Genomic DNA, 41,111 nt, shown 5'->3' with positions numbered 1-41,111 from the left:
GCGCTGGCCGTGCGGGCGCGCGGCGCCGCGCAGCGCGTCGTGCACCGGCCCGGGAAGTTGTTGCGCGGCGATGCGCGCGATCTCGACGCCGTCGCGGCGCAAGCTGCACCAGCCGGTGCGCGGAATCTGGGCGCCGGCCAGCGGCGCGAGCGACACCGCCTGCACGCCGGGCAGCACGAGGCGCGACAGGCGCTCGGTGGTCTCGCCGAACAGCGCTTCGGCAGCCAGCGCACGCAGCGGGGCGCCGAGGTCCGGCGCCGCGGCCAGCGACAGCGCGGCATCGGCGCGGCAGGCGATCGCGAGGCTGAAGCGGCCGGCATCGCAATCGAGTTCGAGTGCGTAGTGCGAGAGATCGTGCGACAGACCGCGCGGCGCGTTGCCGGCATCCGGCACCGCGGCGAGCGACAGGCCACCGCGCCGCAGGTCCAGCGCCTGCCACAGCGCGCCGAGGCGGCGGTCGTGGAGCAGGCGCGAGGCGCTGGCGGCGGCGGTGCCGACGGCCCCCAGGTGGGCGGCGATCGGCGTGACGGGTTCGATGCGGGTGGCAGCGGTCATGGCGATTCAGTCAATGGAGATGGCGACGTCGCGCCGGCGGTTCAGGGACTCTTCGAGCGTCGCGGCGAGGGCGTCGCGATGGGCAAAGAGTAGGTCGCGGGCCTTCGAATCGGCGGTCTCGAAGCGAAGCTGCAACCAGCACGACGAAACGGACAGCGTGAGCGTGGTGTCGGCCAGCACGTCGGGGCGCAGCGGCATGCGCACCTGCCAGCCTTCGCTGTCGTCGACCGCGCGGTCGTTGCAGAAGCGCGAGATGGTCTGCGCGATCGCGGCGACCAGCGGGTGCGTTGGCGCGGCCACGCGGGCGACGCGGGTCGTGCCGTGCAGCAGCGGTTGCAGCAGTTCGGGGCTGGGGATCAGCTCGTCGGCCCAGTCGGGCTCGGCCTGCTGCTCGGGTTCGGGCTCGCGGGTGACTGGGGCGGCGTGCTCGGGCTCGGCCGATACCGCGAGTTCGTCCTCGGCAGGCGCATGCGACGAAGAAGGCTCGGCCTCAGGCCGCAGGCGCTCGCCGAACGGCCGCGCACCGCTGGACGGGCGACGCTGGCGCAGCAGGTCGGTGAAGCTCGGCGCGCGCAGGCTGTCGGCCGGCGCAGGCTGCTTCGGCAGCGTGCTGCGGTGCACTTCGAAAGAAACAGGGCGGGCGCGGCTCATGCCAGTTCAACCGCGGTCACAGCGCGACGCGACCGAGGGGCTCGACCCGCACCTGCGCGCCCAGCTCCTGGTACGAGTACACCGCCAGCCACTTCGATTCCGATTCGACGATGCGCCGCACATAGCGGCGGATGTCCATCGAGGTCACCACCGCGATGCCGGCGCGCGGCGTCATCCCCGCCAGCTCCTTCACGCGCCGTGCGATCGCGGCGACGGCATCCGGCGCCAGCGCCAGGTAGTTGCCGGCCGGTGTCGGCTTGATCGCGTCGCGGATCATCTTCTCGACCGCCGGCTCCAGCAGCACCGCCGACAGCGAGCCGCTGCCCTGCGTCGCGCGGTGGCTGAGCCAGCGCCCGAGGTCGCCGCGCACGTACTCGGTGAGCATCAGCGCGTCCTTCTCCTTCGGGCCCCAGTTGATCAGGCTCTCGCAGATCGCCCGCATGTTGCGGATCGGCAGCTGCTCTTCCAGCAGCCGGCGCAGCACCTCGGCGATGCGCTGCACCGTGACGACCTTCTGCATCTCGGCCACCAGCCCCGGGTACTCCGCGCCGACCCGCTCCAGCACCCACTGCACTTCCTGGATGCCGAGGAACTGGTGCGCCTGCTCGTGCAGCGACTGCACCGCGTGCTTCGCGATCAGCTCCTCGTTGGACGGCTCGCCGTCCGGCTTCGGGCCGATCACCACCTGGCCGCTGCCGTGCGGCACGTCGTGCAGCAGCAGCTCGTACTCGTTGTCGGCATGGCTCGCGCGCGTCCACAGCCGGATGCCGGGGAACGGCAGGCCGAGCTGCTCCTGCAGCCCCAGGCGCTCGCGCTCGAACGCGGCGTTCAGCAGGTCGGACCGCAGCGAGGCCGCCAGCGCCGGCGACATCGTCACCGCGAGCGGCGCGGTGAACGCGCTCGCCTTGTCCTCGATCGCCTGGATGTCGCCCTTGCGGGCCTTCGCGCCTTCGCGCTGCAGGCCCTTCAGCGCATCCGGCTCGCCGTCGTGCCCGCCCTTGGCGCCACCGGCCTGGGCTTGCAGCTTGCGCGCCAGCATCACCAGGAAGGCGGCCAGCGCCAGGAACACGTACCACGGAAAGCCCGGCACCAGCGCGAAGCCGCACAGGAAGCCGGCCGCCAGGTACAGCGCACGCGGGCTGCGCGTCAGCTGGAAGGTGATCTCCTCGCCCAGCGATTTCGGCTTGGTCGCGTGCTCGTCGGCCACGCGGGTGATCATCACGCCGGCCGCGACGCAGATCAGCAGCGACGGGATCTGCGACACCATCGCATCGCCGATCGACAGGATCGCGAAGCGGTTCGCCGCCTCGGCCGCCGGCATACCGTGGTAGGTGATGCCGATCACGATGCCGGCCAGGATGTTGATCACCGTGATGATCAGCGCGGCGATCGCGTCGCCCTTGACGAACTTCATCGCGCCGTCCATGCCACCGTGCAGCTGGCTTTCCATCGCGAGCGCGCCGCGGCGCTGGCGCGCCTCGTCAGCCGTCAGGTGACCGGCGCGCAGGTCGGCGTCGATGCTCATCTGCTTGCCCGGCATCGCGTCCAGCGTGAAGCGCGCGCCGACCTCGGCGACCCGCTCCGAGCCCTTGGCGATCACGATGAACTGCACCACCGTGATGATCAGGAACACCACGATGCCCACCACCAGGTTGCCGCCGACCACCAGGTTGCCGAACGACTCGATGATGTGGCCGGCGTCGGCGTGCAGCAGGATCAGCTTGGTCGACGAGATGTTCAGCGACAGCCGGAACAGCGTCGTGAACAGCAGCAGCGCCGGGAACGAGGTCAGCGAGACCGCGCTCGGGATGTACATCGTCACCATCAGCAGCAGCGTGCTGATGGTGAGGTTGATGGCGAGCAGGCCGTCGATCAGGAAGGTCGGCAGCGGCAGCACCATCAGCGCGAGGATGGCCACCACGGTGGCCACCATCGCGGCATCGCCGCCTATGTTGATCTTGAATTTCTTCATGGCATCCGCCTGGGTCGAGGGTCAATRAACGGGGTTGTCTTCGCCGGGGGTCTCGCTACGCCTGGCGCCGATCTCGTCGACCCAGCGCAGCACGACGGCCACCGCTTCGAACAGTTCTTCGGGCACGGCGTGGTCGACCGGCACCTTGTGCAGCGCGCGGGCGAGCGGAGGGTGCGCGAACACCGGCACGCCCATCGCCTCGGCATGGCCGCGGATGCGCAGCGCCGCGTCGTCCACGCCCTTGGCCAGCACGACCGGCACGCCGGCCTCGTCGGCGCGGTAGCGGATCGCCACCGCGTAGTGGGTCGGGTTGACGACCACCGCATCGGCGCGACCCACCGCCTGCTTCGGGTCCTCTTCGGCCAGCTCGCGCGCCAATTGCTTGCGCTGGCCCTTGATCTCGGGGTCGCCTTCCTGGCCCTTGAACTCGCGCTTGATCTCGTCCTTGGACATGCGCTGGCCCTTCATGAAGTGGTGGCGCTGCAGCGCGTAGTCGAGCGGGGCCAGCACCAGGAACAGCGCCACCGCGAACAGCAGCACCTTGCCGATCGCGCCCCAGGCGATGGCGCCGATCGCCATCGGCGTCTGGAACACCGCGCCCGAGATCAGCGGCAGCAGCTGCACGATGACCTGCCACATCACCGCGCCGATGATCACGGCCTTCAGCACCATCTGCGCGAAGCTCATCAGCGACTTCACCGAGAACACCTTCTTGATGCCCTGGGCCGGGTTCAGGCTGTCGAACTTGGGCTGCACCGCCTTGGGCGTGAGCTGGAAGCCGACGTGCGCGGCGATGCCGACGATCGCGCCGATGGCCGCGACCACCAGCAGCGGCAGGATCACGAACCCCGCCTCCATGCCCATCGCGGCGAGGCGCTTCCAGATCACGTCCATCGGGATGTCGCCGGGGCCGATGTCGAGCGCGAGCGAGATCACGGTGCGGATGCGGGCGACGCTGCTGTCGGCCATCGCCATCAGCGTGCCGACGACGGCCAGCGTCGACGCGGCGATCGCCACGTCCTGGCTCTTGGCGACCTGGCCCTCCTCGCGCGCCTTGCGGAGTTTCTGCTCTGTGGGCTCTTCGGTTTTTTCGTCGGACATGGGGTGACCGAATGCAACGGGCGTCGACGGATTGCCGACATCGACAGGCTAGGCGTGCCGCCGCGGCCAGCCACCACCGGGCGCGAAGCGGCGTGTGCAAACCCGACGTGGCGCGTTCGGCTTTGTTCCGATGAGCGCACGGCGCCCGCACAATGCGGCGCATGCTTGATCCGATCGCCCCGCCGACGGCCGAACTGCAGCGCGTGATCGAAGCGCTGCCGGCCCTCGAAGCCGCCGAAGACCCCGCCCGCCACCGCGGCCTGCTCGAACAGGCGGCGGCGCTGGCCGCCGGCGACGGCGTCGACGGCCACACGCTCGGGCGCATCCAGCTGCTGATGGCGCGGCTGCATGCGCAGCTCGGCGAGTACGAGCTGGCGTATGCGCGGGCGCTGTCGGCCAGCGAGAAGCTGGAGCGCGCCGGCGACACCGCGCGCGCCTCGAGCGCGGACAGCACCTGCATCTCGATCTGCATCGAGACCGGCGACTTCAGCCGGGCGCTCGAGCACCTGCGCCAGACGCAGGCCGGCGCGCGTGCGCGCGGCGACCTGGAGCTGCTGGTGCGGCTGCTGTTCAACCAGGCCTGCACCTTCCTGTGCGTCGACGAGTTCGACGCGGCGGCCAACTGCTGCGAGGAGGTGTTGCGCGTCGCCGCGGAGATCTCAAGCGAAAAGGCAGGCGAAAAGGTGCGCAGCCAGGTGGCGACCACCGCCGAGAGTGCGCGCGCCGCGCTCGGCTTCAGCCGCACCTACCTGGCCGATGCGCACGAGCGGCGCGGCCGGCTGGCCGAGGCCCAGGCCGAGCGGCGGCGGGCCGCCGAGGCGCTGCCGCGGACGAGCGACCGCAGCCCGCTGGCGTCGCTGCACATGGTGATCTACGCGCGCTCGCGACTCGGCGACCTGGAAGGCGCGCGGCACACCGCGTCGATCTTCCTGCGGCGCGTGCGCCAGCTGCCGCGGGCGCCGCGCTGGATGGCGCAGGTGTGGCTGACGATGGGCGTGTACTACCAGCACGCCGGGCGGCCGGGGCGGGCCGCGGCGCGTTTCGAGCGGGCGATCCGCGCGATGCGCAGCATCCGCCATGACGGCGAACTGCCGAACACGATGCAGATGCTGGCCAATGCGCATGCCGCGAACGGCCGGCATGCCGATGCGCTGCGCTGGCTGCGCCAGGCGCATGCGGCGCGGCGCTTCACGCAGCCCGAGCAGGAGCGGCTGCACTACCGCATGGCCGCGCTGGAGCGCGATGCCGAGGAGCGCCGGCTGGAGCGCGAGACCGCGATGCTGCATGCGCAGCGGCTGGCGGTGGTCGGCCGGCTGATGGCGCAGATCTACCACTCGCTGGGCGCGCCGCTGGTGGCGGCCCGGCAGGCGCTGTCGCTGTGCATCACGCAGGCCGACCATCTGAAGCCGGCCGAGATGTCGACGGCGCTGCGCGGCGTGGTCGCGCACATCGACGAGGCGACGGCGCTGACGCGGCAGCTGCGCATGTTTTCGTACCGGGCGGCACCGCAGGCGATGGTGCTCGACCTGCCGCTCGCATTGCAGGAGGCCTGGAACGGCATGGCGATCGGCCGCTCGGGGCCGCGCGAGCCGCTGGCGCTGCACGGCGTGGCGCCGCCGCAGGTGCGTGGTGACGCACAGCGGCTGGCGGTGCTGCTGCGCATCCTGCTGATCGAGATCGAGCGGCTGGGGGGCGCGCAGGCGCCTCAGGTGCTGCTGTCGATGAACGGCTCGGCGGTGCGGGTGCTGTTCGCGTCAGCGGCGCGCGAGGCGGATGCGTCGGCGGTCGGCGGGGTCGGCTTCACGCTGTGCGAGGAGATCGCGCGCGAGATGCAGGGGGGGTTGTGGCGCATGGATGCGCCGGCGGGGGAACTGCGGGTGGCGTTGGAGTTGCCGGCGGAGAGGTAGCCCCGGATGCCAATCCGGGATGGCGGCGTGATGCGCTCCCGGGTTGGCGTCCGGGCTACGACGGCACGAAATCGGCTGATCGAGGACCACGCGAGCCGCTCGCGCAGCACGGCATCGCGGCTGCACACTGTGCGAGGAGATCGCACGCGAGATAGAAAACTCCCTATGGCGCATGAATGCGCCATAGGGCTGCAGCGGGTCGCGTTGGAGCTACCTGCGCAGAGGTCGCTGGATTCGCGTCATTGATGCGTGGACGATGAGTGCTGCATATTTTTGAGCACGCTCATTGCATTTCGGTACAGGCGCACAAGTCCATCTTCGTCATCCATTCTTTTGATGGCCAAGTACAGACCCTGCAGACGATCGTGATTTTTTTCGAGTTCCGCGAGCCGAGCATTATCCTTGGCCCCCGCTGAAATACTAAGAATATCTTCAAGGCCTTTCAAACCCTCATCCTTCTTAATGTGGCTCGAACTCTGCCAATATTCAAGCACATTAATAACCGCTTCGGACGCTTTGGTCTCAATCATTTCGGCGCGCGACCGATCCGAACCGACTTCTTTACCAGTCGACCTGGAAACGACATTTTTCTCAGGCCGCTGCCGTACACGCTCCTTCTCGACCGCCTTTGCTTTCGGCGATCTTGAAATGATATCCATCACTTTCACGACTCTTTGCAGGGCTTTTTTCACCTGATTCCGTCGGTCTTCGGAAGTGGCGCTATCGAGCATCCGTTGCGTTTGTTTTAGAATTGCGCCGCATTTTTGCAACGAGTCTGCCATTGTTTCTAACTTTCCCTCATTTCCATATCCCAAGGTGGACTTGGCCTTGGAAATTTCAAATAGAATGCTCTTAATTTGGAGGTCGAGCCCGCTTATATGATCACCAAGTTGATAGGCGTGAATTACTTCCAATCCCGAATCCATCAGGTACGACTTACGCAGAGGGTCCACAGCAACCTTAAGTTGATTCCGAATTTCTTGTAATTTCAGCGGCCTGTTTCCATTTGTGGAAAATGCGTATGTATCAAACACGACCCGCGGGGCTGTACCCAACGATCTTCTGATATTTCCTTTGGCAAGCCGCACTCCCTCACTCTTCACGTCCTTAGTTCTTTTCTCTTTGAACCCATCGCCCCTCGGCCCCGCAGTGTTGGCTTCCATCGTTATACTTCCAGGCGCAGGTTCGCGCACCTCCGAATTAAATCCTTTGCTTTCCCCAATCGCCCCTTTATATTTAACAACAATGGCTTTTTCTATAGTACCCGTCGACGAGGCCACATCGTCATTTTCCGACATTGAAGAACGCCCGGGGCTGCCCGTGTTATTTTCCGAAGAATGCATCTCGCTCGATCCCTCGGGCAACGTTATTCCTTCCCACTCTTGTTTATAGTCAGGGTTGCCGAAATCGGTGCGCCAGCCTTTTTTCTCAAAATATTCCACCCTATTACCCCTGGAGCCGAAATACCCATCTTCGACACTGGAAGACGCCGCGTCCGTATCAGGCAACGCAGATTCACTTCCTGATTCTTCGGCATTACTCTCCGCCACGCTCGACGCAGCCGAGCGGTCAGATCTTTCATACGGCACCGAGGATTCACTGCGACTTGACGATACCAGTTTGGGTGAAGGGACGTGACTCCCCACATTTTCATGCCCCGACCTGCGCGCTCTATCGACATCTGCCGGCGCATCGACTTCAGAACCTGAAACATCGAGAACAATATCGTTTTCGGCTCTTTTTCTAGGTGCCTGCGGAAATATTTGTCCCAGCCGTTCCCTACAGCCATTCCGAAATGCCTTGTAATTCGAGCCGGCCTCGAAGTCAATTTTCTTTATATTTGGATTGATGGTCAAAATTCTCGCAGCCCCCCCCAAAGTAGTATCGATGGTCCGATATTTATCCTTGGTCTCCATTTCACCATTCTTATTTCTTCTTCGCACGATTTTTGATCCGTCCTTCGATGAGCCGAACAGAGGAGTCAAAATCACGGAATCTGGCATTACATCGTTGTCATCCCTTTTCTCAGTGACGGCGTGGAAAACGGACTGATAGGCCGCGCGCAGCTTGGCACGAGTGGTATTAATCCCCCGTGTCCCCTTTTTGATGATTCCGAATCTTGTTCGATTTCTGCTGATTGCCTTCGTATGGAAAGCAAAGCTATTCTTACCATTCTTCTTCACCATCACGTCACCAACTTCACGTCGGTTCACGTGGATGACGGTACCGCTTACAGAGCCATCCTCGGGCGCACGGTGGCGAGGCGAACCGATGCTGATCCGCTCTCCCGCCTTCGAAAGGCGCTCCGCAAGGTGAAACAAGCCGTCATCTAAAAATGTCTCCTTATTTTCGTTTGCTTTTCCCTCGCACGTGAGAAGCATGTTTGCCCCGGCGACCGCCAACGACAAATCAAACCCGTCTCCGCGAAGTAGGCAACGGAAATGCCTCACCGCATCTCTGCAAAATTTCTCTTGATCTTCCGTTTTCTCGAGAATACCCGCCAGACCCGGAGCACACTCACGCACGACCCTGTCGGTGATACCAGGGTCCATGTAGTAACCGTGTTGCACTTCAGGAGGCAAATCATCAAATCCACCAGGCACAAAATCCGAATAGGAAACACATTCCTTTTCCTGGCCCTCCTCATCGGGCTTATTGGCCCTGCCATAGTTTGAAATAGTGTTTGCTGCTTGTTTGATATGACGCAGACGGTCGACGCGCTCTTCCTTTGTGCGCGGAAAAACCCTGTACTCGCCATCTTTTTTTGAGTGACGGAAATTGACGTCATCCATCCAGYGACGCATTGATTTAAGTGGATTCACACCACGAAGACGAAGAAAGGTACCAGCATCAGAGTTCGGCATCTCAAGCTCCAAAAATCATCAATTCAACACATCGACCAGTTCGTCCACCGGGCGCGATGGCACCTGCGATGGATTCCGGCTTCGCCAGCAGGCATCGAACCATTCCGTCGAGCTGCGACCGATATCGAGGATCTCGGTCAGCAAATCCTGACTCGTCCAGTCCGGACCGAGGCAAGTACTTCGGTACACCGCCAGGTCCGCAGGCTCTTCCAGGCCGAAGCCATCCGCCCCGCCGGTGGCATGGGCTTCCGTCGCCTCCAGCAGCTCCAACAAGATCTCGACCGGCTGAACGATCGGCGCCGCACCGTATACGCACTCCAGGGTCAACCGGGCCGACCCCGGCTCGGCATGCACCAGGGTCACCTCGGCATCCCCCACCGCGAGGCGAAGCGCCAAGACCTGAGGCGGCGCATCGAGTTCATCGACACCGTCCACGCGCTCGTCATCGCACACCTCATGCAGCACACGCACCAACTCCGAACGCACATCGGCGTCTGGCGGCGACGACGGCTCATCAGGCGATTCCACCGCCGGGATTGCTTCTTCGTCCAAGCTCCGCCCGGCGCGCCAGTGATGGGCCTGCTGCGCGATCGCAGCCATCACGGCTTCGATCGTGTCCTTCTCGCACTGCGGCAACGGAAGCTGCATCCCGAAGGTGATCGCATCGGCTTCCCGCCGCCAACCAAAGCTGCCCCGGCCTGAGACCTGCAGCCGGCGGTTGAGGCGCAGCAGCTTCCGCAGCGCCCACTCGTCCCGAGGGGCGGCGCCGAACTCGCATTCGAGCAGCAGGTGGTCTCGGTGCAGAGGCGCGTGGAACGAGATCTCGAAATCGACCCCGTCCATCGTGAACCCCACCGCATCGGCTGCTTCGCCGTCGTGGCTGAGTTCAGGTGCGGGCTGTCCATTCGCCTCGAACAGTGCGCGCATCCGCTGCACGAACAGGCTTTGCCATCGATCAGGGTCATCCATCGGAACTGCTCCAGGCCAGGTGATACGCCAGCCCGCGGCCGCGGGCGTGTCTGCTGTGTCACCGCATCACGCGCTGCGTTCCGTCGCCGCTGCATGTCGGGCGCTCTGGTCTTGGAGATATGTCCCTGTCAGGTGCGTGTGGCCACGCACGAACTCACCGGCTCAGGCTGCGGTAGATCGCGATTCCGGTCGAGCGTTGAGGCCATGGACTGTGGCACCCATGTCCAGTGCACCTTGGGACGCGATCAGATCGACGGGTCCAGAATCTTCTGCACACTTGACAGCCCAGCCGATTGAACCTGACCCGGAACCCGCTGGAGGGCTCGACCACTCAGCAGAAGTCCGGCGAGTCATGTGCATGTTCACGACGCATGCGCAGAACTCGATCGGCACACGATGCCAGATCATCTCTGGTGCAGTTCACTAGCAGTTTGAAGGTGCAGTAATGAATACGATTGTTCGAGGAATGACCCGCGTCGCCAGCAATGCGCCGAGGGCCATTGCAAAGGCGCCCGGCAGAGCCGTTCACGCTTTGGTCCGATACGCACGAGACGGCGCCCACAGGCTAAACCGTGCCGTGACCGGCGCGCCCGCGGCTGAACTTGCGGCTATCAAGGACATCTGGGAGAACCTAGACCAGCGCTGAATACGCCTCTGCATGAGCCTGCCAGTATTCTTGCGGATAGAAGGCTGGCAGGCCTTTCGGTGTCCCACGAGCAAGCCTCACCGACTCAAGCTCCTGTAGATCGCCATCACGTTCTGCACGTAAGCCTGCGTCTCCGGGTAAGGCGGGATCTCCCGCCCGTACTTCATCACCGCGCCCTCGCCGGCGTTGTAGGCCGCCACCGCCAGCTCCGGCTGGCCTTCGAACATGTTCAGCAGCAGCCGCAGGTAGCGCGTGCCGGTGCGCAGGTTGGCCTCCGGCTCGAACAGGTTGCGCTCGGCATCGGCCAGGCCCATGCGCGAGGCCGTCGCCGGCATCACCTGCATCAGCCCGATCGCGCCCTTCGGCGACACCGCGTTCGGGTTGAAGCGCGACTCCACGTGCACGATCGCGCGCAGCAGGTTCACGTCGGTGCCGAAGGCACGCGCCACCGATTCGATGATCGGGTCGTACGCGGTGACCCGCTCGGCCGACGGCACCACCGAGATCGCGACGGCCGACGGCGGCAGCAGCATCAGGCTGCCGCCGCGGCGCTGCACCTCGGCCGCCAAGGCCGCATCGGACAGTCCCAGGATCGAGGCCACGTCCTGCGACGTCAACGGCTTCGCAGCCGGCACCGGTGGAAGCACCGGCACGCACTGCACGCCGCCCTCGATCAGCCGCGCGCTCAGGTAGCGGTTGCCGAACGCATCGGTGCAGTCGTAGGCCGCACCCGCCTGCGAGGCCATGCCCGCCATCAGCGCGCCGATCGACGCACGCAAACCATGCGAACCCATGATGGGCTCAGTACGCCGCAGCCATCTGGTCCGCACGGCCGCGGCGCGCCAGCGTCTCGGTCGGCGTCTCGCGGAAGTACTTGCGGTACGAGGTGACCAGCGTCGAGCGGTTGCGGATGCCCCAGCGCGCCGCGGTCTCGATCACGCTGTGGCCCGGTGCGTCGTCGCGCAGCAGGTCGGCGCGGATGCGCTCGACGCGGCAGCGCTGCATCACCTCGCCCGGCGTCATGCCCAGGTGGTTCTTGAAGGCCCATTGCAGCGCCCGCTCGGTCACGCCCATGTCGTCGGCGATCTCGCGCACGCTCAGCTCGGCGCAGTCGAGGTGCTCCAGCAGGTAGCGGTAGGCGCGGCGGTACTTGGCCGGCAGCCGCATCTCGATGTCGTCCTTCACCGCCACCGGCGCCGCCGTGCCCGGCCGCGCCGCGCGGTCGTCGAAGGCCGATTCGGTGCGCACGCACTGCATCGACTCGAGCGCGTAGCGCTGGTAGTGGCGCATCGATTCATCGACGCGGCCCGACAGCGCGCAAACCTTCGCGAGGCAGTAAGACAGCTCCATGCGCCAGCGCTGGCGCCCGCCCATCTCGGCCTCGCGCGATTGCAGCGGTTCGAGCGTGGCCCGCGCCAGCTCGGCCTGGCGCTGGGTGATCGCGACCAGCGCGGTGTCGAGCCGCGCCTGGCGCTCGAGCGTCGCGAGGCCCAGCGTGCGCAGCCCGGCGATGTGATCCGGCAGCGCGGCCTGCGCGCGGGCGTCGCCGCAGCCGGCCATCACCAGGTCGCGCAGCTGGCGCAGCCGGCGCGCCACCAGCGGGAAGCGGCCATGCGCGTTCATGCAGTGCTCGATCGCCGACACCGGCTGCAGCTGGGCCGAAGCCGGCATGCGGTCGACCAGCGGCGATTGCCAGAACACGTGGTCGCGCAGGTCGTCGTGCGCGCGGATCTCGCTTTGCGCCAGCAGCTCGACGCGCACCAGGCTCACCAGCATGGCCAGCTGGGCCGAATCGTCGTCGCGGGCGATCTCGCTCGCATCGTCGAGCGCCTGCATCGCGCGCTCCTTCTGGCCGAGGCCCTGGCGGGCCATCGCCATCGCGCACAGCGCTTCCACCTTCTGCGCCGGCGTCGCGGCCTCGTCGACCGCGATGCGGCCGAAGCAGGCCGCGGCCGTGCCGTAGCGGTGCTGGTACAGGCTCAGGAAGCCGGTGCCGCGGCACGACACCACGCGCACCGTGCCGCGCTGCGCGCCGCCGGCCAGCTTGACGGCCTGGCGGTAGGTCTCCTCGGCTTCTTCGGCGCGGTCCAGCGACAGCATCAGGTCGCCGCACAGCTGGGCCAGCTCGCTCAGCATGTCGTCGCCCAGGTGCGCCGGGCGGTCGCCCAGCAGCTCTTCGGCTTTCGAGACGGCTTCCTGGACGCGGCCTTCGAGCACCGGTGACATGAGGGCCTGGACGTGTTCGTGGCGGGCCAGGACGGTGAGGACTTGAATCTGCATGGCGATCTCTCCTTTGAGTGCAAGGTCCGATGCAGGACCCGATGCAGCTCAGTCTCGTGATCGCACGAAAAAACAAGCTCATGAACTCTCAGTCACGCCTGGCACCTCAGAAACGAGAAACCGAAGGCCGCCGATTCGCAAGCCTGCGAAAACGCGTCGCGGCGCGCCCGAGACTGACACCGGGCTGACACCGCGGCGCCGTCGGCGCGGCCCGGCGGATGCGTTTCTGTCGCGTGATGCGCAAGCGTGATCCGTTTCACGAAAGTACAGGTGTACCGCGCCGTGGATCGGCCGATTCTCAAAGTTGAGACCGTCTGTGTCGGCTGAGGGCTGCCAGCGAGGCGGATGTCTCACGAAGTCACTTGAATCCTCAGGAAGAACCATGAAAAAGATCTGGCGCCGTGGGATGCCTTTCTCGCCCGACGTGGCCCCGCTGGTGTCGCGCATGCCCGCGGTGGACGAATACCGCGAGTCGCTGCTGCGGCTGCAAGGGGTGTGGGACAGCCTGTCGATGCTCGGCCAGATGAGCGGCACGCTGCCCGACATCGCCGCCACGCGCGCCGCGTTCCAGTCGCTGTCGGAAGACCTGCTCGACAGCCTGGGCCGCAGCCTGCTCACGAACGTCGCGCAGCGCATGCGCAGCCAGGCGCAGGTGGCGATCGACATCCTGGTGCGCAACCTGTTCGAGCGCACCGCCGACATCGGATTCCTGAGCACCGATTCGCAGCTGCGCGAGGTCGTTCGCGCGAGCAAGGACGCGGACGGTGCGGATGCCCCGGCGCTGCGCGCGCTGCAAGCCCGCTTTGCCGAGTACGCGGCCAAGTACACCGTGTACGACGACGTGATCGCGCTGGCGCCCGACGGCCGCGTGCTGGCGCGGCTCGACGATTCGATCGATGCGCAGCCCGCTGGCCGCGAGCCCTGGCTCGCGCAGGCGCTGCAGGGCGGCCCCTACGTCGAGCACTTCGGCCCGTCACCGCTGATGGGCGGCCGGCGCGCGCTGCTGTACGCGGCGGCGATCCGCGTGGACGAGCGCATCGAGGGCGTGCTGTGCCTGTCGTTCCGCTTCGACGACGAGATGCGCGCGATCTTCTCGCAGCTGCTGGAGGCGCGCGACCGCAGCGTGATCGTGCTGACCGATGGTGCCGATGCCGTGCTGGCCTCGTCCGACCCGTGGCAGGTGCCGGTCGGCGCGCCGCTGCCGCCGGCCGCAACGGGTGCCCACCCGCTGGCCCGCTTCGCCGGCCGCGAGTACCTGATGGTGCATGCCGCCGCGACCGGCTACGAAGGCTACATGGGCCCCGGCTGGTCGGCCCGCGCGCTGGTGCCGGTCGACCAGGCCTTCGACACCTCCGAGCTGCAGGACACGCTGCAGGGCGCGGCCGATGCCGACGACCTGCTCGCGCGCCTCGACACCCGCGAGCTGTTCGGCGAGGCGCTGCGCACCATCCCGATGCAGGCGCGCCACATCCAGCGCGACCTGTCGCGCGTGCTGTGGAACGGCCGGCTGCGCCCGACCGGCGAAGGCACCTCGAACGCGTTCGCCGCGACGCTGCTGCGCGAGGTCGGCCAGACCGGCGAGCGCATCCGCCAGGTGTTCGAGCAGGCGATCGCCAACCTGCACCGCTCGACGCTGAACGCGGTGTTCGACGAGGCGCGCCACCATGCGCGGCTGGCGATCGACATCGTCGACCGCAACCTTTACGAGCGCGCCAACGACTGCCGCTGGTGGGCGCTCGACGGTGTGCTGCGCGGCGTGCTGTCGCAGCCGGCCGCGCAGCGCGATGCCGCGCGTGCCGCCGCGGTGCTGCAACGCATCAACGGGCTCTACACGGTGTATGCGCTGCTGGTGCTGTTCGACACCGACGGGCGCATCGTCGCGGTGTCGGACCCGGCCGAGCACGCCCGCTGCGGCGAGCTGCTCGACGCGCCGTGGGTGCGCGAGACGCTGGCGCTGCGCGACCCGCAGCAGCATGTCGAATCGGCGCATGCGGCGAGTGGGCTGTACGGCGGTCGGCCGACCTTCGTGCACGGGGCCGCGCTGCGAGCGAACGACGGCACGGCAACCGTGGTCGGCGGCATCGCGATCGTCTTCGATGGCGAGCCGCAGTTCGCGGCGATGCTGCGCGACGCGTTGCCGCTCGATGCGCAGGGCGAGCCGTCGCACGGCGCGGCGGCGCTGCTGGTGACGCGGGCCGGCACGGTGGTCGCGAGCAGCGACGTCGCGCGCTGGCCGGTCGGCAGCGGCTGGTCGGTGCCGGCGGACTGGCAGCCGCTCGCGCGCGGCGCGTCGGCCAGCACGGTGATCCACCTCGACGGCGTCGCGTGGAGCGCCGGCTGCAGCGTGTCGGGCGGCTACCGCGAGTACCACGCCGATGGCAGCGTCGGCCCGCACGACCTGCTGTCGGTGGCGCTGCTGAAGCTGGGCGCGGTGCACGCCCACGCGCCGGCCGCGCCGATGGTGTTCGACAACGCCGCCACGCCGCCACGCGGCATGGAACCGCTGCTGTCGATCGCGAGCTTCCTGTGCGCCGGCCAGTGGCTGGGCGTGCCGTCGACGACGGCGCTGCAGGCCTTGCAGCAGCCGCGCATCGCGGCGCTGCCGAACGCGCCGGCGCATCTGCTCGGCATGCTGGAGTTCGAAGGCCGGCTGCTGCCGGTGGTCGACCTCGGCGTGCTGCGCGGCACCGGCGCGGCGACCGATCCGCAGGCGCCGCTGGTGGTCGCGCAGGGTTCGCGCGGGCAGCGATTCGCGATGCGGGTCGACGAGCTTGGCCCGGTGTTCGAGGTCGCCAGCTCGCGCGTGCAGTCGCTCGCGCGGCCGGGGGGTGTGCAGGAGCGGCTGGTCAGCAGCCACCAGCGCATGCTGATCCTGATGGACATCGACGGGCTGGTCGCGCAGGCCGGCATCGCGGCCATGGCGCTCACCGAGGTCGGCGAGGTCAGCGAGGTCGCGCTGGTCTGAATGCCAACCCGGGGATCAACCTTCACTTGGGCCCCATGCTCTCCTTCACCAGCGCACCCAGCGCCCGCACCTGGTACTCGTTCGCCAGGCGCCGCACCCGGTCGGCGAACGGCCGGTAGCGCGCCTCGGCCTGCGCCAGGCGTTCCGCTTCGTCGCAGATCGCCGCCATGTTGCCCGCGAGCGTCAGCCGGTGCAGCTCCTGCAACTCATCGGCGCCCGGGATCGACTCCGGCGCCAGCGGCTCGCTCGCCGCCGGCGGCTGCGCGTCGCCTTCACCGTCGCGGTAGATCCAGGTCAGGTCGAGCAGCTCGCCCATCTGGCGCAGCAGGCTCTCGCGGCGCACCGGCTTGGCCTCGAAGCCGTTGCCGCCCGACGCGACCCACTTCTGCCGGTCCTCGGCCGTCACGCTGGCCGAGATCGCGATGATCGGCACCTCCTTCAAACCCTCGTCCGCGCGGATGTGCCGCGTGGCCTGCAGCCCGTCCATCACCGGCATCATCATGTCCATCAGGATCAGGTCGGGCTTCTTGGCCTGCGCCCGCGCGATCGCCGTCTGCCCGTTGTCCGCCTCGTCGATCTGGAAGCCGAGCAGGCGCAGCAGCCAGGCCAGCATCTCGCGGTTCTCGGCGATGTCGTCGACGATCAGCACGCTGCGCGGCGCGCCGGCATAGCCGATCGCGCTGCGCTCGACGCGCGCGGTGCCGGCCACCGTCTTCGGCACCTGCACCGTCAGCTCGAACCAGAAGACGCTGCCCTCCTCGGGCACGCTGCGCACCAGGATGTCGCCGCCCATCATGCGCACCAGCTGCCGGCTGATCGACAGCCCGAGGCCGCTGCCGGCCACCCGGCGCGCCGCGTCGTGCACCTGCGCGAACGGCTGGAACAGCCGCTCCATCTGCACGGCATCCATGCCGATGCCGGAATCGCAGACCTCGAAGCGCAGCTGCGCCCGGTCCTCGTCGACGCTCAGCAGGTGCACGACCAGCTGCACCTGCCCGTGGTCGCTGAACTTGACCGCGTTGCCCAGCAGGTTCAGCAGCACCTGTCGCAGCCGCCGCTCGTCGACCTCCATCGCCTCGGGCAGCTCGCCGTGGATCTCGAGCGAGAACGCCAGGTTCTTCTGCTGCGCCTTGATGCGGATCAGGTCGCCGATCATCCCGAAGAAGCTGGCCGGGTGGACCGGCGCCGGCAGCAGGTCGAGCCGGCCGGCCTCGATCTTCGCGATGTCGAGGATGTCGTTGATCAGCATCAGCAGGTGCTCGCCGCTGCTCTGGATGGTCTTCAGGCCGGCCGCCTGCGGCTCGCCGAGCGTGGGGTCCAGGCGCAGGATCTGCGTGTAGCCGAGGATGCCGTTCAGCGGCGTGCGCAGCTCGTGGCTCATGTTGGCGAGGAAGGTGGTCTGCGCGCGCTGCGCCGCGATGGCCGCGTCGCGCGCCGCGGTGAGCTGCTGCTCGGCGGCACGCCGCAGCGTCGCGTCGCGCACCACCAGCACGCGCAGCGCGCCGCCGCCGTGTTCATCGTGCTCGCCGCCCGCCGCGTCCTGCACCGACATCCGGCTCACCGACACCTCGACCGGAAAACGCCGCGCGTCGTGGTGCAGCCCGATCGCACTGCGCGGCGTGGCCTGCTCGACCTCGAGCGGCGGATCCAGCTCGGCCAGCAGCTCGCCGAGGGCCATGGCCAGCCCGTCGCGCTGCGGCGCGGCCCGGCCGAACATGCGCTCGCCGGCCGGGTTGAGCTGCAGCACGCGCTCGCCGCGCACGACCAGGATGCCGTCGGCGGTGTGGTCGATGATGGCCGCGAGCCGCTGCTGCTCGATCTCGAGCGACGCCCGGGTCTGCGCCAGTTGCCGCCGGTCCTCGAGGAAGCGCTCGACCGCGCGCGCCATGCCGCCGATCTCGTCCTCGCCCTGCACCGGCACCTTCACCGGCCCGCTCGTCGACTCCAGCCCCGCCAGCGCCTGCGGGTGGTCGCTGCGCAGGTGCTGGCTCACCTCCTGCAGCCGGCCGATCACGTGGTGGCCGAGGAAGACCCGCGCCACCGCGACCGCCGCCAGCACGCTGCCGATGAACAGCGCGAAGATCCAGCGCTGGCGGCGCTCGGACGCGTCGACCACCTGCTGCACCGCCTCGCGGTACGCGGTGGACGATGCGGTCGACCAGGTGCCCGCCGCGGCCCCCATGGCCTGCGACTGGCGGCCGATCTCGTCGCGCAGGCCGGTGATCATGCGGTGCTGCGCGATCAGCTTGTCGCGCATCGCGAACAGCTCGCGCACATCGGTCGCCAGGCCCGGCTGCCGTGCCGACGAGGCCAGCAGCGGCGGCAGGCGCGCGCGCAGGCCCTCCAGCTCGTCGGGCCGGGTCGCGCCGCGCAGCTGGTACAGCAGCGCCAGCAGCGGCAGCCGCTCGGAGCCGACCGGTGCCTCGGGCCGGCCGAAGCGTTCCTCCATCAGCGCCCGCCAGCGCAGCTCGGTGTTCAGCGAATCCTCGCGCAGCTGCGTCGCCACGTTGGCCGAGTTGCGCAGCAGCTGGCCGGCCTGGTGCAGGTCGAGCACGACCAGGTCGCCGCTGGTGGTGCTGATCTGCGTGACGATGGCATCGAATTTCTGCAGGTGCAGCTCCATGCGCTCGAAGCTGCCGTGCAGCGCGATGCCGGTGTCGGCATTGATCAGCTGCGAGGCATCGAGGGCGATCGTCGCGGTCTCGGCCACCAGGTCCTGCGCCAGCCTCACGCGCAGCAGCCGCTCCTCGGCCAGTTGCCGCGACGCGACGGCCACCTCCCGCACGGCATACAGCGCGAAGAGGCCGCCGGCCCCGAAGATCAGCGCCAGCCCCGCCAGCGCGAGCGCGAACTGCCGGCGAAGCGAATGGGGCAACAGCTGGCGCCGCTTCACGGAACCACCGGCCGGCGGGTGTCAGCGCTTCCAGAGCCGCCGGTAGGCGTCGCGGTAACCGTTGTCGGGGTCGTAGAGCATGCGCGAGCCGCCTTCGCAGGCGATGTTCTCGGCGGTGACCAGGCGCGGCGGCGCGACGAAGCCGCTGGTCGGCTGGTGCGCGAACAGCCGGTTCAACTCGTCCACGGTCTGCCAGCCCTGCTGGTTCAGCGGATCGGCGGCGGTCGCGGTCTGGAACGATTTCGCCGCGATGCGCAGGAAGGCCGACGAGCTGCCGTCGCCACCGGAGATCAACCGCACGCCGGCGCCGGGCTGCTGCGCGGTGATCAGCGCCGGCACCATGTAGTCGAAGTAGATGTCGTTGACGGCCAGCGCATGGGTCAGGCTCGGACCGTAGCGCTGCAGCAGCTGGGCCGTGACGGCGGCCATGCGCGAACCGGTTTCCTCCATGCCGACATCCAGCATCTCGAGCACCTTGCACGCCTTGCAGGCGCGGATCACCTCGGCCATCGCATGGGCCTTGGTCATCGCCATCCCCAGCTTGGAGTCGGTGAAGATCACCACGCCGGCGCGGCCACCGGCGTCGATGATCGCCTTCGAGGCCGCCATGCGGGCCACCAGCAGCGGATCGCTGGTGACGTTGGTGCGCACCGGCGTGCCGGCGATCGGGCCGGGCCACGGGTTGGCATGCCAGCTGACCAGCACGATGCCGCGCCGCTCGAACGGCACCAGGTCGTAGGGGCCGTAGCCCTTGGTCGCCGAGCCTTCGAGCGTCAGCCCGCCCATCAGCGCGATGCCGTCGGGGTGGAAGGCCATCACCTCCTGCATGACCTTGTCGCGGTTGGCGACGATGCCGCCGAGGTCGAAGACCTTGACGGTCCAGCCGATCGCCGCGGCCGCTTCGCGAAAGCCCAGCGAGGCCGCCAGCACGCCGCCGTTGCGCAGGTCCTCGATCACCAGCGCGATGGATTTGCCGGGTTGCGCCGGCGGGCCGGCGTCGACGCGGGGCTCGTTGCCGCAGCGCACCGCCGAGTCGACCACCTGCTGCGCCTCGGCGAGCGGCGTGGCGGCGGCGGGTCGGGCGTCGGCCGCGCGGGCTTTGCCGGCGAAGGGCGGTGTCGCGAGCGCCGCAGCGACCAGCACCGTCAGCATCAGGGCGCGCGGGCAGGCGCGGATTCGGGCCAGGGTTCGAACCAGCATGAGAGACCTCCTGTCAAGGCTGTCCACTTCGGATCGGCAGCGCGGCCAGGCATGGCGCGCTCTCGACAGGTCTCTTATCGGTGCTCGGCCGGCCCGGCACAAGAGGGTCTGTCCGAGGGTCAAATGTCAGGGTGCCCCGATCGCGGGGGGGCCGGGGACGCGCTCAGTCGTCGCGCTCGAGGCGCTTGCCCATGCTCATCACGTCGTCTTCCGAGAAGCCGAGGCTCTCGTAGAACGCGATCACCGCGGTGTTGCCGCGGCGGATCTGCAGGTTGATCTTCGGGCAGCCGCGCTCGCGCAACCGCAGCTCGGCCCAGTCGACCAGCGCCCGGCCGAGGCCGCCGCGCTGCAACTTCGGCGTGACGGCCAGGTAGTTGATCCAGCCGCGATGGCCGTCATAACCGGCCATCACGCTGCCGACCAGCTCACCATCGCACTCGGCCACCGCGAACAGCTCGGGCTGCTCGGCGAACTTGCGCGCGATGTCTTTCGACGGGTCGTTCCACGGCCGGGTCAGGCCGCAGGCCTGCCACAGCGCGATCACGGCCGCTTCGTCCTCGGGCCGGCAGAGCCGGATCTGCCAGCTCAGCATGCTCAGAGCTTGGCCGCCACCCAGCCCTGCACCGAGGCCAGCGCCTGCGGCAGCTGCGACGCATCGGTGCCGCCGGCCATCGCGATGTCGGCCTTGCCGCCGCCCTTGCCGCCGACCTGCTGCGCGACGAAGTTGACCAGCTCGCCCGCCTTGACCTTGCCGGTGCTGTCGGCCGTGACGCCGGCGGCCAGCTGCACCTTGTCGCCGTCGACCGCGGCGAGCACGATGACCGCGCTCTTCAGCTTGTCCTTCAGCTTGTCGAGCGTCTCGCGCAACGTCTTCGCATCGGCGCCTTCGAGGCGCGCGGCCAGCACCTTCAGGCCCTTCACGTCGATCGCCTGGCCGACCAGCTCGTCGCCCTGCGACGAGGCCAGCTTGCCCTTCACGGCGCCCAGTTCCTTCTCGAGCGCCCGCACCTGATCGAGTACCTGTGCGAGGCGCTGCGGCACCTCGGTGGGCGCGGCCTTCAGCGTGGCGGCCAGCTGGTGCACCGTGCCTTCGAGCGTCTGCAGGTAGGTCAGCGCGTTGGCACCGGTCACCGCCTCGATGCGGCGCACGCCGGCGGCCACGCCGCCTTCGGCCACCACCTTGAACAGGCCGATGTCGCCGGTGCGCTGCACGTGCGTGCCGCCGCACAGCTCGCGGCTGCTGCCGATGTCGAGCACGCGCACCGTCTCGCCGTACTTCTCGCCGAACAGCATCATCGCGCCGGTCTTCTGCGCCGATTCGATGTCCATCACGCGCGCCTGCGTGGCCGCGTTGGCGAGGATCTCTTCATTGACGCGGCGCTCGATCTCGGCGATCTGCTGCGGCGTGACCGGCGCGTTGTGCGCGAAATCGAAGCGGGTCTTCTCGGCATCGACCAGCGAGCCCTTCTGCTGCACATGCGTGCCCAGCACTTCGCGCAGCGCCTTGTGCATCAGGTGGGTGGCGCTGTGGTTGCGCACGGTGGCGGCGCGCAGCTTGCCGTCGACGCGCGCGGTGACGGTGTCGCCCACCGACAGCTTGCCCTGGCTCATCACGCCATGGTGGCCGAACACGTCGGCCTTGATCTTCTGGGTGTCCTGCACGCCGAACAGCGCGCCTTCGGCACTCAGCGAGCCCTGGTCGCCGACCTGGCCGCCGCTCTCGGCGTAGAACGGCGTGATGCTCAGCACGACAATGCCGGTCTGGCCTTCGAGCAGCTGCTGCACCGGGCTGCCTTCCTGGTAGAGCGCGGCGACGACCGCCTTCTCTTCGAGGTGCTCGTAGCCGGTGAATTCATGGCCGGAGCCGGTGTACTCGACCGCGCGCGCCATCTTGAACTTGCCCGCCGCGCGGCCGGCCGCCTTCTGCTGCTCCATCGCCGCGCCGAAGCCGACCTCGTCGACCTCGACGTTGCGCTCGCGGCAGACGTCCTGCGTCAGGTCGAGCGGGAAGCCGTAGGTGTCGTGCAGCTTGAAGGCCACGTCGCCCGGCAGCGTCTTCTGGCCGCCGGCCAGCGCGGCGTCGAGGATCTCCATGCCGTTGGCCAGGGTCTCGAAGAAGCGCACCTCTTCGGCCTTCAGCGTGTCGGTGATGTGCTGCTGGTCGGCGACGAGCTTCGGGTAGGCCGCGCCCATCTCGCTGACCAGGTCGGCCACCAGCTTGTGGAAGAACGGCTTCTTCTGGCCGAGCTTGTAGCCGTGGCGGATGCCGCGGCGGATGATGCGGCGCTGCACGTAGCCGCGGCCTTCGTTGCTCGGGATCACGCCGTCGCTGACCAGGAAGGCGGTCGCGCGGATGTGGTCGGCGATCACGCGCAGGCTCTTGTTCGACAGGTCCTTCTCGCCGGTTTCACGCGAGGCTGCGCGGATCAACCGGTCGAACAGGTCGATCTCGTAGTTGCTGTGCACGTGCTGCAGGATGGCCGTCAGGCGCTCCAGGCCCATGCCGGTGTCGACGCAGGGCGCCGGCAGCTTCCTGATGCTGCCGTCGGGCTGCATGTCGAACTGCATGAACACGTTGTTCCAGATCTCGATGTAGCGGTCGCCATCGGCATCGGGCGAGCCGGGCGGGCCGCCGGCGATGCCGGGGCCGTGGTCGTAGAAGATCTCCGAGCACGGGCCACAGGGGCCGGTGTCGGCCATCATCCAGAAGTTGTCGGAGGCGTACTTCGCGCCCTTGTTGTCGCCGATGCGCACCACGCGCTCGGGTGGCAGGCCGATCACCTTGGTCCAGATGTCGTAGGCCTCGTCGTCGTCGATGTAGACGGTGGCCCAGAGCTTGTCGGCCGGCAGCTTGTAGACCTGGGTCAGCAGCTCCCAGGCCCAGGTGAGTGCGTCGTGCTTGAAGTAATCGCCGAAGCTCCAGTTGCCCAGCATCTCGAAGAAGGTGTGGTGGCGCGCGGTGTAGCCGACGTTCTCGAGGTCGTTGTGCTTGCCGCCGGCCCGCAGGCAGGCCTGGACGGAGGCGGCGCGCACGTAGGGGCGCTTGTCGCTGCCGAGGAACACGTCCTTGAACTGCACCATGCCCGAGTTGGTGAACATCAGCGTCGGGTCGTTGGCGGGTACCAGCGGGCTCGACGCGACGATGGTGTGGCCCTTCGATTCGAAGAACTTCAGGAAGGTGTCGCGGATCTCGGAGGCTTTCATCCGGTTCTTTCTCGGTTGGCTGGGCTGTCTCGGCGGAACCGGCGATTATAGGAAAGGCACGGGTTCACGCCGCCTCGTGCAGCCGGATCTGCGCCGCCAGGAAGCGGTACAGCCGCTCGTCGTCGCTGAAGGCCACGTTGAAGCGCAGCCAGCCGGTGGGCCGCGGCTCGACCAGGAACAGCTGCCCCGGCCCGAGCATGATGCCCTCGCCCACCGCATGCCGCGACAGCTCGGCGCCATCGGGCAGATCGGGATGACGCGCCCACAGGTACAGCCCCGCCTTCGGCTCGCTGAACAGCTCGAAGCCCATGCCGACCAGCCGCTGCGCCACCCGGCCGTGCGCCTCGGCGAGCCGGTCGCGCAGCGATTTCAGGTGCTTGCGCCAGCGGCCTTCGGTCAGCGCGCCGAAGGCCAGCCGCTCGGTGATGTCCGACGAGGTCAGCCCCGACACCATCTTCAGCTGCGCCAGTTCGTCCAGCAGGTCCGGCCGGGCGACGACATAGCCGACGCGGATGTTCGGCGAGATCGTCTTCGAGTAGCTGCCGACGTGGACCACCCGCCGCAGCGCGTCGAGGCTCGCGAGCGAGGCCCGCGGCTCGGGGTCCATGTCGGCGTAGATGTCGTTCTCGACCAGCGTCAGGTCGTGCGCATCGGCCAGCTGCAGCAGCCGGAACAACTGCGCCAGCGGCGTCACCGAGCTGGTCGGGCTCTGCAGCCGCGGCTGCGTGAAGAAGGCGCGGGGCTTGTGCTCGGCCAGCAGCGCTTCCAGCGCCGGCAGGTCGTAGCCGGCGGGCGTGCGCGGCACGCCGATCAGCCGCGCCCCGAGGAAGCGCAGCATGAACATCAGGTTGGGGTAGCCGGGGTCGTCGACCAGCACCGCGTCGCCCGGCTTCAGCAGCCGGCGGGCGACCAGGTCGAGCGCCTGGCTCGACCCCTGGGTCAGCAGCACCTGTTCGGCGCTGACGGCGATCTGGTGCTCGGCCAGCGATTCGGCCACCAGGATGCGCAGCGCCATGTGCCCGTGCGGCAGCCCGTAGCCGCCCAGCTCGGCGCCATCGGCCGCCATCTGGCGCAGGCTGCGCCGCACGCCGTCCTCGAACAGCCAGTCGTGCGGCAGCCAGCCGCAGCCGGGCTTCAGCGCGAGGTTGCGGTTCTCGAAGATCTGCTTCAGGTACCACTGCGCATCGAAGCGCAGCTCGGCCACCGGCTTGGGCGCGGGGCTGGCGGCCGGCGGCTCGCCGCTGCGGCGGCGCACGAAGAAGCCGGCGTTGGCCCGCGACACCAGCCAGCCCTGCGCGACCAGCCGGTCGTAGGCCTCGACGACGGTGAACACGCTGACGCCGTGCGCCGCGGCAAAGGCGCGGATCGACGGCAGCTTCGCACCGGGCTTCAGCGACTGCCCGGCGATCAGGCCGCGCAGGCCGTCGACGATCTGGCCGACCAGCGGCAGCGGGGAGTTCGGGTTCAGGGTGAGCATCGGCGTGGCGGGGGGCGCATGGGCGGGGGTACGGCTTCGTGCATGGCGCACCGGATCAGGGCTTGCATGTACAGGCCCTGCGCCCTGCACAGTACACCGAAACGCCGGCCCCGCTGTACATGGCGGCGCGCCGGTGCGGCCCCTAAAGTCGACCGTTTGCGGCTCATACTGCCGTCCTGGTCGAGAACGAGGAGCGCACGCCCGTGTTGTCCGAGCCATCCCGCGCAACCGAACCACCCGCCGCGCCGCAAGGCGCCCCGGCCGAGCCGCTGGTGCGCTTTCGCGGCGTGCAGAAGACCTACGACGGCAGCCACCTGGTGGTGCGGGGGCTCGACCTCGACATCCACCGCGGCGAGTTCCTGACGCTGCTCGGCCCCTCGGGCTCGGGCAAGACGACCACGCTGATGATGCTGGCCGGCTTCGAATCGCCGACCGCCGGCGACATCCTGCTCGACGGCAGGCCGATCACCCGCACGCCGCCGCACAAGCGCCACTTCGGCATGGTGTTCCAGAACTACGCGCTGTTCCCGCACCTGACGGTCGGGCAGAACGTGGCCTACCCGCTGACGGTGCGCCGGGTGCCGCGCGACGAGCAGGCCAGGCGCGTCGCGCGGGCGCTCGAGATGGTGCGGCTGAGCGGCATGGCCGAGCGCTCGCCGGCACAGCTCTCGGGCGGCCAGCAGCAGCGCGTGGCGCTGGCCCGCGCGCTGGTGTTCGAGCCGCAGCTGGTGCTGATGGACGAGCCGCTGGGCGCGCTCGACAAGCAGTTGCGCGAGCACATGCAGATCGAGTTGAAGGAGCTGCACCGGCAGCTCGGCGTCACCTTCGTCTACGTGACGCACGACCAGGGCGAGGCGCTGACGATGAGCGACCGCGTGGCGGTGTTCAACGACGGCACGGTGCAGATGCTCGCGCCGGTGGAGGCGATGTACGAGGCACCGGCGAATCGCTTCGTGGCCGGCTTCATCGGCGACAGCACCATCGTGCGCGGCACGGTGCGCGCGACCCACGCCGACGACGCCGGCGAGCGCTGCGGCATCGTGCTGGCCGACGGGCGCGTGCTGACCGGCGTCAACGTGAACGGCGCGGCCGTCGGCGCCACGGTGGAGGCCTGCATCCGCCCGGAGCGCATCCGCCTGCACCCCCAGCCGCCGGCCGAGCGCGGCAACCTGCTGCAGGCGCGCGTGGACAGCGTCATCTACTTCGGCGACCACCTGCGGCTGCTGTGCACGATCGGCGACGGCCAGGCCGCGGGGTCGGTGAAGCTGCCGCTGGCCGGCCAGGCCGCGCCGCGCGCCGGCGACGTCGTCTGGCTGGAGCTGCCGCCGGAGCACACGCGCATCTATTCGCTTTGATTCGTTCGACCTGATTCATCACCCGAAGGACCCACGTCATGAAGAAGACCCTCCTGAGCCTGGCGTTCGCCGTCGGCTTCGCGCTGCCGGCGTTCGCGCAGCAGCAGATCACCGTCGTCAACTTCGGCGGCGCGAACGCGAACGCGCAGAAGAAGGCCTACTACGAGCCGTTCGAGAAGACCGGCACCAAGGTCGTGCCGGTCGAATACAACGGCGAGCAGGCCAAGATCAAGGCCATGGTCGAGACGAAGAAGGTGACCTGGGACGTGGTCGAGGTCGAATCGCCCGACGTGGCGCGCGGCTGCGACGAGGGCCTGTTCGAGAAGCTCGACTACAGCAAGCTCGGCGGCAAGGCCGACCTGCTGCCGGCGGCGGTCAGCGACTGCGGCATCGGCATCTTCGTGTGGTCGACCGTGATGGCCTACAACGGCGACAAGCTGAAGGGCACGCCGAGCACCTGGGCCGATTTCTGGGACCTGAAGAAATTCCCCGGCAAGCGCGGCATGCGCAAGGGGGCGCGCTACAACCTCGAGTTCGCGCTGATGGCCGAGGGCGTGAAGCCGGCCGACGTGTACAAGGTGCTGGCCACCAAGGAAGGCGCCGAGCGCGCGTTCAAGAAGCTGACCGAGCTGAAGCCGAGCATCCAGTGGTGGGAGGCCGGCGCGCAACCGCCGCAGTTCCTGGTGGCCGGCGACGTCGCGCTGACGACGGTCTTCAACGGCCGCATCGACGCCGCGAACCGTGAAGGCAAGAACCTGAAGATCACCTGGACCGGCGGCATCTACGACCTCGACTACTGGGTGATCCCGAAGGGCACGCCGAACAAGGACGCGGCCGTCAGGTTCATCGCCTTCGCGAGCACGCCCGAGGCGCAGGCCGAGTACGCGAAGAACATCGCCTACGGTCCGACCAACACCAAGGCGCTGGCGAAGCTCGATGCGAAGACGCTCGGCAACCTGCCGACCTCGCCGGCGAACTCGAAGGACGCGCTGCAGTTCAACCTGAAGTTCTGGGCCGACCAGGGCGAGGAACTGGAGAAGCGCTTCGCGTCCTGGGCCGCGCAGTGACCCTGGGACGCCGGCTGCAGGCGTTCTCGCTGACGCTGCCGCTGCTGCTGTTCCTGCTGGTGACCTTCCTGGTGCCGATCGCCGCGCTGCTGAAGCGGGCGGTCGAGAACCCGGAGGTCGCGACCGCGCTGCCGCGCACGGTGGCGGCGCTCGCGGCCTGGGACCGCCACGCGGTGCCGGCGCCCGACGCCTTCGCCGCGCTGGTGGCCGACCTCGGCACGCTGCCCGACAGCTCCGATGCCGGCGCGGTGGCGCGCCGGCTCAACACCGAGGTGGCGGGCGCCCGCTCGCTGGTGATGGGCACCTACCGCGCCCTGCCGCTGGCCAGCGCACCCGATGCCGCCGGCATCCGGGCGACGCTGCTCGCGCTCGACGAACGCTGGGCCGAGCCGCGCTACTGGCAGGCGATCGCGAAGAACGGCTCGCGCTGGACACCCGACTACCTGCTCGCCGCCGTCGACCTGCGCCGCGACGCCGCCGGCCAGGTCGAGCGCATGCCCGAAGACCAGCGCGCCTTCGCCCGCATCCTCGGCCGCACCTTCGCGATCAGCGCGGTCGTCACGCTGTGCTGCCTGCTGCTCGGCTACCCGCTCGCGTGGTGGCTGTCGACGCTGCCGGCGCGCCGCGCCAACGTGCTGATGATCCTGGTGCTGGTGCCGTTCTGGACCTCGATCCTGGTGCGCGTGGCTGCATGGATCGTGCTGCTGCAGTCGCAGGGCCTGGTGAACCGCGGGCTGATGGGCCTCGGCCTGATCGACGAGCCGCTGCCGCTGCTGTTCAACCGCCTGGGCGTCGTCATCGCGATGACGCACATCCTGCTGCCCTTCATGATCCTGCCGCTGTACAGCGTGATGAAGAGCGTGCCCGCCACCTACCTGCGCGCGGCCGTGTCGCTGGGCAGCCCGCCGCTGGCGGCGTTCTTCCGCGTCTACGTGCCGCAGACCTTTCCCGGCATCGGCGCCGGCGTGCTGCTGGTGTTCATCCTGTCGATCGGCTACTACGTGACGCCGGCGCTGCTGGGCGGTGCCGACGACCAGATGCTGAGCTACTACATCGCGCAGTACACCAACGTGAACATCAACTGGGGCATGGCCTGCGGGCTGGGGGCATTGCTGCTGTCGGCGACGCTCGCGCTCTATGCGGTGTACCGTCGCGTCGTGAAGTCGGAATTGAGCCTCGGATGAAGCTGCCCGTCTTTCCCGCCTACGCCACGCCGCTCGACCAGGCCGGCTGGTGGGCCGTGCGCGCGGCCTGCGTCGGCGTGCTGGCGTTCCTGCTGCTGCCGATCCTGGTGATCATCCCGCTGTCGTTCAGCGACAGCTCGTTCCTCGCGTACCCGATCCCCGGCTGGTCGCTGAAGTGGTACCAGAACCTCTTCACGTCGGCCGAATGGGCGCGCGCGACGAAGAACAGCTTCATCGTCGCGCCCGCCGCGACGGTGATCGCCACCGTGCTGGGCACGCTGGCCGCGGTCGGCCTCTCGCGCAGCGACTTCCCGTTCAAGGGGCTGCTGATGAGCCTGCTGATCGCACCGATGGTGGTGCCGATCGTCGTCGTCGGCGTCAGCACCTACCTGTTCTTCGCGAACGCCGGGCTGGCCGACAGCTACACCGCGCTGATCCTCGTGCACGCCGCGCTCGGCGCGCCCTTCGTGCTGACCACCGTGCTGGCCACGCTGCAGGGCTTCAACCAGAACCTGGTGCGGGCCAGCCTGAGCCTGGGCGAGACGCCGCTGCGCACCTTCTTCCGCATCACGCTGCCGGTGATCGCGCCGGGCGTGATCTCGGGCGCGCTGTTCGCCTTCGCGACCTCGTTCGACGAGGTGGTCGTCACGCTGTTCCTGGCCGGGCCGGAGCAGGTGACGCTGCCGCGCCAGATGTTCACCGGCATCCGCGAGAACATCACGCCGACCATCGCGGCGGTGGCGACGCTGCTGATCCTCTTCACGACCGGGCTGCTGCTCGTGCTGGAGTGGCTGCGCGGACGCAAGCGCTGACCTGAGACCCTCCCCCGCAAAGGAGACGAGACATGGACATGAAGACCTCCCCGCTGGCCACGCTGAAGGACCCCGGCCTGCTGAAGACCGATGCGCTGATCGGCGGCGAATGGGTGGCCGGCAACGCGCGCTTCGACGTGAACGACCCGGCGACGAGCCTGAAGCTGGTCGACGTGGCCAACCTCGGCGCCACCGAGACGCAGGCCGCCGTGGCGGCCGCACACCAGGCCTGGCCGGCCTGGCGCGGCATGACCGCGAAGGAGCGCGCGGCGATCTTGATGAAGTGGTTCCACCTGCTGATGGCGAATGCCGACGACCTGGCGCGCATCATGACCGCCGAGCAGGGCAAGCCGCTGGCCGAGGCCAAGGGCGAGGTCGGCTACGGCGCCAGCTTCATCGAGTGGTTCGCCGAGGAATCGCGCCGCGTCTACGGCGAGACGGTGCCGACCACCGACAACGGCAAGCGCTACCTGGTGATCAAGCAGCCGGTCGGCGTGTGCGCGGCGATCACGCCGTGGAATTTTCCGATCGCGATGATCACGCGCAAGGTCGCGCCGGCGCTGGCCGCCGGCTGCCCGGTGGTGATCAAGCCGGCCGAGCAGACGCCGCTGTCGGCGCTGGCGGTGGCCGAGCTGGCGCAGCGTGCCGGCATGCCGCCGGGCGTGCTGAACGTCGTCACGGCCGATGGCAGCAACTCGATCGCGGTGGGCCAGGTGTTGTGCGAGAGCGATCGGGTGCGCCACCTGTCGTTCACCGGCTCGACCGAGGTCGGCCGCATCCTGATGAAGCAGTGCGCGCCGACCATCAAGAAGCTGTCGCTGGAGCTCGGCGGCAATGCGCCGTTCATCGTGTTCGACGACGCCGACCTCGACAGCGCGGTCGAGGGGGCGCTGGTCAGCAAGTACCGCAACGCCGGCCAGACCTGCGTCTGCGCCAACCGGCTCTACGTGCAGGACGGCGTCTACGACGCGTTCGTCGCGAAGCTGGCCGAGAAGACGAAGACGATCAAGGTCGGCAACGGCTTCGAGGCCGGCGTGACGCAAGGGCCGATGATCGACGACGCGGCGATCGAGAAGATCGAGCGGCACGTGGCCGACGCCACCGCGAAGGGTGCGAAGCTCGTGATCGGCGGGCACAGGTTCGGCACGCGCTTCTTCGAGCCGACGGTGCTGTCGGGCGCGACCAGCGAGATGCTGTGCGCGCGCGAGGAGACCTTCGGCCCGGTGGCGCCGGTGTTCCGCTTCACGACCGAGGCCGAGGCGATCGCGATGGCCAACGACACCGAGTTCGGGCTCGCGAGCTACTTCTACAGCCGCGACATCGGCCGCATCTTCCGCGTCGGCGAGGCGCTGGAGTACGGCATGGTCGGCATCAACACCGGGCTGATCTCGACCGCCGAGGTGCCGTTCGGCGGCGTGAAGCAATCGGGGCTCGGGCGCGAGGGCTCGCACCACGGGATCGACGACTACGTCGAGGTGAAGTACCTGTGCCTGGGGGACATCCAGAAGTAAGACGCAGGAACTCGGCCAGGAGAACCCGGCGGTCGAGACAGGTATGCGTCTCTTGGAACGGCAGGGTCACCCATGTTCCTAAGGTGAAGACGCTTGCCTGCGTTGGGAAATCTGCTGCATTCATTGATAAAAAGACAGCGAAGGATTTGGGCGGTGGGCGTCGATCACCAAAGACCCTCACATGCAGTACCGCAGTACCCCACAAACTCCCATTCGCCCCTTCACCCCTCAATCCACGACCCAATACCTTCACGGTGCACAGGCTGGTCTCCAGGCAACAACAGCGCAATCACTGGAGCAACGGATTGATGCCTATCGCCAAACGACGCCGTGCTCAGCAGATGTCTGCCTGAAGCTGCAAGGCTTGCTGGAAACCCCACCATCACGCGACCTTCTCTTTGGCGGATTTTCTGCAGAATCATTTGCCGCCATTTCGGGCATTCCGCCACTGCTTGTCGAACAGCTGGTGGCCCATGCCGGCGGCGACACCAACGCCTGGAAACTTTCATTGCCCGACAATCTGGCGAATGTCCCGGCTTGGTGCCCCGGCGTTCCCGGCTGGATGCACCTCCTGTGTCTGGAAATCGCTGGACTCCGACCGTACTTTGGTGTGCCCGAATGCAAAGACTCGGTCCGCCATTTCGAACTCAGCAAGGACAAACGCGGCGAAGCCCGATCCAAGGTGGCGACCCCCGAAGGTCTGTTGCTGGCATGTCGTATGGCAGCCCTCGTCGACGAGGCCGAGATTGTCATGCCTCTCACGGGCAACGGAGACCCGATTGGCGTGGCTGACTTCCATCTTCATGCCGCGACACTCCTGCCGGATCTGGTTGCAGTTGATGCGCCGCCGATGCGCAAGGCCTTCGTCTGTGACAACGGATCGCACAGCGCGCCCATTGCCTTCGTTCGCGAGGCAGGATCCAGCTATCTCATCGTGGCCGATTCACTCGGCTGCCGTTCGTTCGGAGGCCGATGCAACGATGGCATTGAGCGGCTGCATCAGGCAACCGGATTGCCGATTCTCGTCATGATGCGCGCGTTGCAAGTGGACGGAGTCGCTTGCCATGCTCACGCCGTGACTTGGAGTCAGAGGATCTGCCGCAAAGAGGCAGACGATACATATCGCATCTCGGTCTCCGAATTGGTAGGTCAGAAGGAACGGATCCGCGACGACGCTGAAATCTATGCCTGGAGGCCACCAGCCAATCTATTTTCATACTCCCAATCCACGGCGACGAACATCTACGTCCCTTCGACCGAAGACCCGATCGCCCACTGGCGCAAGCACCCCGACGGATCCCGTAAAGCAGAGACGCTCAGCGCGTACCGGTCTCGATTTGAAAGAGATGGATTGAATCAAAAGCTACGACAGCTGACGCTCGCGACGGCATTGGGCATCGTGGTGGAGAACTACTTGGAGGAGATCTGCCGATTGTCTCCACGCACCATGCCCAAGGCTGTTCAACTCGCCTTCGTGCGCGAAGCCAAACGCGCAGTGAAGGGACGGTTCGAGGGACAGTTGCGGCCGCAGTTAGAAAACGGCGGGCGAACATTGGAGGAAGACCTCAGAGCGCTGGACGACTGGCTGAGCGGATTCGGCATGCCCCGCTGGACGGCAGCCACGCTCACCACCCCGGCCGAGCCCGATGGCGACAACGCATCGCTGCTGTCAGTCGCAATCGAGAATGGCAGCGCGGCATCTCGCACGTTCGTGTTGGCTGTCGCCAACTCTGTCCGCGCCGATCTCGACGACGATGCGTTGCTTGATGCGCTGCGCTTGTCCATCGTCTGTCGCGATTGCGGCACAGAAGAAGGGCTTTCCGCTGAAGCCAAACGACGACCCGGCGCGATCGGACAACTTGCTGAGCAGCTGCTTGAACAGGCCACAGCCGACGCTCATTGAGGGGTGTTCGCCCCACTCGCCGCAAGCGTCAGTCGTTCGCCGCCCCCTGCGCCCCGTAGGCGCCCGCCAGCGCCGCGGCGGCCGCGTGCCGCAGCAGCTCGTCGGGCTGCTGCCCGTCCTGCGGGAACTGCGCGACGCCGACATGCGCCTTCACGCCCACCGTGATGCCGGCCACGTTGAACGGATCGCGCAGCACGCGCACCAGCTTGTCGACGACGCGCTGCGCATCGGCCGGCGATTCGGTGGACGGCAGCAGCACCGCGAACACATCGGTGCCGAGCGACGCCACCACATCGCTCGCGCGCACCCCGCCGCGCAGCCGCACCGCGACCTTGCGGCGCACGACGTTGGCCGACTCCAGCCCGTGCGCAGCCTCGATGGCGGGGAAGCCGTCCATGCGGAACACCAGCAGGCTGACCGGTGCCGGTTCGCGCTCGCGCAGCGCCAGCACCTGGCTCAGGTGCTCGATCAGCTGGATGCGGTTCGGCAGGCCGGTCGTCAGGTCGGTCGCGTAGGCCTTGCGCGCCTCGCGCTCGCTCGCCTTGCGCGCGGCGGCCAGCCGCAGGCGCTGCGCGAGCGAGCCGAGATCGGCGTGGAACACGATGTCCTGCACGCCCGCCTCGACCAGGCGATGCGCCTGCGCATCGTCCACGGCCGGCGCCAGCACCACCAGCGCCGCATCGGCCGCGGCCACCGCGAGCGCCGGCCAGCCGAGCACCACGTCGGCCGCATCGGTGCCGAGCGCGAGCACGATCACCTCGGAATGGGCCTCGCGGGCCTCCTTGCAATCCAGGCCGGCGGCCGTGCGGACATCGAAGCCGGCGCCGAGCCGGCTTTGCAGCACGGCGGAACCGATGTCGGCGTCGGACGGCTGGCCGTCGATCCACAGCACGCGGCAAAGGGCTTGGTTCATCGAGCGTCGCCTCCGGACTTCGTTGAGCCGCAGTTTAGCGAGCGAGATCGTCTTCGTGCGAGCGACTGCGGGCGCCTCGCTTCGGTGGGATGCGCGCGCCGCGGCCAGCGCGGACGCCTGCGTCGCCACGCTGTCGAGCAGCGCAAGCACCTGCGCACCGTCGCCCGTCTCGAGCAGATGGTCGGCCCAGACGATGAGGTGGCCCAGCTCGGCACTGATGTGGACCGGCGCGCCGCCCCGCGTGTCGCCGAGCACCACGTCGGCCGGCGACATCGCGAGCAGGCTGTCGTCGTACTCGGTCACCACGCCCGGCAGCGCCGCCGCGATGGTCAGCAGGCCCTCCTCGCTGACTTCGAGCAGCATGCGGATGTCGCCTTCCAGCATGAGTTCGCTGGCCCGGCATTCGCCGAGCGCGAGGCCACCGAGACCCAGCTGCGCCAGCAAGCCCACGCCGCCCACTTCGTCATCCACCATCACGGTCCCCTTCATCGCCGCCAACGGTGGCAGCCAAGCAGGGTACGCAGCAGGCGCGACCGGTTCGGAACCGGACGGATGGACTTCAGGGGGCCGGGGAACGGCGACTGCGTGATGCAGTGCGCACCGGAGCGCCACGCAGCGACGCGGGGCCCGTCATCCTTCAGCCGGGATGGTCCTGGCCGTCCGAGCCATGCGCCAGCGTCGCGAAGTGCACCGCGTCGCTGAGATGGTGGTAGTCGAAGCCGGCGAACGAATACACGCCATCCTTGCAGGAGATCGCCAGCGCCGCCATGGTGCTGCGCTCGGCATCGCTGGGTGTGTCGATGCCCGGGTGGGCGCTTTCGCGCTGGCGCACCTGATCGGCCTCGCGCGCGCTGACCAACCGTGCGTAGTGGACCGCGTCGGCCAGGTGGAGGTAGCGGAATCCGTTGCACTTGTAGTGGCTGCCGTCGTAGCGGATCGCGAACTGCGCCATCAGCCGCGTGCGTTCGGACGGTTCGGCTTCGCCCGGGCGCTCGCCCGGACCGGCGCGGTGCTCGATGTACTCACCCTCGGCGGTGAGGGCATCCTCAGCAGCCGCGTAGCTGCTGTGGCCGCGCTGGGGAAGTCGCTTGGGCATGGTGCCTTCCGGGTGCGGCGAATGGCGTCGCGTGCGAGGTGGGTCGAATCGCTTCAGCTTGCACGGCGGTGGCCGGTGCGTCGGTGCGATGGCGCGCATAGCGGGTGTGGGATACCGCACAGACGGCGGCCGGCTCCAGGCCTACAAGCCTCGCCATGGTTCACACGATCGCTTTTCGTTGCCCGGTTGCGCTTCCCGTCGGCTGCGCCGCCGCGCCAAAGCCGGCGCACGACAGTCCGCCCCCCGCGCCAGGCCCGGTCGTGCCGGCGGCCCCCGCGGCGCCACCGGTGCGCCATGGTCCGCCGCTGCGCAAGCGCTGGAGCGGCAGCTTGCACTGAAGCTGTCAGCCGGCGTTCTGCCCGACAAACTCCACGGTGCGGGCGCTCACTGAACTGCCGTTGACGATGAGATTGTGGGTGTCCGAGATGAGGCCGATGCGCAGCATGGTCGGCATGTCAGGCGACCGCGTCGAGCTCGATCCGGTACCGCAGCCCCGGTGTTCCGCCGAACTGCGCGGGCTTCGTGAAGCGCTCATGCAACCGGCCGCCGTTGGCCGCGATCACCCGCTGCGAGGCGATGTTCTCCGGGTCCGTCGTGATCTCGACGAAGCGCAGGCCCTCCGCCCTGGCTTGCGGCAGCAGCAAGCCGAGCGCGCGGGTGGCGTACCCGCGCCCTCGCTTCCACGGAACCACGGCATAACCGATGTGCCCGAGGCAGTGTGGCGGCAGCGCCTGCGTTCCGCGCTGCCAGCGCAAGCCGATGGCGCCGCAGAACTCCCCGTCCCACAGCCAACGCCGGAAACCGGGAAGGCGCGGCACCGTCGAGCCGTCCGGCAGCGTGACGTCGGCACCCTTCGCCTCACGGTCGACCAGACGGGCCAGAAAAGCTTCGCCGTCACGCCGGATCGCGGCCAGTTCCTCGTCGGCCGCCGCTTGGCCGCGAACGTTGTCCGCGGACCATCCGCGTTCGAGTGCCGCCACGTAACCGGGCAGGTGAGCGGCGGACGGCCAGACGAGGCTCAACGGTGACGGCACGACAGCGCCTGGTGGACGGACGTAGCAGTTGTCGAACTCCGCCTCCTCCACCAGCACGAAGCCGTGCCGTGCGTAGAAGCGGTTCGAATCGCTGCCGCGCAAGGCCCCGACACGCAACGCGGCGCCCACTGCATCGGCCTCGGCGAAGACCCGCGCCAGCACCACGGCACCGACGCCCTTGCCCTGGTGCAGCGGACGGACGTAGAGATGATCGAGCAGCAGGCCCTGCGCATGGGGCTTGACCACCACGAAGCCGACCTTCTCGCCGTCGAGCACGATGTGGCGCGTGTGTTCCGGCGAGAAGCCGGACAGGAAGCGCTGCCGCGCCCTCGCCGCGTCGAAGCGCCCCGCTCGCTCCAGGCTCTCGCGCATCGCTTCGATCCGCAAGGACACCAGCGCATCGGCGTCGTCGGCGTGGGCCTGGCAAAAGGCGATGGATTCTTCCATCCGGAAATCTCCGATCCGTCATTGGGTGTCAGCGTTCATCTTCTCATCCGCTCGCACGGAACTGCAGTCTCAACGTCTCGCGGAGATCGTTTGCTCGGGATGCCAGAATCCAACGAATGAACACCGCCGCCACACACGCCCACGAAGACGAACCGTCGACCGTCGACGCCACCCGCACCGACGACACCCGCATCGGTGCCGTGCGTGCGCTGATCAGCCCGGCGTTGCTGCTGGAAGAGCTGCCGGCCCCGGACCGGGCACTCGATGTGGTGGCGCGCGCGCGGCAGGAGATCGGCGCCGTGCTGCATGGCCGCGACGACCGGCTGCTGGTGGTGGTCGGCCCCTGCTCGATCCACGACCACGACCAGGCGATGGACTATGCGCGGCTGCTGAAGACCGCCCGCGATGAACTGAGCCGCGACCTGCTCATCGTGATGCGCGTCTACTTCGAGAAGCCGCGCACCACGGTCGGCTGGAAGGGCTACATCAACGATCCACGCCTGGACGGCAGCTTCCACATGAACGAGGGCCTGCGCCTGGCCCGCCAGCTGCTTCTGGACGTGAACGGCCTGGGCCTGCCGGCCGGCACCGAGTTCCTGGACCTGCTGTCTCCGCAGTACATCTCCGACCTGATCGCCTGGGGCGCCATCGGCGCGCGCACGACCGAGAGCCAGAGCCACCGCCAGCTGGCGTCGGGCCTGTCGTGCCCGGTCGGCTTCAAGAACGGCACCGACGGCGGCATCAAGGTCGCGAGCGACGCCGTGCTCGCCGCGCGCTCGGCGCACGCCTTCATGGGCATGACGAAGATGGGCATGGCCGCGATCTTCGAGACCCGCGGCAACGAGGACTGCCACGTCATCCTGCGGGGCGGCAAGGTTCCCAACTACGACGCGGCATCCGTCGGCGCGGCCTGCGAAGGGCTCAAGGCCTCGGGGCTGCGCGAGCAGGTGATGATCGACTTTTCGCACGCCAACTCCAGCAAGAAGTACGAGCGCCAGGTCGATGTCGGACGCGACGTGGCCGGCCAGATCGCCGGCGGCGACGAGCGCATCACCGGCGTCATGATCGAGAGCCACTTGCAACCGGGTCGCCAGGACCTGCTGGCGGGCCAGACCAAGGCCGATCTCCAGCCCGGCGTGTCCATCACCGACGCTTGCCTGGGCTGGACGCAGACGGAACCCCTGCTTCGCGAGCTGAGCGCGGCGGTTCGGACTCGCCGAGGGCTGCGCAGCCGGCCAGGCGCGAACTGAATCGCCAGGGGAATGGCGCCTACCCCGCCAGGAATCCTCCGTCGGTCGCCAGCACATGACCCACGACATAGCGCGCCTCATCAGACATCAGCCAGATCGCGGCGGCGGCCACTTCTTCGGGATGACCCATTCTGCGCAGCGGCAGGCCGGCCGCGACGGTGCGCATGTCCGCAATGCCGGATGAAAGCATCATGTCCGTGAGCACGCGTCCCGGCGCGACCGCGTTGATTCGAATCCCTGCCGGCGCATATTCCATCGCGGCCGAGCGCGTGAGCGAGTTGGCTGCCGCCTTCGACGCGCTGTAGAGCGACAGTCCCGCATTGGGATTGCGGATCCCGCTCACGCTGGTGTTGTTGACGATCGTGCCGCCTCCACTCGCCAGCATGGCCGTAATCGCATGGCGCATGGAATGAAAGAGTGCTCGCACATTCGTGTCGAACACGCGGCTGTACACCTCGTCGCTTTGCGCCACCAACGGGCCTCGGCGTTCCTGACAGCCCGCGTTGTTGAACACGGCGTCCAGCCTGCCGAAGCGGGCGTGTGCCTGCTGGAGCGTCGAGACGATGTCGTGCTCACGGGTCGCATCGGCCGCGACGAAGAGGCATTCGGCACCGCGCTCACGGACCTCGACCGCGAGTGACTGGCCGAGTTCCTCCCGGCGGCCCGTCACGACCACGGCGGCGGCGCCTTCCGCGGCCATTCGCAGTGCGGTTGCACGACCGATCCCGCTCGTGGCTCCGGTGACCAGGCACACCCGGCCCTTCAGGCGGCCCGAGGGGGGAAGGTCCGGAGCCGCGCCGGCGAGTTCCTCGATGGTTGGCGTCGAACTCATGGTCGCCTCCTCGCGAAACGCTGTTCCAGAATTCCCTTGCCCCACTGGGTGGCAGGCCGCTCTTCCTCGCAGACGAAGCCATGCGACTCACAGAGATGCCGACCGGCAGACGAGCCATTGAGGGCCCACAGGTGGGTTTCAGCGAATCCCTGGCCGTCGGCGAAGTCCAACGCGCTGGCCAGCAGCTTGCGCCCCACCCCGCTGCCGCGGGTTCCGTCATCCACGATGAACCAGCGCAGGTGCGCGACGCCGGCGCCCGGCTCATCGCCGTCGATGGCAACCGAGCCGACGATGTCGCCAGCTTGATGGGCCGTCCAGATGGCATTCCTGGGTTTGCCGAGCCTGTCGCAGAAATCCGCCAGCCCTGCCGCCACAACGGACTCGAAGCGTTGTCCGAAGCCGGACTCTCTTGCGTCGCGCAGCGCATGCATCTGGGTGATCCTGGCGATGAGCCCGGGCTGGTAGCCCGGCATCACCTCGACCGTTGACGGATCGAGGTGCGTCTGCTGCACGCCCGAGAGCGCCTCGCTGTAGAGCCGCAGGCCGTCAAGCACGGTGTGGTGCTGGCCGCGCGTCAGGCGGCCCAATGCGTCCGCGACTTGCCCACGCGCGTGAGCGTGGATCGCCGCCACGCGCCGCCGACCCACCGGGGTCAGCGAGAGCAGCTTGATCCGACTGTCGTGGCTGCCAAGCGCCTCGCAGACATCGCCCGAGTCCACCAGCTTGCGCAGCATCCGGCTGACGCTGGATTTTTCCAGGCGCAGGCGCACGCTCAGGTCCCTGGCACTGACTTCGCCGGCATCGATTTCGATCAGGGCATGGACAGCGGACGGCGACAGGTCCGCGCCCGCGAATCGGCCGCCCATGAAACCCCAGTCGCGCGCCATGGAGCGCGAGGCGGCCCGGATCTCCTCGACCAGGGAACGCTCCGGTTTCACGACATCGCCCATGTCCATATGGTTGCACGATACAACCATATGAGCAGGTCATGCAACTGAACCCTGCGTCGAGGTTCAAGGGATCATTCAGTGGGGTGGAGCGGGTGAAGGGAATCGAACCCGTTCCACGGCACAACTCAGCATTTCGACTCCCCCAAGCCCTGTGCTCGCTGGAGCTTGATTGAGTGGATTCTTCCCACCACTCGTCCCAACGTCCTCGCAGGCAAAGAGCCCTTGAGACAACGGGCAACGGCAAACATCGCCGTAGCGACGGAGCAGACGGCGCGATGTGTCGACGACAGCACGGCGAAACGCGGAGGTATTTGACGCAGCTGAGGCCCGTGACACTCCTCGATCAAGCTCTGTTGAGCGCCTGCTCTCAGGAGCTGCGAAGTAGAGCTATCGACCCATCAGCGACATTGAGGTTGGCAGTTTGCACGCCCGATAGCAGACGGCGGCTACCCGCAAGGTCGTTCTCAGACACCAACACCGACCGCGAGTTGTCTGCAAGGAGCCGGGATCTCCTCCTCATGACCCACAAGCGCCCTTCGCCCGGTCGGATCATCAGGGGCAAGGCGCGTCCAGAATGCGCCGCGCTAGTGCAAGGAACTGAGGTGCGTCAAGCCGGGGGATCCTGTCTCCAGGCGCCGCATGCGTCTCGTACTTGTGGACGACCACCATGTCGCGCTTCGGAATGACAAGGATGAACTGGCCGAAGTAACCCCAGGCAAAGTACGAGCCGGCCAGTGGCGAGTCCTGCGGCTCCTCTGGAATCCACCACAAGTAGCCGTAGTCGATGCCTTTGCGAGCGACGTGGGGCGGGTGCATCTCGGCGGCGCGTGTCATTGGCGTGGTGATTGTCTTCGTCCAGTCGGCCGGGACGAGTTGCCGACCATTCCAGGCACCATGGGCCAGCATCAGTTCGCCGATGCGCGCCATGTCCCGCGCCGACAGGTGGAAGTGGTACGCGAGGTGGATTGACCGGGTGGCGTCACCGCTGCGATGCTCCCGCTCGACGCGAAAATCCTCCAACCCGAGCGGGGTGGCAATGTCCTCCGCGAAGGCCTGATAGATGTCGCGGTGGGTGAGTTGCTCGTAGATGTCACCCGCGGCGTTGAAGTCCCAGTTGTTATACAAGAAGTAGCTGCCCGCTCGTTGCGAGCCACGGGGTGGCGCCGCAGCGCTGTCATCGCCGGAGTTTGCGGCGGCATGGTAGACGCCGGAGCGCGCGGCGAGCAGGTCGCGAACGCGCGCCTTGCGCTCGATCGGCAGCAAGCCGCCGAGGTCGTCGACGCCGAGGGTCGCGAGCGTGTCATCGAGACGAATCGTGCCTTGTTCGACAGGCGTGCCGTAGAGCATCGCGAGCAGGCTCTTGCGACCCGAGTTGATGGCTGTCGCGTGGTCTACCGGTCCGAAACGGAAAACGACGTCGCGGCCATGCACAGCCATCACCGAGGTCGTCGGCGAGCGGCCCAGATCGTCGCGCAGCGCGTCGAGCGTTGCGCGGCAGGCCGCAGTTTGCGCGCGCTCGTCGCGCCACCGAGTCGATGCAGGCATCGTGTCCTCGGCGGTGGGCGGTGTCGACGCACAGCCCGCGAACCCCGTGGCCAGGACCAGCAGACAGAACCAGTGAGCGATGGCTGGAGACGGCGGACGATGAAGCATGGCAGCCAATGCGATGGGGTGGTACGGAAAATCGTACTTGGCATTCATTGCTGGAATTTGTCTGCGGGCGCCGGGCCGCGGTGGCTCGCGCATGCCCCAGTTTGCAAGCAGCCCTCTCATTCAGCGTGAGGCCACCGTATTGATGGAGATAAGTCGCTCGAAAGCGGGTACTGGCCGACATGCGACTTCCGCCGAGTGGCGCGAAGGTTGGTCGCGCCCGTCCACTGTAGAGTGCGCCGTACGAACTGTATACAGAGTCATCAAATGATCGAACTCGAACAATTGGAAGAGATGTTTTCGAGCATCGCGAGCGGCGCGAAATGGGACATGTCGAAGCCCATGCTGTGGGGATACTTCTTCACTGATGCTTCTGAGGAAAAGCTCACCTCAATCGTTCCCGCCCTCGAACGCGACGGATGC

The 41,111-nt window shown here is 67.8% G+C and carries 27 protein-coding genes and 1 pseudogene; 9 read left to right on the top strand and 19 right to left on the bottom strand.

The window, feature by feature from the left end:
• The 4 genes and pseudogenes from ACXJLU_RS21530 to sctU form a co-directional block, all read right to left on the bottom strand.
• A pseudogene (locus ACXJLU_RS21530) lies at positions 1–555 on the bottom strand (hypothetical protein); the annotation flags it as partial.
• Positions 556–561: 6 nt separating this feature from the next.
• Positions 562–1,206, bottom strand: a complete 645-nt coding sequence (sctP, locus tag ACXJLU_RS21525; RefSeq protein WP_457334476.1) for a type III secretion system protein SctP — start codon at positions 1,204–1,206, stop codon at positions 562–564.
• Positions 1,207–1,222: 16 nt separating this feature from the next.
• Positions 1,223–3,178 carry an FHIPEP family type III secretion protein gene (locus ACXJLU_RS21520; RefSeq protein WP_457334474.1) on the bottom strand — a complete coding sequence of 652 codons (1,956 nt, stop codon included), beginning with the start codon at positions 3,176–3,178 and terminating at the stop codon, positions 1,223–1,225.
• Positions 3,179–3,199: 21 nt separating this feature from the next.
• Entirely contained in the window at positions 3,200–4,279 is a 1,080-nt protein-coding gene (gene sctU / locus ACXJLU_RS21515; protein WP_457334472.1) for a type III secretion system export apparatus subunit SctU, read from the bottom strand.
• A 161-nt stretch (positions 4,280–4,440) separates the two neighbouring features.
• Here sctU and ACXJLU_RS21510 point away from each other — a divergent pair, with 161 nt between their 5' ends.
• Complete coding sequence (locus ACXJLU_RS21510) at positions 4,441–6,186, top strand: tetratricopeptide repeat protein (RefSeq protein WP_457334470.1); 1,746 nt, start codon at positions 4,441–4,443, stop codon at positions 6,184–6,186.
• 239 nt (positions 6,187–6,425) lie between these two features.
• Here ACXJLU_RS21510 and ACXJLU_RS21505 read toward each other — a convergent pair whose 3' ends face one another.
• The 4 genes from ACXJLU_RS21505 to ACXJLU_RS21490 form a co-directional block, all read right to left on the bottom strand.
• Positions 6,426–9,050: a hypothetical protein gene (locus tag ACXJLU_RS21505; RefSeq protein WP_457334468.1), complete on the bottom strand. Its 2,625-nt coding sequence runs from the start codon at positions 9,048–9,050 to the stop codon at positions 6,426–6,428.
• A gap of 18 nt (positions 9,051–9,068) precedes the next feature.
• Complete coding sequence (locus ACXJLU_RS21500; protein WP_457334466.1) at positions 9,069–10,019, bottom strand: CesT family type III secretion system chaperone; 951 nt, start codon at positions 10,017–10,019, stop codon at positions 9,069–9,071.
• Positions 10,020–10,742: 723 nt separating this feature from the next.
• Complete coding sequence (locus ACXJLU_RS21495; RefSeq protein WP_457334464.1) at positions 10,743–11,459, bottom strand: lytic transglycosylase domain-containing protein; 717 nt, start codon at positions 11,457–11,459, stop codon at positions 10,743–10,745.
• A 7-nt stretch (positions 11,460–11,466) separates the two neighbouring features.
• Positions 11,467–12,945, bottom strand: a complete 1,479-nt coding sequence (locus ACXJLU_RS21490) for a helix-turn-helix transcriptional regulator (RefSeq protein WP_457334462.1) — start codon at positions 12,943–12,945, stop codon at positions 11,467–11,469.
• A 382-nt stretch (positions 12,946–13,327) separates the two neighbouring features.
• On the opposite strand from ACXJLU_RS21490, the gene ACXJLU_RS21485 reads away from it, so the two are divergent.
• Positions 13,328–15,910, top strand: a complete 2,583-nt coding sequence (locus tag ACXJLU_RS21485; RefSeq protein ID WP_457334459.1) for a chemotaxis protein CheW — start codon at positions 13,328–13,330, stop codon at positions 15,908–15,910.
• A 22-nt stretch (positions 15,911–15,932) separates the two neighbouring features.
• Here ACXJLU_RS21485 and ACXJLU_RS21480 read toward each other — a convergent pair whose 3' ends face one another.
• The 5 genes from ACXJLU_RS21480 to ACXJLU_RS21460 form a co-directional block, all read right to left on the bottom strand.
• On the bottom strand, positions 15,933–18,785 hold the full coding sequence (locus ACXJLU_RS21480; RefSeq protein WP_457334457.1) for a hybrid sensor histidine kinase/response regulator: 2,853 nt from the start codon (positions 18,783–18,785) through the stop codon (positions 15,933–15,935).
• 39 nt (positions 18,786–18,824) lie between these two features.
• On the bottom strand, positions 18,825–20,003 hold the full coding sequence (locus ACXJLU_RS21475; RefSeq protein WP_457334455.1) for a substrate-binding domain-containing protein: 1,179 nt from the start codon (positions 20,001–20,003) through the stop codon (positions 18,825–18,827).
• A 163-nt stretch (positions 20,004–20,166) separates the two neighbouring features.
• Positions 20,167–20,595, bottom strand: coding sequence for a GNAT family acetyltransferase (locus ACXJLU_RS21470; protein WP_457334453.1), 429 nt, complete (start codon positions 20,593–20,595; stop codon positions 20,167–20,169).
• 2 nt (positions 20,596–20,597) lie between these two features.
• Positions 20,598–23,207 (bottom strand): alanine--tRNA ligase, encoded by a 2,610-nt coding sequence (gene alaS, locus ACXJLU_RS21465; RefSeq protein ID WP_457334452.1) that lies wholly within the window; start codon positions 23,205–23,207, stop codon positions 20,598–20,600.
• Positions 23,208–23,271: 64 nt separating this feature from the next.
• Positions 23,272–24,684, bottom strand: a complete 1,413-nt coding sequence (locus tag ACXJLU_RS21460) for an aminotransferase-like domain-containing protein (RefSeq protein WP_457334450.1) — start codon at positions 24,682–24,684, stop codon at positions 23,272–23,274.
• A 206-nt stretch (positions 24,685–24,890) separates the two neighbouring features.
• On the opposite strand from ACXJLU_RS21460, the gene ACXJLU_RS21455 reads away from it, so the two are divergent.
• The 6 genes from ACXJLU_RS21455 to ACXJLU_RS21430 all read left to right on the top strand — a co-directional run bounded on the left by ACXJLU_RS21455 (position 24,891) and on the right by ACXJLU_RS21430 (position 32,516).
• The gene (locus ACXJLU_RS21455; RefSeq protein WP_457334448.1) at positions 24,891–26,039 is read left to right on the top strand and encodes an ABC transporter ATP-binding protein; all 1,149 of its coding nucleotides are present in this window, start codon (positions 24,891–24,893) and stop codon (positions 26,037–26,039) included.
• 38 nt (positions 26,040–26,077) lie between these two features.
• A complete protein-coding gene (locus ACXJLU_RS21450; RefSeq protein ID WP_457334446.1) occupies positions 26,078–27,106 on the top strand; it encodes an ABC transporter substrate-binding protein in 1,029 nt (342 codons plus the stop codon).
• Positions 27,103–28,290 (top strand): ABC transporter permease, encoded by a 1,188-nt coding sequence (locus ACXJLU_RS21445; protein ID WP_457334444.1) that lies wholly within the window; start codon positions 27,103–27,105, stop codon positions 28,288–28,290. Before ACXJLU_RS21450 ends, ACXJLU_RS21445 begins: the two co-directional genes overlap by 4 nt.
• Complete coding sequence (locus ACXJLU_RS21440) at positions 28,287–29,102, top strand: ABC transporter permease (RefSeq protein ID WP_073467224.1); 816 nt, start codon at positions 28,287–28,289, stop codon at positions 29,100–29,102. Before ACXJLU_RS21445 ends, ACXJLU_RS21440 begins: the two co-directional genes overlap by 4 nt.
• A 32-nt stretch (positions 29,103–29,134) precedes the next feature.
• Positions 29,135–30,613 carry an NAD-dependent succinate-semialdehyde dehydrogenase gene (locus tag ACXJLU_RS21435; RefSeq protein WP_457334442.1) on the top strand — a complete coding sequence of 493 codons (1,479 nt, stop codon included), beginning with the start codon at positions 29,135–29,137 and terminating at the stop codon, positions 30,611–30,613.
• A gap of 181 nt (positions 30,614–30,794) precedes the next feature.
• Positions 30,795–32,516, top strand: a complete 1,722-nt coding sequence (locus tag ACXJLU_RS21430; RefSeq protein WP_457334440.1) for a hypothetical protein — start codon at positions 30,795–30,797, stop codon at positions 32,514–32,516.
• A gap of 28 nt (positions 32,517–32,544) precedes the next feature.
• On the opposite strand, the gene ACXJLU_RS21425 is transcribed toward ACXJLU_RS21430, so the two are convergent.
• From ACXJLU_RS21425 to ACXJLU_RS21415, 3 genes are all read right to left on the bottom strand, one after another.
• Positions 32,545–33,918 (bottom strand): diguanylate cyclase domain-containing protein, encoded by a 1,374-nt coding sequence (locus ACXJLU_RS21425; RefSeq protein WP_457334438.1) that lies wholly within the window; start codon positions 33,916–33,918, stop codon positions 32,545–32,547.
• Between the two features lie 148 nt (positions 33,919–34,066).
• Positions 34,067–34,525, bottom strand: coding sequence for a hypothetical protein (locus ACXJLU_RS21420; protein ID WP_457334436.1), 459 nt, complete (start codon positions 34,523–34,525; stop codon positions 34,067–34,069).
• A 455-nt stretch (positions 34,526–34,980) separates the two neighbouring features.
• A complete protein-coding gene (locus tag ACXJLU_RS21415; protein WP_457334434.1) occupies positions 34,981–36,006 on the bottom strand; it encodes a GNAT family N-acetyltransferase in 1,026 nt (341 codons plus the stop codon).
• 116 nt (positions 36,007–36,122) lie between these two features.
• On the opposite strand from ACXJLU_RS21415, the gene ACXJLU_RS21410 reads away from it, so the two are divergent.
• Entirely contained in the window at positions 36,123–37,256 is a 1,134-nt protein-coding gene (locus ACXJLU_RS21410; protein ID WP_457334432.1) for a 3-deoxy-7-phosphoheptulonate synthase, read from the top strand.
• A 19-nt stretch (positions 37,257–37,275) separates the two neighbouring features.
• Here ACXJLU_RS21410 and ACXJLU_RS21405 read toward each other — a convergent pair whose 3' ends face one another.
• The 3 genes from ACXJLU_RS21405 to ACXJLU_RS21395 all read right to left on the bottom strand — a co-directional run bounded on the left by ACXJLU_RS21405 (position 37,276) and on the right by ACXJLU_RS21395 (position 40,739).
• Positions 37,276–38,088 carry an SDR family NAD(P)-dependent oxidoreductase gene (locus ACXJLU_RS21405; RefSeq protein ID WP_457334430.1) on the bottom strand — a complete coding sequence of 271 codons (813 nt, stop codon included), beginning with the start codon at positions 38,086–38,088 and terminating at the stop codon, positions 37,276–37,278.
• Positions 38,085–39,038 carry a bifunctional helix-turn-helix transcriptional regulator/GNAT family N-acetyltransferase gene (locus ACXJLU_RS21400; RefSeq protein ID WP_457334428.1) on the bottom strand — a complete coding sequence of 318 codons (954 nt, stop codon included), beginning with the start codon at positions 39,036–39,038 and terminating at the stop codon, positions 38,085–38,087. The genes ACXJLU_RS21405 and ACXJLU_RS21400 overlap by 4 nt, the downstream gene beginning before the upstream one ends.
• A gap of 552 nt (positions 39,039–39,590) precedes the next feature.
• Positions 39,591–40,739 carry a serine hydrolase domain-containing protein gene (locus ACXJLU_RS21395; protein WP_457334426.1) on the bottom strand — a complete coding sequence of 383 codons (1,149 nt, stop codon included), beginning with the start codon at positions 40,737–40,739 and terminating at the stop codon, positions 39,591–39,593.
• Positions 40,740–41,111: the final 372 nt, after the last annotated feature.

Source organism: Rhizobacter sp. P5_C2 (genome assembly GCF_054049715.1).
The sequence above is the reverse complement of the archived record's forward strand: the minus strand, read 5'-3'. Positions and strand labels throughout refer to the sequence as shown.

Excerpts from the sequence above, each read along its gene's own strand:
- ACXJLU_RS21425 (WP_457334438.1), bottom strand. The coding sequence starts at position 33,918 with ATGAAGGGGACCGTGATGGTGGATGACGAAGTGGGCGGCGTGGGCTTG.
- sctP (WP_457334476.1), bottom strand. The coding sequence starts at position 1,206 with ATGAGCCGCGCCCGCCCTGTTTCTTTCGAAGTGCACCGCAGCACGCTG.
- alaS (WP_457334452.1), bottom strand. The coding sequence starts at position 23,207 with ATGAAAGCCTCCGAGATCCGCGACACCTTCCTGAAGTTCTTCGAATCG.
- ACXJLU_RS21415 (WP_457334434.1), bottom strand. The coding sequence starts at position 36,006 with ATGGAAGAATCCATCGCCTTTTGCCAGGCCCACGCCGACGACGCCGAT.
- ACXJLU_RS21485 (WP_457334459.1), top strand. The coding sequence starts at position 13,328 with ATGAAAAAGATCTGGCGCCGTGGGATGCCTTTCTCGCCCGACGTGGCC.
- ACXJLU_RS21405 (WP_457334430.1), bottom strand. The coding sequence starts at position 38,088 with ATGAGTTCGACGCCAACCATCGAGGAACTCGCCGGCGCGGCTCCGGAC.
- ACXJLU_RS21420 (WP_457334436.1), bottom strand. The coding sequence starts at position 34,525 with ATGCCCAAGCGACTTCCCCAGCGCGGCCACAGCAGCTACGCGGCTGCT.
- ACXJLU_RS21400 (WP_457334428.1), bottom strand. The coding sequence starts at position 39,038 with ATGGGCGATGTCGTGAAACCGGAGCGTTCCCTGGTCGAGGAGATCCGG.
- ACXJLU_RS21520 (WP_457334474.1), bottom strand. The coding sequence starts at position 3,178 with ATGAAGAAATTCAAGATCAACATAGGCGGCGATGCCGCGATGGTGGCC.
- ACXJLU_RS21435 (WP_457334442.1), top strand. The coding sequence starts at position 29,135 with ATGGACATGAAGACCTCCCCGCTGGCCACGCTGAAGGACCCCGGCCTG.
- ACXJLU_RS21470 (WP_457334453.1), bottom strand. The coding sequence starts at position 20,595 with ATGCTGAGCTGGCAGATCCGGCTCTGCCGGCCCGAGGACGAAGCGGCC.
- ACXJLU_RS21395 (WP_457334426.1), bottom strand. The coding sequence starts at position 40,739 with ATGAATGCCAAGTACGATTTTCCGTACCACCCCATCGCATTGGCTGCC.
- ACXJLU_RS21510 (WP_457334470.1), top strand. The coding sequence starts at position 4,441 with ATGCTTGATCCGATCGCCCCGCCGACGGCCGAACTGCAGCGCGTGATC.
- ACXJLU_RS21495 (WP_457334464.1), bottom strand. The coding sequence starts at position 11,459 with ATGGGTTCGCATGGTTTGCGTGCGTCGATCGGCGCGCTGATGGCGGGC.
- ACXJLU_RS21490 (WP_457334462.1), bottom strand. The coding sequence starts at position 12,945 with ATGCAGATTCAAGTCCTCACCGTCCTGGCCCGCCACGAACACGTCCAG.
- ACXJLU_RS21430 (WP_457334440.1), top strand. The coding sequence starts at position 30,795 with ATGCAGTACCGCAGTACCCCACAAACTCCCATTCGCCCCTTCACCCCT.
- ACXJLU_RS21450 (WP_457334446.1), top strand. The coding sequence starts at position 26,078 with ATGAAGAAGACCCTCCTGAGCCTGGCGTTCGCCGTCGGCTTCGCGCTG.
- ACXJLU_RS21500 (WP_457334466.1), bottom strand. The coding sequence starts at position 10,019 with ATGGATGACCCTGATCGATGGCAAAGCCTGTTCGTGCAGCGGATGCGC.
- ACXJLU_RS21475 (WP_457334455.1), bottom strand. The coding sequence starts at position 20,003 with ATGCTGGTTCGAACCCTGGCCCGAATCCGCGCCTGCCCGCGCGCCCTG.
- ACXJLU_RS21440 (WP_073467224.1), top strand. The coding sequence starts at position 28,287 with ATGAAGCTGCCCGTCTTTCCCGCCTACGCCACGCCGCTCGACCAGGCC.
- ACXJLU_RS21460 (WP_457334450.1), bottom strand. The coding sequence starts at position 24,684 with ATGCTCACCCTGAACCCGAACTCCCCGCTGCCGCTGGTCGGCCAGATC.
- ACXJLU_RS21410 (WP_457334432.1), top strand. The coding sequence starts at position 36,123 with ATGAACACCGCCGCCACACACGCCCACGAAGACGAACCGTCGACCGTC.